A 55,698-nucleotide genomic window follows, 5' to 3' on the forward strand; every position below is an offset into this window, starting at 1 on the left:
ACGCCAAGACCGTCACGCTCACCGGCGGCGGCACCACCCTGGTCTACGGGTACGACCACACCTCCGCCGTCACCTCCTTCACCCTCGGCGGCAAGGAGCTGCTCGCGGGAGGGATGTACAGCGCGGTCACCCTCGACGCAGACGGCTCGTCGTTCGACAGCCGCACCCTGAGCGCCGATCCCACCGTCACGGTGAGCGGCAACGTCGTGACCGCCTCCTTCACGATGGGCAACGACAAGCTCTCCCTCGCTGAGACGTGGCGCTTCGAGGCCACCTCGGACGGCGTGCACCTCGCCGTGGACCGCACCTACCACTGGCTCGACACCGACGACCTCGCCGTGCGCCACAACGGCATGCTCACCATCGGCTGGGCCCGGGTCTGGGACAACATCCGGCGGCCCGAGGACGGCGGCAACCTGCCGATCGGCAACGCCTACACCGGCGCGAACAACTTCTTCCTCTCCCAGCCCAACGACCGCTACGGCGTGGAGGAGTCGAGCTTCGTGATGCTGACCAACGCCTCGCGCCAGGCGCTGGACGTCCGGGCCACCAGCAACCGTGACCTGGCCACCGAGTTCGCCTACACCGGCGACGGCAACACCTATCAGGAGACCCAGGTCAGCTCCGCCGACCAGTGGAGCTACCTGGCCGGCACCAAGGAGCAGGGCTACGTCTACGGCGGGCACTCCTCCAACGGCACCACCCAGGACGTGTACGCCCCCGTCACCACCACGCAGGGTCAGCGCGACCACGTCGCGTACTCCTTCGCGGCCGACGACTACGACAGCTACTACTCGCTCGGTGGGGCCGTGCACGGCGTGGCCGACCCGAGTGCGCTCTCATCGATGATCAACGACTTCGGTCGCTCCGGGGTCATCGACAAGGACTACGGCATGTCCACCGTCGGTCTGCGCTACCCGGGCGTCGGCCCGTACGACATGGTCTACGCCGACCCGACCGTGCTCGGCTCCTACGACCCGGCGATCACCGCCTCCCAGCAGCGGCTGCTGGAGTACTTCCGCGACTACGCACAGAACAGCAACGGCCACATGAAGGGCCGCACCTACCACCTCGATCACCCGTGGGGGGACGGCAACCTGTACGACGCCGACGCCGGCTACGCGATGTCGGTGGCGGACATGTACCAGGCCTCCGCCGACCCGGCCTGGCTGGGGACCATGCGCGACTCCGTGGAGAGATCGCTGGGCTTCATGGTCGACACCATGTACGACGCCACCGACGGCCTCTTCCACAACGACATCAACACCTGCACCTCCTCCAAGAGCATCCGCGAGTGGAACGACGGCGTCTACGTCAAGTGGGAGAGCGGGTACGTCAACGAGCTGATGTACAAGGCGCTGACCGACTGGGCCGGGCTCGAGAGCAGCGTCTTCGGCGACCAGGCCAAGGCGACGTCGTACGCGAGCATGGCGGCCAAGCTCAAGGAGCAGTTCAACAAGGACGCCGACAGCGGCGGCCTGTGGGAGCCCAAGACCGGCATGTTCGCCTACTGGCGCTGCCCGGACGGCACCGTGCACGGCGACGTCGAACACACCCAGATCAACCTGCAGGCGATCAACTTCGGCATGGTCGACGCCGACCGCGCCCGCCAGATCCTCGCGGGGATCGACAAGGGCATGAAGCGCCTGCACCTGCCGATGATCCCGCAGAACTTCAAGCCGCTGGCGCCGACCACGGAGGACTGGACCGGTGACCACTTCACCACCGGTCTCGAGGACGGGGGCATCTATCCCTTCATGAACCAGGAGTACATGCAGGCCGCCGCGATGGTGGGTGAGCGCAACCGGTCGCTGACCTATCTCAACAACGCAGTGAGCCGCTACACCCAGGACGGGTTCGACGGGCTCAGCTTCCTGGACTGGAAGCTGGCCGCGCACGGCGGCGAGGCCTGGTTCCCCTCCAACGCCAACGTCGGCACCGGGCTGTTCAGCGACGTGCTCGGCATCAAGCCCACCGCCCAGGGCGTCACGATCGCCCCGAACATCCCGACGGCGATGAACGGCACGACCGTCACCAAGGCGATCCACGCCGACGACACCGTCACCGTGACCTATCGCGACGAGCTGACGCAGGTCGTCGACTACAGCGCGCCCCGGCAGTCGGTCACGCTGCAGTGGTCCGGCCAGAAGGCCGGCGCGACCTACGTGGTCCGGGACAACGGCCACCGGCACGTCGTGCGGGCGGACGGGTACGGCATCGTCCGCTACGCCTACACCGGGGGAGGCGTGGGCCGGGGCCGAACCACGCATCGCGTGCAGCTGCTCGGCGGCAGCGTCGCCGGCTACGTCCTGCCGGACCAGGTGCCGACGGACCTGGCGCTGGGCAGGACGGTCACCGCCTCCAGCACCCGCGAGGAGGGCGACTGGGGGATCGCGAACCTGACCGACGGCCAGCCGTACAGCGTGGACGGCTCCTACGGCTGGTCCAGCGACAGCGATCTGACCGCCGACCACGCGGAGTGGGTCAGCGTGGACCTGGGTGCCCAGCGCAGGATCGGCGCGGTGACGCTGTGGCCGCGTGACTACGACCGCAAGCCGTCCGACCTGGCCGACGACTTCCCGCAGGACTTCACCATCGAGGTGTCGAGCGACGGGACGACGTGGACCACTGTCGCGGACGAGAAGGGCTACCCCAAGCCGGCCGACGGCACGGAGCAGACCTTCGGCTTCGACCAGCAGACCGCGCGCTACGTGCGGGTGCGGATGACCAAGCTGCGCAACGACAGCGACACCAACGACAGCACCAGCTTCTACCGTGCCGAGCTGGCCGAGCTCGAGGTCTTCGCCTCGGCTCCGCCGGCGCTCTGAGCCAGCCCCGAACCGCGCCCGCCGGCCGTTCCCCTCGGCTGGCGGGCGCGGCCCTCCCGCGGGTGACCGGAGCCGGGGTGTCGACGGCGTTGCGGGTCCCTCAGGGGTTCTCTGATACGTTGGATTCACCGACGCGGGGTGGAGCAGCTCGGTAGCTCGCTGGGCTCATAACCCAGAGGTCACAGGTTCAAATCCTGTCCCCGCTACCAACACGCAGGAATCGGCGCAGTCCTTGGGACTGCGCCGATTCGGCATTTCCGGGGTGCCGCCGGATCACGGCGCCTGCGGGTGGGCCCTCCCTGCGGGTGGCACGGCGCCGGCCGGGATCCAGTCGCGGGTGATGACGACGTCGAAGCCGATGACCGCCGGAGCCTTCACACCCAGGTCGTCACCGCCCTTGACCAGCACGGTCTCGTCGCCGTTGTACGCACCCGTGTCGGCGTCGAAGAGCATGAGGCGCTGGCGGTCGTGGTCGGGGTCGTCGACGACGAAGACCTCGCTCGGGCGTCCCGCCCGGTCGGGCGCGCCTCCGACGTAGCGGACGTCCGGAGCGCCGATCAGCGCGCGCAGCAGCGCTGCGTTCAGGCGGGGCGAGAGGACGTTGCTCTGGCCGAGTGTCTGGATGGCATCGCTCAGGCAGTAGCCCTGCTGGCCGGCGCACTGGCGCGGGTCGCCGAGGAGCTTGGCGCGCAGCTTCGCGGGGTCGAGGGGAAGCCTGTCCGGGTGGCTCAGCAGTCCGGTCGGGCTCCCGCTGGCGGCAGAGACGACGGCGGCCGGGGTAGGTGACAGCGCGGCCGCATCCTTCCCGGTCATCGGGTGGCCGCTGCCCGTGGTGACCCGGATCGATCCGCCGGGGAGGACGTAGCGCTGGGTCTCGGTGGGGACGACCTGTGCGCTCGGGTCATCGTGGTTGCTGGTCTCCAGCCACCAGGAGGCGACCTCGACGTGCTGGGCGTCGCCGACCTGGCCCCGCCCCATGTCGACACCGGAGCTGAGCCCGGTCAGCGTCGAGGGGCTGGTCCGCGCCAGGGTGGCCAGATGCGCGAGCTCGCGGTCCGGGTCGACGCCGCGCAGGGGATAGCGCGCCGCGTGAACGCCCGTGATGTCGAGCGGGGCCGGTGTGGCGGAGTAGGCGGAGGAGCCCTGGTTCCCGAACGGCCACACCAACGGGCCGATGACGGCTGCCACGCTCGCCGCCGCCGCGAGCGCCCACAGCCGATGCTTGGTCGTGGAGCGACGCTCCGAGCGGGCTGGCTCGGCGATGATGCGCGCGATGCTCTCACGGGAGCGGGCCGCCAGGGCCCACTCCTGACCGCGGGTGAGCTCGAGGTCGGCGCGGTGGGTGCCGTACTGGCTCAGCAGGAGCTCGGCGAGGTCCTGCTCGACCTGCTCGTACGCGGTCTGGTCGCGGTCGGTGTCAAGACGCGGTGTTGACATCGGACTCGACCTCCTCGGCGTTGATCCTGCGGTCGAGTCGCTCGCGCGCGCGGGCCAGCCGCATCGAGGCGGCCTTCGGGCTGACGCCGAGGATGTCGGCGATCTCGCCGGTGCCGAACCCGGCGATCAGCAGGTTCACCGCCTGGCGGTCGTTGAAGCCGAGCTGCTCGATGGCCTGTGCCAACGCATCCGGAACGATCGCCTCGAAGGTCGGGTCGGAGCCGGGGAGGATCCGCAGCACGGCACGGTCGACCGCCTCCTGCTCCCGGGCCGCCTTGCGCTGGGCGTTGAGGATGTGACCGAGCGCGATCTTGTAGGTCAGCTGGCGCAGCTGGCGCAGCTCGGTGTCGTCGCGCGGCGTCGGGACCTCCTTGCGCCACAGCGTCAACAGGGTCTCGTTGGCCAGGTCCTCGGCATAGGAGGAGGGGAAGCGCGCCCGGACGAACTTGTGGATCTTGGGCAGCATCTCCGCGAAGAAACCCGCATAGAAGACCTCGTACGTGGCCGCTCTCCGCATGCTCCCCCCGAGCCCAGACGAGTGGTCGTCCGAGACGTCGAGAGGGCCGGCGATCGGCCACCGAGCGGCCGGTCGTTCGCCGACGTCCAGCTCGACGACTCCTGTCGGGCTCAAGAACATAGCAGCCAATCCACCTTTTGTGACGAGGGTCACTGCATCTGGCTTGCTGTCGTGAGCGACGCGAATCCCACAGGCCACCCGGCAAAATCTTGCGCGGTGACGGGCGTCACAAAAAGTCGGCGCCGACCTGTGGCATCCCGCGTGCTCAAGACAGTCAAGGGCTCGAGACAGACGATCCGGTGGGAGCGAGGGAGCACGGCACATGGATGGTTGGACAGGGCTGCGGTCCGCATCGCTCACCCCGGTGGACGGTGCCCCGAAGCCGAGCCCGGAGACGGACATCGTCATCTCGGTCCAGGGCGTGACCAAGCGGTTCGGCTACAACACGGTGCTCGACGACGTCAGCTTCGACATCCCGCGCGGCAAGATCTCTGCGGTCCTCGGACCCTCCGGGACCGGCAAGTCGGTCCTGCTCAACACGATCATCGGCCTGATGCGGCCCGAGGCCGGACAGATCTACGTGGACGGCGAGCCGATGGTCGGCGTGCGGCATCGCGACGTGATGCGCATCCGGCGCAAGTTCGGGGTGCTGTTCCAAGACGGTGCGCTCTTCGGCTCGATGGACATCTACGACAACATCGCGTTCCCCCTGCGCGAGCACACCCGGCGCTCGGAGTCGGAGATCCGTCGGGTGGTGCACGAGAAGGCCGAGAGCCTCGGACTGGGCCGGCACCTGAACAAGCTGCCCGGTGAGATCTCCGGCGGCATGCGCAAGCGCGCGGGCCTCGCCCGAGCCCTCGCGCTCGACCCCGAGATCGTCTTCTTCGATGAGCCCGACTCCGGCCTGGACCCGGTCCGCTGCGCGTACCTCGACGAGATGGTCAAAGAGGTGCAGGCCGAGCTCGGCTGCACGTTCTTCATCATCACCCACAACATCGAGTCGGTGAAGCGCACCGCCGACTACGTCGGGATGCTCTTCCGCTCCAGCCTGGTCGGCTTCGGTCCGACCAGCGAGCTGGTCGAGAGCAAGGAGCCGCTGCTGAAGCAGTTCTTCTCCGGCAGCTCCCGCGGACCCATCGGCATGGACGAGATGGTCGACGCCGAGGGCGACCCCGACCACCTGCTGGGCTCGCTCGCCCCCGCGCCGCTCGCCTGAGCCCGCACCCCGACATCACGCATTCCCGCGGTCCCGCCGCGCCGCTCGAGAGGGAGAACACCATGACGATCGCCACCGAGGCCAACCCCGCAGAGGTCAGCCCCGCCACGCCGACGGGCGACACCCTCGGGGTGCCGGACCGGGCCCGCCGACCCCGACGGATCGGCCGGGCGGCCACCTGGCTGAGCGCCGCGGTGGTCATCCTGGCCATCGCCGCAGCCGGGCTCCTCCTCGGCTGGCGCCACAGCGCCCAGCAGGTCGACGCCCTGCGCCAGCAGGAGAGCCTGCGCTCCAGCGCGCTCGCGGCGGCGCAGACGTACGCCGTCGACCTGACCACCTACGACTACTCGAAGCTCGCGGCGCAGCAGGCCAAGCTGGCGGGGGAGTCGACATCGACGTTCCAGAACACCTTCGCGAACTCGATGAAGACCCTCGCCCCGATCTTCCAGCAGATGCACGCGACCGCGACCGGCAAGGTCGTCGACGCTGCCGTGGTGAAGGCGAGTCCCACCCAGGCGACGGTGATCGCCTTCGTCGACCAGACGGCCGACTCGACGAAGATGAGCAAGCCCGAGGCCCAGTCGAGCCGGGTCAGGCTCACCCTGGCCCGCAAGGCCGGGGGCTGGCTGCTCGATCGCGTGGACCTGGTGTGACCCGTGAGCGTTGAGCAGACCATCGAGCACCCGCCGGGTGCCCCCACCAGCACCAGGGCGCAGCGGCTGCTGCGCCGCAGCGCGCGCCCCTGGCAACGATTCGGCGACCTGATGGCGATGTTCATCGACACGACCGTCGTCCTGGTCACCTCGATCATGCGCGGCCGGTTCCCGTGGTGGGACTGCCTCGTCCAGGCCAGGTTCCTGGTCTCGGTCTCGCTCCTGCCGACCGTCCTGATCGCCATCCCGTTCGGCCTGGTGCTCGTCCTCGAGGTCGGCGGCCTCACCACCCAGCTCGGTGCGACCTCCCTGGTCGGCGGCGTGATCTCGACGGCCACCATCCGCGAGGCGGCGCCGATCATCAGCGGGATCGTGCTCGCCGGCGCAGGCGGCTCGGCCATCTGCGCCGACCTGGGCTCCCGGACGACCCGTCACGAGATCGCGGCGCTGGAGGTGATGGCGGTCGACCCGCTCGAGCGCCTGGTGGCCCCGCGCATCCCCGCGGCGATCGTGGTGGCCGTCCTGCTCAACGGGATCGTCTCCTTCGTCGGCATCATGACCGCCTACCTGGCGCACGTCTTCATCCTGCACGGCAGCGCCGGCGGCTTCCTGAGCTCGTTCAGCGCCTTCGCGACCTCCAGCGACCTGGTCGAGTCCGGCCTCAAAGCCGCGCTCTTCGGCCTCATCACCGCAGTCGTCGCCAGCTACCAGGGCCTCACCTGCGAGAAGGGCCCCACCGGCGTCGGCGACGCGGTCAACCGCTCCGTCGTGGTCACCGGCGTCTCGCTGTTCCTGGTCAACCTGGTGATCACCCAGGTGTTCCTCCTGACGGTGGACCCGGTGCTGTTGTGACGACCTCCTCCGTCCCCGCGCCCGGCGCCCACAGCACCCCGCGCCGCCCCACGCCGCCCAACCCGATCGTCGAGCAGCTGCGCTGGCTGGGCCGGATGCTGCTGTTCAGCATCGAGGTCGTGGTCTCGATCCCCGCCACCCTCGTGCGCCACACCCGCGAGGTCGGCCGCCTGATGGCCGAGATCGCCTTCGGCAAGGGTCTGCTCACCGTGGCGGCCAGCACCGTCTTCGTCTCCGCGCTGCTCTCGGCCGTGATCGGCATGCAGGTCGGGCTCGAGGGCCTGCAGGGCCTCAACATCGTCGGGCTCGCCCCGTTGGCCGGCCTGCTCGCCGCGTTCGGCAACACCCGCGAGCTCGCACCGTTGATCACCGCCTTCGGTCTGGCCGCCCAGATGGGCTGCCGGTTCACCGCCCAGCTCGGCGCGATGAAGATCAACGGCGAGGTCGACGCCCTGGAGACGATGTCCATCTCGCCGGCCCAGTACCTGGTCACCACCCGGCTGATCGCCTCCAGCGTCCTGGTGATCCCGATGTACCTGCTGGCCCTGTCCGGTGCCTACCTCGCCTCCCAGCTGACCGTCATCGTCATCGCCCAGCAGGGCTCCGGCACCTACCTGCACTACTTCCACCTGTTCCTGTCCGACTCCGACGTCTACTACTCGATCCTCAAGGTCGTGGTGATGTCGACCCTCATCACCTTCATCCACTGCTACTACGGGATCACCGCCGAGGGCGGCCCCGAGGGCGTTGGCCGGGCCGCGGGCCGGGCGATCCGGGCGAGCGTCGTCGCCATCGCCGTCTCGGACATGCTCATGACGCTGGCCTTCTTCGGCCTCGACTCCGGGGTGAAGGTGTCGGGCTGATGGATCTCCACAACATGCGGGAGAACCCCCGCATCGCCGCCTGGATGGGCGTCACCCTCGTCCTCGCTCTGCTGGCGGTCGCCGGCGCCGCGGTCGCCGACTTCAAGCACGCCTTCAGTCGCGACGTCGTCGTCACCGCCCACCTGCCCAGCCGGGGTGCGGTGGTCTCGGTCAACAGCGCCGTCTACTTCCGCGGCATCGAGGTCGGCAAGGTCATCGACGCGCCGCACGCGGTGTCCGGCGGTGAGATCGAGGTGAGCCTGCGCCTGGACCGCGGCCGGGTGGACGAGATCCCCGACACCGTACGGGTCGTCGTCGGTCCGCTGTCGGTCTTCGGCAACCAATACGTCAACCTGGTCACCCAGGACGGGTCGAGCGATGTGGCTGCCGCCGCGCCGGTCCGGGCGGGCGCCACGATCCCCGCGGTGAGCGCCGCCGAGGCGCCGTCGCTGCAGGGCACCTTCACCTCGCTCGACGCGGTGCTGCGCAGCGTGCGTCCCGCGCAGCTCAACGCCGGCCTCTCGGGTCTGGCGCAGGCGCTGTCGGGACAGGGCCAGAGCCTCGGCCACACGCTGGTCTCGGCCGACACCTACCTCAGCCAGATGCTGCCGCTGTGGCAGCCGCTGGTGCAGGACCTGCACGACTTCGCGCCGTTCGCCACCGTGCTCGCGCAGAGCGCCCCGGACTTCCTCGACCTGCTCAGGAACGTCACCGTGACCTCCACGACCCTGGTCGAGCACCGCGCCGACTTCGCCGACCTGCTCGCCAACGGCGGCAAGGTCAGCACGCAGGTGGCGCAGCTGATCGATCAGACGATGAAGGCGTACGGCCAGACGATCGACGGTGCGGAGGTGCTGTTGGACGCGCTGTCGCAGGGTCCCCAGCAGATCAACAAGCTCCTTGCCGGCATCAACCAGTTCGCCGGCGCCTGGTCCAAGACCGTCCACGACGGGACGATCGACGTCACCACCACCACGCTGAACGTCACCAACCCGGCCCAGCTCGCGCTCGCCCTGGTCAGCGGCGAGGACATCCCGGAGCGGGTGGAGCGGGCCATCGAGGGCCAGCAGGTCAACCCGCCCACCTACACGAGTGCGGACTGCCCGAGCTACGGCTCGCTGCACGCGGACTGCGGAGGGGCGCGATGAGCTGGCGACCCCCGCACCCGGGGCGACTGATCGCCTCCCTGGTCGCCTTCGCGACGCTCGCGATCGTGCTCTCGGCCATCGTGGTCTCCTCGGTGCTCAACCTCGACACCGGCTCGACCACGACCTACCACGCGCTCTTCTCCGACGCCTCCGGTCTGCGGGCCGGTGCCGAGGTCAAGATCGCGGGCATCGACGTCGGGACGGTCCGCGACGTCGAGCTCGACGGCACCGACGGCGTACGGGTGACGTTCACGGTGCGCTCGGATCGGCCGATCTCGACGGCCACCCACGCCGACGTGCGCTACGCCAACCTGATCGGCACCCGGTACGTCGCGCTGACCATGCCGGACGGCGCCGCGTCCGGGACGCAGCTCGGGGCCGGCGACACGATCCCGCTGGGGCGGACCAGTCCGGCGATCGACCTCACGGCGGTGTTCAACGGCTTCCAGCCCCTCTTCGACGCGCTCACGCCGGGGGAGATCAACCAGCTCACCGGCTCGATCATCAACGTCTTCCAGGGTGAGTCGAGCAACGTCTCCAGCCTGGTGCAGCAGATCGGCACGATCACGGCCAACCTCGCCGACCGCAAGGCGGTGATCACCTCGGTGATCACCAACCTGTCCTCGGTCCTGACCCAGGTCGGCACCGAGGGGAAGTCACTGGGGGAGATGATCGGCAACTTCGACACCGTCGTCTCCGACGTCGCCGAGCAGCGCGGGCTGCTCTCCAAGGCCATCACCGCGATGGCGCGCTTCACCAACAGCGCCGCCGACCTGACCAAGGAGGCCACCCCGGCCATCAACGGTGACATCACCGGCGTGGCCAAGGCCTCCAGCACGCTGGTCGCCAACCAGCAGGCGATCGACGACATGCTGCGCAACGCGCCGGCAGCGCTGTCGGCCCTCGACGGCACGCTGGACAACGGCAGCTACGTCAAGGTCTATCTCTGCAACCTCGACCTGCAGACCCGGGGAGCGCTCAACCTCTCCCTCGTCCCCGGACTGCCCGCTCCCCAGACGCCCGCCAACGTGACGCTGCCCAGCGGCGTCCTCGGCGACCCGTCCCGCAACAGCGAGGTGTGCCGATGAATCTTCGACTCAGCGACAAGAACCCGCTCGTCATCGCCCTGGTCTCCCTGGTCGCGCTCGCCCTGGTGGTCACGGCGTCGCTCAACCTCAAGGCGCTGCGGTTCTGGGACCAGCCCCGTGACTACGCGGCGTACCTGACGAACGCCTCCGGTCTCGCCGCCGGCGACTCCGTCCAGATCCGGGGCGTCGACGTCGGCCAGATCCAGGGCATCTCGGTCAGGGGCAACACCGTCCGGGTCGACTTCCGGGTCGACCGCGACGTCCGGCTCGGCGGCAAGACCACCGCAGCGGTCAAGGTGCTCAACCCGCTCGGCACCGAGTTCCTCAGCCTCGTACCGGCCGGTGAGGGGCGCCTCGAGGAGCCGATCCCGACCAGCCGTACGGCGGTCTCGATGTCGCTGCTCGGTGACCTCGGCCAGGTCAGCACCCAGGTCGGCGACCTCGACCTCGACCAGCTCAAGAAGGCGCTGGACGTCACCTCCACCAACCTCTCCTCGACCTCGGCGGAGGCGGTGAAGAAGGCCCTGACCGGGCTCGATCAGTTCTCCAGCACGCTGGCCCAGAACGCCGACGGGATCAAGGCGCTGGTCACGCAGGGCAGTGCCATCTCGAAGGTCCTCGACGATCGCAAGGGCGACCTGGTCGACCTGATCGGCCAGGGCCAGGTGCTGTTCACGGTGCTCAAGCAGCGCCAGGCCGACATCACCAGCCTGCTGCACGGCACCACCGACCTCTCCCGCGAGGTCAGCAACATCCTCGCCGTCAACCGCGCCAAGCTGCATCCGATGCTGCACGACCTCCAGCAGATCGCGGACGTCCTGGCGGCCGAGGACGACAACATCTCCGCGGCGCTGCCGCTCCTCGTCAAGGTCAGCGGTCATCTGGCCGCGGCGACCGGCAACGGTCCCTTCGTCGACGTGGTGGTGCCCAACGGCCTCCTGTCCGACGCGCTGCTCCAGCAGTGCACAGCCGCCGCCTTCACGGCGCCGAACAACCCGGAAGTGGGGTGCCAGCCATGACGACGATCCGGTCCGGCCTGACCAGGGGCCTGCGCCGCGCGGTGACGAGCCCGCTGACGGCGCTCACCGTCGCCGGGGTGCTCGTCGTCACGCTGGTGACGTGGGGGTTCGTCGCACTGGCGAGCGGCCCGCAGACCTACCGGGTCAGCGCGATGTTCTCCAGTGCCCCGGGCATCTATCCGGGCAACGCGGTCAAGGTGCTCGGTGTCAAGGTCGGCAGCGTCCAGGGCGTCACGCCCGACGCCGAGGGCGTGAAGGTCGACATGGCGATCGAGGCGTCCACCAGGATCCCGGAAGGGGTGAAGGCCTACCTGATGGCGCCCAACGTGGTCAACGACCGCTTCATCGAGCTGGACCCGGGCTACACCGGCGGCTCGGCGCTCCCGGCCGGCACCACGGTGCCGATGGACCGTACGGTCGTGCCCCAGTCGGTCGACCAGATCGTGGCCAGCATCGACCGGCTCGCCACCGACCTCGGCCCCGGCGGAGCCAACGAGGACGGCTCGCTCTCGCGACTGCTGCGCACCATCGCCACCACGTTCGGCGGCGACGGCAGCACCATCAACAGCGCGGTGCGCAACCTCGGCGACACGTTCGCCGCGGTCTCGGCCAACACCGACGACCTGACCGGGCTGCTCAACGACCTCGGGAGCGTGACCCACGCGGCCTCAGGCGTGAGCGGTCAGTACGAGGCGCTCGCCGGCGACCTGGCCGAGGTGTCCTCCACGCTGTCCGGCGACGACGGGGCGATCGCCTCCTCGATCGCGAACCTCTCCGACGTCCTGCGCGAGCTCAACACCTTCGTCAAGCGGAACAAGTCCCAGCTCGCCGGCACGCTGAACAGCCTGTCCCAGGTCGCGGCGACCGTAGGGGACCAGCAGAAGACCTTCTCCGAGGCCCTGCACCTGCTCCCGCTTGCGGTCGACAACACCGGACGCACCATCGCCGGCGGCAGCATCCGCACCCGGGTCGACCAGGCCTCCGGCTCGCGACTCCAGAGCCAGGTCTGCGGCGACGGCATGTTGCGGATGCTCCTGCTCACCCTCTCCCCGCAGACCGACACCCATCAGGTGATGAGCCTGGCCTGTGGCACCAACGAGCTGCTCCAGAGCTTCCAGCCCGGCGCCGGCGCCCCCGACGCCTCGGGTCTGTCGCTCACGGCGCTGCAGAGCACGGGAGGCCAGTGATGACGACCAGGGCACGCCTCGCCCCGCGGTACGCGATCGCGGCGCTGACGCTCGGCGCTGTGGCGCTGCTCGCCTCCGGGTGCGGGCTCAGCCTGCAGAGCATGCCGAAGCCGGGGGCGCACTCGTCGGACACGTACACGCTCTACGCGACCTTCTCCGACGTGCTCAACCTGCCCTCCGATGCGCAGGTGCGAGACGGCTCCCAGATCATCGGCTCGGTCGGCAGCATGTCCGAGAAGGACTACCTCGCCGACGTCGAGCTGCGCATCGACGACGACTATCACGTCCCGCGCGGCAGCACCGCCGAGATCCGCTTCGACAACCCCCTGGGCGACCAGTACGTCGAGCTGACGCGGCCCAAGGTGGACACCCAGGGCAATCTGGCGCCCGGCAGCCGGCTGGCCCTGACCGCGACATCGGCGGCGCCCACCGTCGAGGACACCCTGGGCGGACTCGCCACGATGCTCAATGGCGGCGGCATCGGCAACATCCAGGAGATCGCGCACGAGCTCAACGAGATGTTCCACGGCAACGAGGCGCAGGTCCGCGACCTGCTCGGCAAGCTCAACACCGCCGCCACCGACCTGGCCGGCGGCATCGGCAGCGTCGATGCGGCGCTGGACGCCGTCAACGCCCTGGCCGTCCAGCTCAACGCCGACGACACCACGCTGCCCGAGGGCATCAAGGCGCTCTCCGAGGCGATCGGGGTGCTGGCCGGGCAGAACGACCAGTTCAACCAGCTCCTGACCGGTCTCGACGCGTTCGGGAGGTCCGGCAACAAGGTGATCGCGGCCAGCGGTCAGCAGACCGTCCGGGCGCTGAAGAAGCTGCTCCCCGTGGTCAACCAGATCGTCGCCTCGGACGCCGAGATCACCCCGGCCCTGCAGAACCTGCAGACCCTCGAGGCCCAGGTGCCGCAGGTCACCCGTGGCGGCTATGCGCACGTGTCGATCCGGCTGCCGATCACCGTGAGCTCGGCACCCTCGACGGTCGACGGCAGCACCGCCGCGGCGCTGCTCCGAGCGCCGGTCGCCAGCCTGATGACGGGGCTGGGTCCGCTGACCACCACGAGGAGCGCGCGATGAGCGACCTGACCCAGCGGCCCCGGCTCTGGCCGCGGATGATCGCGATGGTGGTGGCCACGCTGCTCGGCGTCTACTACATCGGTCACGTCATCCTCGGCTACACCATCGGTGGCTCGAAGGACTTCGACATCCGCGTCGAGGTGCCCGAGGCGCCCGGCGTCTACCAGGACGGCACCGTGACCTACCACGGTGTCTCCGTCGGCCGGATCGCCGCGATCAACCTCACCGCCAGTGGGGTCGAGCTGGTGCTGCGGATCAACGCCGGCGAGCAGATCCCGGCCGACTCCGACGCCAACGTCCGCGAGCTCTCCGCCCTCGGCGAGCAGTACGTCGACCTGGTGCCGCGCAGCACCGACGGCCCGGTGTTCCAGGCGGGCGACGTCATCCCCGCGGCCCACACCACCGTGCCGGTCCCCATCGGCAAGGCCCTGACCAGTGGCAAGGAGTTCCTCGACTCCCTCGATCCTCAGGACCTGCACGCTGTCGAGACCCTGCTCGCCCAGGCCTTCACCGACGTGGCTCCCCAGCTGCGGCGCCTGGTCACCACCGGTCAGGACCTGACCAACGCCCTGATCGCCGGGCAGGAGGGCACCCGCCAGCTCATCCTCGACGGCGACACCGTGCTTCAGGCCGGCAACGCCACCAGCGACGAGCTGCGCACGTACGTCGCGTCCTTCGACAAGCTGACCAAGCGGTTCGCGGACTCCGACAGCGACATCTCGGATCTGCTGGCCAACGGCGGCCAGGCGCTGACCGACGTGGAGGGCCTGGTCAAGACCAGCTCGGACCCGTGGCGTGACCTGATGCGCGGCGCCAGCAAGGCGGGGAATGCGGTCCGGCAGAACCAGGCGGCGGTCGACACGCTGTTCGCCCTGCTGCCCTCGGTGGCGGGTGACCTCGGCAAGACGGCACCGGGCGGTCGGCTCAGCGGCACCCTCACCCTCAACGACGGCCAGCCGCTGTGCTCGTACACGTCGACCCTGAGCGCCCCCGGCGCCTTCGCCGCCAGCGGTCGCTCGCCCGACCAGTGCTCGACGGGCGCAGGCGCGCAGATGCGCGGCCCGGTCAACACCCCGCCGGGTGGTCGCTCATGATCCAGCACTCCACCCCGCGTCGACATCGACGGCCCGCCACATCGTGCGAATCCCGTGTTCACGCCTCATCGCACATCCAGCCGATGGGGCGCAGATATCAACGGGAAATAGACCAGGAAATACCTCTCGATGCCCACTCTGGGTTGGTGGCGAATATGGGAAGGGACTCATGATGAAGGTCCTGAGGATCAAGCCGACACCGGCCCGGATCCGCTGTCGCGGCGCTGCGGCCGGCTGCGCGGCGTTGATGGCACTCGCGTTACCGCTGGTGGCCCCGTCCAGCGCACGCGCCGATGACTACTACGCTCCTGGTGAGGAGGGATATTCGGCGAATCCCTATTACTACACGCCCGACGAGCTGCCCAGCGACCTTCCGTTCGCTGTCAGCCGTGACTCGGTGGGCAAGATGACCGTCGCCGACCTCGCGTCGGGGGCGCCGAGCTGCGCTGCACCGGCCCCGCTACCGGCAACCGATGCCGGTTCGGCCGACGGCTACAGCGTGCCGGTCCGGATCAGGCTGACGAACGGCATCATGCTGGCCGGCTACTCCGCGGCAGCGGCGCACTATGGCCAGGGGGTCCCGTACGTCACACGCCTCACCGGGCTGACCGGGTGGGTCAATGCCCGCATCCAGCTCCCCTCGATGAAGGTGCTGGTCGACCCGGGGGATGTCACCTTCTGTGGCGGCGCCCAGGTGTCGATCGCCTATCCCTCCAGCTTTCTCGCGCCGGCCGAATGGGGGCTCTGGGACATCCCCTTCGACGACTATCTCGGGCAGGCGACCTCCTTCAAGCAGCCGGACGACGGGTCGAGGTTCATTCCGTACCCGGGCACGATCACGGGCGCCCAGGTCGATCCGCTGCCTGCGGCTGCCTATGTCTACGGACCTGATGCGGCCGATCAGCTGCTCCTCCCGCCGGTCGACGAGCACGGCAACAAGCTGCTGTACGTGAGCAGCATCAACGCCAGCGTGACCGGGGTGAGCCCTGACGGGTCGCTGGAGCTCTCCGTCGGCCTCAAGATGGGCGCCACGGTCGAATCCTCGGACGGCGACCCGAACCACGTCTTCCCGATCGACATCGCCGGCACCTTCTCCACCGCCGTCAAGACGCCGGTCACTCCCCACGTGCCCAGCGGAGTCACGTGGGACATCGGAGAGCCCGGGCTGCCGCAGCGGTCATCGTCGCTGCCCTCGAAGACCTTGCCGGGAGCCGTCGAGGGCAGAACCGCGACGATCGGGTCCAACTCGTTCACGTTCGACAACACCCGCCTCAATGCCCTCGATCCGAACACGCAGAGCGGCCAGCGATATCTCGCCACGACCTTGACGACTTTCCTGTTCGGCGTCGACAAGAACGGGCAGGACATCCTGGATAACGAGGAGGATCCCAACTTGTGGGACCCGGGGCACTACTACGACTACACCCAGAATGAGTTGCCGAACGGCTTGGCGCCATTCCCGGACTTCTCGCCCGGTATCGCCGACATCAGCATGGATATGACGATCGACTCGATAGGGCTGCCGCACGGCGTTCCGTCGGGGTTCGGCTGGTCTGACTGATTGCCACATTCTTCTGCCGCTTCGGGGAGGGATTCCTGGAGGTGACGGCAGCAGCGCAGGTCGCGTCCGTGGTCTGTGAAGAAGAAGGACAAGTTAGGGAGCATCATCATGAAGCGTTCCAACCTTGCACGAGCAGCGGCCGGAGCCGCTGCCCTCGTCGGAGTCGTCGCCCTCGGCGCGGCCCCGGCCCACGCCACCAACCCGACCTGGACCGTCTACAACGAGGGCACCGGGGCGGCGTTGGCCAGCAGCGACGTCATCTCCGCCACCGGGTCGATCGTGATCGGTGCGACGATCGCCGGCACGCCGCGGACGATCACTTGTTCGTTCACCTCCGCCAACCCGCTCTCCCTCTCCGCCCCGGGTGCGCCGCTCTCCGGTCTGCCCGGCTCGACCCTCACCATCGGTCTCACCGTGCCGAGCTCGGTCACCTGCGCCAGCGGCGCCCTCACCGTCCCGGTCAGCATCAGTGGTGCCTGGTCGGTCGGCTTCACCGTGCCGGCGGCCGGTACCACGGCCGGCCAGCTCTACAACGGTGTCGTCAGCGGCACCGTGAACGCGCCGACCAACGCCATCACCGCCGATCTCGGTGCCTTCGTGGCCGGCTGCTCGGCCACCGGCCCGACCACGGCCAAGGCCTTCGCCGGCAGCTACAACGCGAGCACCGGTGCCGTCGCGGCCACCGCCAACCAGACGTTCACCGCGACCGCCTCGGGCTGCGTGGTGACCGCCACCCGCATGGTGAGCGCCTCCCTCAACCTGAGCCCGATCCTCGACCTGCAGTGGTGATCCAGCGCGCCAGCTGACCCGGCGCGCCATGAGCGAGGCCGGCCGGCGCTCGACGAGTCGGGTGGCCTGGAAAGTAGAGATTCCCAGGCCACCCGATCTCGTGAGTCTAGTTCGCCCTCGCTCCTCAGAACCGACTCCCTTCGGGGCCTTGCCGGCCCCGTGAACAGCGAAGAACGGAGCAACTCCATGAAGCCTTCTCACCATCGGCGCCTGCCCCGACAGGTGTCCGCCGTGGCCGCCGCCGCGGCGATCGCCGGGCTCGCGCTGACCGCGAGCCCGGCCCACGCCACCACACCCACCCTGCCGGCGGCGCTGGCGATGTACGCCAACTGCCCGGTCCAGAACCCCGACGTCGCCAGCTGCGTCTACATCAAGACCCACGACCTCGAGCTCAACGTCGGCAACTTCGACCTGGCGACCCAGGACCCGGTCACCCTCGAGTTCGGCCTCAAGTACCCGGCCTCCAACAACTACGAGCCGCTCTCGGTGGCGCCGACCAATGGTCACAGCGTCCTCACCTCCCCGGCGATCGAGGTGCCGGGCGGGATCTTCGGCATCCCGGGCGCCGGCGTGGGCCCCCTCGCCGCGTACGTCACCCCGGAGCTGACGGCGCTGCCGACCGTCAGCATCGACAACCTCCTGACCGGCCAGGGCACCGCCTTCGGCCTGAAGCTGCGGGCCAAGGTGAGCAACCCCTTCACCAACGTCCTCAGCCTGCTCGGGCCGGGGTGCTACCTCGGCAGCTCGACCTCGCCGATCGCCCTTCAGCTGACCACCGGCACGACCGCACCGCCGGCCCCGAACAAGCCGATCGCAGGCTCGATCGGACCGGGCACCGCCGAGGGATGGGGGATCGACTTCGCCGGGGCGAGGACCGTCGACAACGCCTTCGCCGCACCCAAGGCGACCGGTTGCGGCACCCCGTTCGGCTGGCTGAACCCGGTGGTCGACGCGATCGCAGGCACGCCGGCCGCGGCCGGCACGAACACCGCCGTGATGACCTCCGATATCCACATCACCGACGCCAACGAGGTCCGGGAGGCCCTCGGGATGGCCGACGTCTACCAGTGACGCCGTAGCGGCATCGAAGGGCTCCGGGGCATGGATGGTGTGGGGATGCCCGGCCCCGGAGCCCGCCGCGACAGCGGCCTCAGGCACAACGCGAAGAGGAGCAGGAGACCATGACCGGATCGCTCGACGAGCAGGCCCGACCCAGCAACCGGGGCAGCACCGGGGGCAGGGCTCGCCGCTGGTGGCGGTGGACGCCGCTGCTGGCGGTGGTCGCCGTCGTGTGCCTGGGCATGCCCAGCTCCGCGGCGCCACAGCAGCTCTCGCTCAAGACAGCCGCCTCCGGCGTACGACTGCCCGACGACTGCCGGCCCGACCCGAACCCGCCGCCCACCGAGTACGGCTTCGTCGCCCGCGTGTCCGGTGGCACGGTCGACGGCAGCGGTCCGCTGGCGGTCAGCGGGATCGACGCGTCGGTGTGCGGTGTCATCCGGCTGGTCAACGCCCAGCCCGGCAGCAACTGCTCGGGCATCCAGGGCCAGCTGATCATCCCGGCGGACGGGGTGGCGGTGAACGGACTGGACGCGCGCCTGGCCATCAAGGGCATGCCGGTGATCGAGCACGTGCCGACCTCCGTGAGCGTCTCGCCGATGACGAGCTACCTGTCGTGCGACTCCTCGGCCTCGGGGCTGAAGCTCGACCTGAACATGAGCCTCTCCGGATCCGCGGGCGCCTTCGGGCTCGCGTGTGACGTACCGATGAGCGGCACCCTGCACGCCACTGTCACCGGACCGCTGCTGACCGCGCCCTACGAGGGCCGCGCCACGATGTCGGGCGGCGTCTCCCTGGGCACGGTGGCCAACAACGACCAGTACTGCCCCGGCCGGCTGCCGTCGCGGATCGACACGATCGCCCAGCTGCCCGACTCCGGCTACCAGGCGAGCTGGCCGGCGAGGGTCTCGGTCTACAGCCCCCGGTAGATCCAGACCCTCCCGGCCAGCGGGCACCCACGATCAGACCCCGCTTGCTGATCAGGCGTGCTGACAGGCGTGCTGATCAGGCCGTAGCGGCCGCGACGGCGTCGACCAGCGGCGTCGAGGGCCGGCCGAGCAGGGCCTCGAGGTCGGTGGTCGGGACCTCCAGCGCGCCGCGGGCGATGCCGGCATCGCAGTCGGCGAGGATCGCCGCGAACGGCGCCGGGACACCGGCGCCGACGAGGGCGGCCTCGTACGCCTCGACGGGGAGGTTCGTGTAGCTGACCGGCGTGCCCGTGATCTCGGCGATGGTCGCGGCGAGCTGCGTGAGGGTGAAGCTCGTGCCGCCGAGCTCGTAGGTCGCCGCCGGCTCGTCGAGGAGGAGGGCGGCAGCGGCGGCCCCGGCGTAGTCGGCGCGGGTGGCGGCGCTGATCGCCCCGTCCCCGGCGGCGCCGAGCACGGTGCCGTGCTCGAGGTAGGTGGGGAGCTGGTCGGTGTAGTTCTCGATGTACCAGCCGTTGCGCAGGATGGTGCTGCGCAGGCCCGAGGCCGCGAGCGCCTTCTCGGTCGCGATGTGCTCCTCGGCCAGCGCCAGGCCTGCCTCGGTCGCCTTCGCGATGCTGGTGTAGGCGATCAGCTCGACCCCGGCAGCGACGGCCGCGTCGATCACGTTCTGGTGCTGCACCGCCCGCTGGCCGACCGCGCTGCTCGAGATCAGGAGCACGCGCGCGGCTCCGGCGAAGGCCGCGTCGAGCGAGGCGCGGTCGGTGTAGTCGGCTCGTACCGTCCGGACCCCGCGAGCGGCGAGATCGGTGATCGTGGCGGTGTCGCGGGCCGTGGCCACGATGCGGCCGGCGTCGACACCGCGGTCCAGGAGGGCCTCGACGGTGAGCCGACCGAGGTGGCCGGAGGCCCCGGTGACGACGAGGGGAGCGGGCGTGGAGGTGCTGGTCATGGGAGGTGCCTTTCGGAGCGGTGAGAGGTTCTCACCGGCTCCAACACCACATCCCGCAGAGCACTTCCCATCGGGAAGTACGCACTTTGAAGTAAGGTACTGATGTGGTGGTTAGTATCGGCGAGGCCTTCCCCGGCGGCGTGTTCCCGGCCGGCTGCCCGAGCCGGACCCTGCTCGATCACGTGATGAGCAAGTGGGGCGTGCTGGTCCTGGTCTCCCTGACCGAGGGCCCGCAGCGGTGGAGCGAGCTGCGCCGCCGGGCTCAGGGGGTGAGCGAGAAGATGCTCGCCCAGACGCTCAAGACCCTCGAGTCCGACGGTCTGGTCCACCGGGAGCAGAGGCCCGTGATGCCCCCACACGTCGAGTACAGCCTGACCGCACTGGGGGAGGAGCTCGCCGAGGTGCTGGTCCCGCTGCTGACCTGGGTCGGGCGCAACGCCGACGCGATCATCGGGCCGTCGAACTAGCCGTCATCCGCCGTCACGGGTAGTCGCGGTCGTCGCCCATCTGGTAGGCGAGCGCCCAGATCGCCAGGAAGGAGAACGAGATCAGGGCGATCGCTCCGACGGGGTACTGAGGCAGCCAGAGGAAGTTGACCACGACGTTCACGCCGCCGCCGCAGACGCCGCCGAACCGCGCGAGATTCGAGTTCGCGAGGATGCCGAGCCCGATGGCCACGCCCAGGACGGCGACGACGATGTGGATCCAGCCCCAGGTCGTCAGATCGAACTGGAACGTGTACTTCTCGCCGGTCAGGAAGATCTCGTCGTGGTTCAGGGCGGCGATCCCCATCGCGAGCTCGCACAGGCCCATCACGACGAGAACGCTGCCCGCGAACATGCTGGTCGCCGTCGACAGGCGCAGCCGCAGCGGGTGCTCGGCGGCGCGGCGCGCGCGGATGTCGCTCACCTCAGGACCCCTCCCAGGTCGGCATCGACCCGGTCGACGCACCCCTCTCCCGAAGGCACGCGCTTGGGTCTTTACCCACGTTGGGTGGGGCGGCGCCGGTTGTCGTTCACCCGTTCCGGGTGAACCCTCAGTGCGTCGACGGCTCAGTCACGACCTCGCGACGATCCTCCGACCACCGCGTGTGGAAGGTGCCGTCCTTGTCGACCCGGCGATAGGTGTGGGCGCCGAAGAAGTCGCGCTGCCCCTGGATGAGCGCGGCCGGCAGACGCTCCGAGGCCAGCGAGTCGTAGTAGGAGAGCGCCGAGGAGAAGCCCGGCGCGGGCACGCCCGAGGCCGCCGCCAGCCCGACGATGCGGCGCCAGGCCGCCTCGCCCTCCGCGATCGCGTCGGCGAAGTAGGGGTCGACCAGGAGCGACGCCAGCTCGGGCTCCTTCTCGTACGCCTCGACGATCCGGTTGAGGAACTGCGCCCGGATGATGCAGCCGGCCCGCCAGATCTTGGCGACCGCACCCAGGTCGATGTCCCAGCCGTACTCCTTCGCACCGGCGACGATCAGGTCGAAGCCCTGGGCGTACGCGACCACCTTCGAGGCGTAGAGGGCGGCGCGTACGTCGTCCTCGAACCCCTCGGGCGGCTGCACGGGCTCGGGCCGGCTCCGCGCGCTGCGCTGGACCTCCGTGCGCTGCACGGCCTTGCTCGAGACGGCACGGGCGAAGACGGCCTCGCCGATGCCGGAGACCGGGATGCCGAGTCCGAGGGCGTTCTGCACCGTCCACACACCGGTGCCCTTGGAGCCGGCCTCGTCGAGGATCACGTCGACCAGCGGCGTGCCGGTCTCGGCGTCGATCTGGGAGAGCACCTCGGCCGAGATCTCGATGAGGTAGGACTGCAGGTCGCCGTCGTTCCACGACCGGAAGATCTCGACGAGCTCGCCGACGTCGTGGCGACCGACCCGGCGCAGGAGGTCGTAGGCCTCGGCGATCAGCTGCATGTCGGCGTACTCGATGCCGTTGTGGACCATCTTCACGAAGTGACCGGCGCCGTCGGTGCCGATGTGCGTGACGCAGGGCTCGCCCTCGGCGACGGCGGCGATGCTGCGCAGGATCGGCCCGAGCGTCGTCCAGGCCTCGTCGGAGCCGCCGGGCATGATCGAGGGGCCGCGCAGCGCACCCTCCTCGCCGCCGGAGATGCCGGTCCCGACGAAGTTGAGCCCGCGCTCGCGCAGCTCGCGCTCGCGCCGGATGGTGTCGAGGAAGTTGGCGTTGCCGCCGTCGACGATGATGTCGCCCGGCTCGAAGCGCTCGGCGAGCTGCTCGATGACCGCGTCGGTGCCCTTGCCGGCCTGCACCATGATGATCGCGGTGCGCGGGGTGGTCAGCGAGTCGACGAAGTCGTCGATCGACTCCGAGGCGACGAAGCCGAGGTCCCCGTGCTCGGCCATCAGCTCCTCGGTGCGGGCATAGGTGCGGTTGTAGACCGCGACCGTGTTGCCCTCGCGGGAGGCGAGGTTGCGCGCCAGGTTCGAGCCCATCACCGCCAGTCCGACCACGCCGATGTTCGCCTTGCCGTCCGTACGGCCCGCGCTCTCCGCCATCGCAACCTCCGGTGATATGTGTGGTGTCCAGTCAGTTCCCCCAGTCAAGGCGAAGAGATGCCTGGGCGGAAGGTCCCAGGTGGACACGAGCCTCTTGCCACCCGTTGTGACGCGCGTTACTTTTCGCTTAAAGATCTAATCTAATGTGATCTTCCGAGCCGGCGGCAGGGGGCTGCGTGTTCACGGAGAACAACATCCGCGATGTCGCGATCAGCGCGGAGGCGCCGATCGCGCGGGCGCTGGCCGAGAAGCTGCTCGACCTGGACAAGAACCGCATCCACGCCACCGACGACCTGATCATCCGCAAGGCCGTCTTCGGCCTGCTCGAGACCGTGGCCGAGCTCGAGCAGCGCCTGATCGCGCTCGAAGCCCCCGAGGCGCGTGCCGCGTGGTCGGCCCGTCTCTCCGCCGATCTCGGCGCCCCGACCCCCGACGAGGTCCGCCTCGGCGATTGATGTTCGTTCCTGATCCCCGGCAGAAAGAGAGCGTGCAGACGATGACGGTCACCGAGCCCCGTCCCATCACGACCGACCAGCCGACGAGCGCCGATATCGAGGCGGCCCTGGCGATCGGCCTCAACGGCGATGACGTCATCTCCAAGGTGCCGTTCCCGATGCGGGACTGGAGCCACGTCCCGGCCGAGCGGTACTACTCGCGCGAGTTCTACGACCTGGAGAAGGAGAAGCTCTGGCCGCACGTGTGGCAGATGGCCGCGCGAGAGCAGGAGATCCCCGAGGCCGGTGACTTCGTCGAGTACGAGATCGTCGGGCAGTCGCTGCTGATCGTGCGCCAGGTCGACGGCTCCATCAAGGCGCTGCACAACGCCTGCCGGCACCGCGCGACCGAGCTCGGCAAGGGCTGCGGGCGCTTCCCGGGCAACCAGATCGTGTGCCCCTTCCACGGCTGGCGCTGGAAGACCGACGGCCAGATCTCGCACGTCTTCGGGCGCGAGGGCTTCGACGAGACGACGATCCGCCCCGAGGAGATCGCGCTGCGCGAGGCGCAGTGCGACACGTGGGGAGGGCACATCTGGGTCAACCTCGACCTCGACGCGCCGCCGCTGATGGAGGCGCTCTTCCCGGCCGCCCACGTGCTGACCCGCAACGGCGTGGAGAACATGCGCGCCAAGTGGTGGAAGGAGGTCATTCTCAACTGCAACTGGAAGCTCGCCCAGGAGGCGTTCTTCGAGGGCTGGCACGTCAAGCAGACCCACCCGCAGCTCTACACCTTCAACGGCGACGCGGACAGCGAGACCAACTTCCAGAACGTCGACTACACGCCGTTCCGCAACGGGCACGGCCGCTTCCAGAGCGGCGACGCCAAGAGCAGCTACGGCGGCAAGCCCGACTTCCTCGAGGCCGGCCGGCTCCTCCAGGAGGGCCAGGACGCGATGACGCTCGAGCGCGACATCCACGTCTTCGAAGGCGTCGCCGGTGGGATGGACACGACGTCGCCGGAGTACGCGATGAAGGCGATCGGAGCCCTCATGGAGTACTGGAAGACCGCGAACATCCCGGGGCCGGTGCCGACGCCCGAGGTGCTGAAGATGTGGGGCGGCGACATCCACCTCTTCCCGAACTACCTGATGCTGCCGATGTACGCCAACTCCCTCGCCTACCGCGTGCGCCCCTACAACGACGACCCCGAGTGGTGCCGCTTCGAGGTCTGGTCGCTGACCACCTACCCCGAGGGCCATGAGCCGGGCCGGCTCGAGCTGTCGGGTCGCTACGACAAGGACGACGCCGACCACTGGGGCCTCATCCCGCGCCAGGACTTCGCCAACCTCGAGCGGATGCAGCGCGGCATCAAGAACCAGAGCCTGCCGCACATCACGCTCTCCACGCAGTGGGAGGTCACCATCGCGAACATGCACCAGGAGCTCGACCGTCGCCTGGCTGCGGAGTACTGAGCGCGCATGCCCTGGGTCACGATCCAGCCGGCCGGCATCCAGCTCGAGGTCGGCGCGGGGGAGTCCGTCGCGGAGGCCGCCTGGCGGCAGGGGTACGTGTGGCCGACCCAGTGCTGGGGTCAGGCCGACTGCATGACGTGCTTCACCAAGATCCTCGACGGCGAGCTCAGCGCGCTGCCGGCTGAGGAGCTCGAGCTCGACGCCAAGCGGTTCAAGATGGCCGACCGGTTCAAGTCCAGCCCGCTGGTCCGGCTCGGCTGCCAGCTGCGCTGCACCCGCGACGGGCTGGTGCTGGAGAAGCACGGCTTCCGGGCCGCGGAGCCCGAGGACAACAACATGCTCGACGCCGGCGACCAGCTGGCCGCCGGGTCCACCCGATCAGGAAGTGCTTGAGATGACGACCACCGAGGCCGCACCGGCGGCCACCGACCTCGACAGGGCGCAGCTGGCCACGCTGTACGCGACGATGTGCACTGCCGCCGCCCTCGACACCCGCATCCTCAACGGCATCAAGCGCGGCGAGTTCGCCACCGTGATCTGGCCCTCGCGCGGCCAGGAGGCCATCCCCGCGGCGCTCGGGCTCGCGCTGCGCCAGGATGACCGCCTGGTCACCACGTACCGCGGCCTGCACGACCACGTGGCCAAGGGCGTCCCGATCGCGGAGATCGTCGGCGAGGTGCTCGGCACCGCCGCCGGAGCCTCCCGCGGCAAGGGCGGCACGATGCACATCTCCGACCCCGAGCACGGCGTGATGATGACGACCGGCATCGTCGGCTCCGGCGTGCCGGTCGGCGTCGGGCTCGCGCTGGCGGCCAAGAAGCAAGGCGTCGACCGGGTCACCGTGGTGACCTTCGGCGACGGCGCGACCAACACCGGCTCCTTCCACGAGGGCGTCAACCTGGCCGCGACCTGGGACCTGCCGATCGTCTTCGTCTGCCAGAACAACCTTTACGCCGAGATGACGCCGGTCGAGGAGACGATGGCGATCACCCACGTGGCCGACCGGGCCCGCGGCGTCGGCATGCTCGGCGTGACGGTCGACGGCAACGACCCGGTGGCGACCTACCGGGTGATCCGGGAGGCCGTCGACCGCGCCCGCCGGGGCGAGGGCCCGACGCTGGTCGAGGCGGTCACCTTCCGCTTCGAGGGTCACTACGCCGGCGACACCAGCCACTACATCCCCTCCGAGCAGATGGAGGAGATGCGCGAGCGCGACCCGATGGTCACCTTCCCGCGGCGCCTGCTCGACCTCGGCTTCAGCCAGACCGAGCTCGACGAGATCCAGGCCGCCGCCCGCGACCGGGTCGAGGCCGGCATCAAGGAGGCCGTCGCGGCCGCACCTCCGTCCCCGGAGGAGATCAGCACTGACGTCTACGCCGATGGATTGGTGGTGTCCCATGTCTGAGCGGGTCGTGAGCATCCGTGAGGCGATCAACGAGGCCCTCGACGAGGCCCTGCGCACCGACGACCGGGTCTTCCTGCTCGGCGAGGACCTCGCCGACCCGGCGGCCGGGGTCAACGCCGTCACCCGCGGCCTGGCCACGGCGTACGGCACCGATCGGGTGATGAACACCCCGATCTCGGAGGCCGCCATCATCGGAGCGGCCGTCGGCGCGAGCATGGAGGGCTTCCTGCCCGTCGCCGAGATCATGATCATGGACTTCATCGGCATCGCGATGGACCAGATCGTGAACCACGCGGCCAAGCTGCGCTACATGTCGGGCGGACGGACGACCTGCCCCATCACCGTACGCACGGCCGTCTTCTCCGGGACCGGCTCCGGCGGCACGCACTCGCAGTCGCTCGAGGCGTGGTTCATGCACGTGCCCGGCCTCAAGGTCGTCTACCCGAGCTCGCCCGCGGACGCGAAGGGCCTGCTGCTCTCCGCGATCTTCGATCCCGACCCGGTCCTCGTCATCGAGGCCTCGCTGCTCTACGGCGTCAAGGGGCCCGTCCCCGAGGGCGACGGCCACCGCGTCCCGATCGGCAAGGCCGACGTGAAGCGGGCGGGCGGCGACCTGACGATCATCACGTACGGCCTCGCCACCGCTCGTGCGCTCGCCGCCGCCGACATCCTCGCCGAGGAGGGCATCGAGGCCGAGGTCGTCGACCTGCGCACGCTGCTGCCGCTCGACATGGACACCGTGCTGGCCTCGGTCGCGAAGACCCGGCGCGCCGTGGTCGCGCACTGTGCCACCACGGTCGCCGGTCCCGGCGCCGAGGTGGCCGCCCAGATCTCGGAACGGCTCTTCAACGAGCTGGTCGAGCCCGTCCAGCGGGTCGGCGCGAAGTTCACCCCCATCCCCGCGCGGGCCTCCGAGGGCCTGGTCACCCTGACCGTCGACGACATCGTCGCGGCCGCGCGCAAGACGAGAGGAGCGGTGCGTGTCTGACCACGTGCCCGTCAACATCCCCAAGGTCTCGATGGCGGCCGAGGACGCCATCTTCGTCGAGTGGCTGGTGCCGGACGGCACCAGCGTCACCGAGGGTGACCCCATCTACTCCGTGTCCACCGACAAGATCGAGATCGAGGTCGAGGCGGTCGCGTCGGGGGTGCTGCGTCACGGCCAAGCCGTGCAGGAGGAGACCTATCCCGTCGGCACCCAGGTCGGGCTCATCGAGGCGTCGGCCTAGGCCTCGGCCGGGGGCGGGTTGCTAGGTTGACGCGGTGACCACGACTGTGAAGGCCTGGGGCGCGACCTCGGCCACCTCGCCGCTCGCCCCGATGAGCATCGACCGGCGCGACGTCGGTCCGCACGACGTGCGGATCGACATCGCGTACGCCGGCATCTGCCACTCCGACATCCACACCGTCCGCGGCGAGTGGGGCCCGGCGAAGTACCCGCTCGTGGTCGGCCACGAGATCGCCGGCACGGTCAGCGAGGTCGGCTCCGAGGTGACCAAGCACCGGGTCGGCGACCGCGTCGGCGTGGGCTGCATGGTCGACTCCTGCGGCGAGTGCGACCGCTGCCAGCGGGGCCTGGAGCAGTACTGCGCGAAGGGCAACGTCGGCACCTACAACGCGATCGACCGCGACGGCTCGATCACCCAGGGCGGCTACTCCCAGCAGGTCGTGGTGGTGGAGGACTTCGTGCTGCGGATCCCCGACGCGCTGCCGCTGGATGCCGCCGCCCCGCTGCTGTGCGCCGGCATCACCACGTACTCGCCCCTGCGGCGGTTCAACGCCGGGCCCGGCAAGAAGGTCGCCGTCGTGGGCCTGGGCGGCCTGGGCCACCTGGGCGTCAAGCTCGGCGCCGCGATGGGTGCAGAGGTCACGGTGATCTCGCAGTCGCTGCGCAAGCAGGAGGACGGGCTCGCGTTCGGCGCGAAGGACTACTTCGCGAGCAGCGAGCCGGCGACGTTCAAGGAGCTGCGCAACCGCTTCGACATGATCCTCAACACCGTCAGCGCGCACACCGACCTCGACGCCTACCTGCGCCTGCTGGCGTTCGACGGCGCGTACGTCGACGTGGGCCTGCCGCCCGAGCCGCTCAACCTCAGCCTGTTCTCGCTGCTGAGCAACCGGCGCACGATGAGCGGTTCGGCGATCGGCGGCATCCCCGAGACCCAGGAGATGCTCGACTTCTGTGCCGAGCACGGGGTGCTGCCCGAGATCGAGGTGATCTCGATCGAGCAGGTCAACGAGGCGTACGAGCGCGTGGTCGCCTCGGACGTGCGCTACCGGTTCGTGATCGACACCGCGACGCTCTGACGGGCGCGCTCGTCGGCGGCGCGACGGCTGGCTGGCAGCGGCCGGGAGCGGATGACGCGATCCCGGCCCTGCCGCTTGGCCTCGTACATCGCGAGGTCGGCTCGGTGCAGCAGCTCGCCGGTGCTCTCGCCTGCGAGGATCACGGCGACGCCGGCCGAGACCGTGACCTGATCGGGGCAGGCGAGCCGCATCCGCTCCAGCAGCCGGTCGACCGCCGACGGCTTGAGGCTCTGCGTCATCAGGGTGAACTCGTCGCCGCCACGGCGGGAGAGCACCGCCCCGGGCGGCATCAGCGGCTGCCAGGCCGCGGCGCACGCCACGAGGAGCTGGTCGCCCACGTTGTGGCCCATCACGTCGTTGACCTGCTTGAAGCCGTCGAGGTCGAGCAGGGCGACACTCAGCCGAGCGGTATCGCCTGTCGCCGCCGCCTCGAAGCGCCGCTCGAAGCCGCGCCGGTTGGCCAGCCCGGTGAGGGGATCGGTCTCGGCGTTGTCCCCGAGTCGCGCGGCCCAGGTCATCAGGATGCCCAGCGAGACCCAGCTGCCGAGCAGGAGCGCCAGGTCGCCGTCGGGCACGCCCTGGCGGTGCAGCACCACAGCGGTGGAGGTCAGGATGACCGCGGCGTTGGCGACGACCTGCCGTACCGGGAACTTGAACGACGAGTTGATCAGCGCGGTCATGATCGGCAGCGTCAGCGGCAGGCTGTTCTCGCCGCGATCGGCGACCACCACGAACGTCAGGCCTCCGATGAGCGCGACGATCGGGCTGATGCTCTCCACGACGCGGGGAAGACGCCGGCGTGCGACCAGCATCCGCCACCCGACCGCGAGCGGGAGGGCGACCCAGACGAACTGGAGCCACCACGGCTCGCCGAGGCCGCTGAAGGCGAGGAAGGAGGCCGCGTACATCGCGGCGACGACGAGGTAGAGGACTCCCGTGATCGCCACCGTCGCATCGCGCGTCGCACCGGCCGGCGGCTCGCGCCACCAGCGTCGAAACTCCTCCACGCCCCTCTTGATCGGCAGGGTGCATCGCCGCCTGACCGGGACCTGCGCGCCGTGCGCCGACCCGCTCGGCGCGTAGGCTGCACCCTGCCGACGACAGTGGGCCGACGACAGAGGAGTGCAGCATGGTGGCGAGCCGGTCAGCGCGGGAGCGCAAGGCCGCGGCGGAGGCGGGCCCCCTCGCCTCGGTGAAGATCGAGCTCGGGTCCGACGACCAGTTCGTCTACAAGATCAGCTGCGGCGAGTGCACCGTTCCCGGCAACAAGCCGGGGCGGCCCGACCGGGCCTGGTCGGTCTACCGGCCGGGACAGGACAACGGCTACATGGCCGCGATGGACCGCTGGATCTTCCACCTGCGCGAGAAGCACCCGGATGCCGAGGCGCCCTGCCTCGCCTACGCCCAGGCCGCCGAGGAGCGCCTGCACGAGGCCCGACTGCGGCGTACGACCGACGGCTGACGCTCCGTCGCCGGGGCGCGGCCGTTATCGCAGGCAGGGTTCGGGTTACCGATCAGAGACATGGACCCACGTGCGACGACGATGACCGCGCTGCGAGCTGCGCTCGAGCGGGAGCTGCCCACGGCGATCGAGCTGCGCCGACGGCTTCACGCCGAGCCCGAGCTCTCGGGCGACGAGGAGCGCACCGCCGCCCGGGTGACCGAGTCGATCCTGATCGGGGCAGGCTCGGAGATCACCACCGAGGTGGTGGCCGACACGGGCCGGCTCATCCGGATCGGGCCGTCCGACGGCCCCTGCATCGCGGTCCGTGCCGAGCTGGACGCGCTGCCCCTGATCGAGCACACGGGTTCGCACGACGCCTCCGGCAACGGTGCCATGCACGCCTGCGGACACGACGTGCACCTCGCTGGTGTCACGGCATTGGCACGTGCCGCCCAGCGGGTCGAGCCGCCGGTGCCCCTGCTGGTGATCCTCCAGCCGCGCGAGGAGCGGCCACCGTCGGGTGCGCGCGAGATCGTGGCGGCCAAGGTGCTCCAGGAGCACGACGTACGAGCCGTGATCGGCGCCCACGTGCAGCCGGTGCTGGCCCGCGGCGTGGTGGCGGCCACCGAGGGCGCCGTCAACGCCAGCACCGACGAGCTCGACATCCACATCACCGGGCGCGGTGGGCACGCGGGCTATCCCCACCTCACCCGCGACCCCGTCCTGGCGCTCGCACAGGTGGTCGTCGCGCTCCAGCAGGTGGTGAGCCGCCGGGTCGATCCGCTCGCCCCGGCCGTGCTGAGCATCGGCTCGCTGACGGCCGGGTCGGCGGCCAACGTCATCCCCGACGAGGCCCACGCCCGCGGCACCCTGCGGCTGCTGGAGAGCGCGGAGCGGCCGGCCGTGCACCAGGAGATCCGGACGATCGTGCGCAGCGTCGCCGAGGCCTTCGGCTGTCGCGGCGAGGTGCAGATCCAGGACGGGGAGCCGGCCCTGGTCAACGACCCGGTCCTCACCGCTGCCGCTCATCCCTGGCTCACCGATCTGGGCTTCGAGCTCTCCGCGCCGCTGCGCTCGTGCGGTGCCGACGACTTCTCCCACTATGGCGACGTCGCCCGGATCCTGATGATGTTCGTCGGGGTGGATCCGCACCCCGGGCTGCCCCCTGCGGGTCTCCACCACCCGACGTTCCGTCCACCCGACGAGGCCGTCCGCGACCTCGCCGTGGCCCTGCTCGCCGGATACGCGGCCGGATCCGATGCTTCGATCGTGGGCCGAGGGGGCACTGACGCCCCATGAGTTGCCCGAAGAGTCGCACTGTAGGGGTTGAGGAGGAGTTCCTGCTCGTCCAGCACCGGTCGCCGTTCCTCGCGGCCGAGGGGGAGCGGGTGATCGCGAGGGCCGAGGCGATCGCGGCACCCGAGGAGGAGGGGAACTTCGACAAGGAGTTCATGGAGCAGCAGGCCGAGCTCGGGACGGCGCCGCATGCGCGCATCGAGGACCTGCTCGCCGATCTCCGCGCGCGGCGCGCGGCGCTGGCGGCCGCGGCCCGGCACCGCGGCGTACGGCTGATCCCGTCCGCGACGAGCCCGCTGGACGAGGACGTCACCACCACCGCCGACGAGCGGTACCAGCAGATGACCCGCGTCTTCGGGAGGGTCGCGTCGGCCCAGCTCGCATGCGGCATGCACGTGCACGTCTCGATCGAGTCACCCGAGGAGGGCGTCGCCGTCCTCGACCGGATCCGTGGCTGGCTGCCGCTGCTGCGCGCTCTCAGCGCCAACTCGCCGTTCCTCGCCGGCGAGGACACCGAGTACGCCAGCTACCGCACGGTGCTGTGGGGGCAGTGGCCCACCGCGGGTGTGCCCGACGTCTTCGGCAGCGTCGAGGAGTACGAGCGGGTGCGTGCCGGGCTGGTCGCCAGCGGCGCGGCGATCGACGAGGCGATGATCTGCTACGACGCGCGGCTCTCGGCGCGCTACCCGACCGTCGAGATCCGGGTCTGCGATGTCTGCGCCGCCGCCGAGGACGCGGCCACCATCGCGGCGCTGGTCCGCGCCCTGGTCTCCACCGCCGCCGACGAGGCCGACCGTGGCATCGCACCGGCGCCGATCCGCGGCGACCTGCTCCGCGCGGCCACCTGGCGCGCCGCCCGCTACGGCATGGAGGACCGGCTCGTCGATCCGATCACCGGCGAGCTCATCGGGGCGTGGGAGTACGTCGAAGACCTGCTCGCACGAGTCGAGCCGGCGCTCAAGGAGACCGGCGACGCCGCGCTGGTGCGCGACGGGCTGGCCCGGATCCGCGAGCGCGGCACCGGTGCTCGGCTGCAGCGCGACGCGCACCGTACGGGCGGCTTCGGGGCCGTCGTCGACGCCCTGGCCGAGCACACCTGACGCAGCTTCTCTACGATCCGGGGCATGACCACCCCGTACACGATCCGCCTCGCCACCGCCGACGACGTGGCGGGCGTACGCGAGATCCGCAATGCCGCGATCCGCGACACGACGGCGCTGTGGACCGGCGTCGAGCTCACCGCCGAGGCGGCCGAGGAGTGGGTCGGCGAGCACCTCGAGCGCGACGCGATGCTGGTGGCCGAGATCGACGGTGTCGTGGTCGGGTACGCCGGCTACGGCCCGTGGCGGTCCAAGGAGGGCTACCGCTACACGGTCGACGACTCGATCTACCTCTCGGATGCCGCGCAGGGCCGGGGCATCGGACGGGCGCTGCTCGAGCGCCTCATCGCGATCGCCCGGCAGGCCGGCATGCGGGTGATGATCGCCGACATCGAGGCGGACAACGCCGCCTCGATCGCGCTGCACCACAAGCTCGGCTTCGAGACGATCGGCACGATCCGCGAGGTCGGCACCAAGTTCGACCGGTGGCTCGACCTCACCATCCTGAGCCTCGACCTGACCCGCTGATCCCCGAGGTCGACCCCGTAGGTCGAGCCTGTCGAGACCCCCGGGCAGCAGCTCACCCGTCGGCGGGCAGCGGGTGCTTCGGCAATTTCTTGACCCGCGGGCGGCGCTTCGGCCGGTCCGGGATCATCGTGCGCATCTCCTCGAGCTTGCCCCAGCACAGCAGCCGGTCCTCGGCCTCGAGGACGTGATGGACGTTGGGGTTCGGGATGACCAGGGAACCCCGGTGCAGGGTCAGCACGGTGATGTCGCGCTCGCGTAGGCCGGAGTCTCCGAGCGTCACGCCGACCAGGTCGGCGTCGCCGTGCACGACCAGCTCCGCGACGCCGTACCCGGTCGAGACCGCGAGCCGCTCGCGCACGTCGATCTGCGGGAACGCCACCTGGTTGTCGATGTAGTCGATGATCGCGCCGGCCACGTCGAGCTTGGTGGCCTCCTCGATGCCCTGCAGGCCGGGGGAGGAGTTGACCTCCATCACCAGCGGGCCCTCGTCGCTCTCCAGCATGTCGACGCCGGCGACCTTGAGCCCCATGATCTGGGCGGCGCGCACCGCTACCCGCTCGTACTCCGGGTCGAGCTCGACGCGCTCGACGGTGCCGCCGCGGTGGACGTTGGAGCGGAAGTCCTCGCCCTGGGCCGTACGGCGCATCGCTGCGATCACCCGGTCGCCCACGACGAGCGCTCGGATGTCGCGGCCCTTCGACTCCTTGATGAACTTCTGGATCAGCACGTTGTGCCGGGTCGAGTGCAGGGTCTCGATGATCGCTTCGGCGACCTTGATGTCGGGCGCCAGGATCACGCCGATGCCCTGGGTGCCCTCGAGCAGCTTGATGATGACCGGCGCGCCGCCGACCCGCTTGATGGCGGGCACCACGTCGGCGCGGTTGCGCACGAACGCGGTCGGCGGCATCGCGATGCCGTGCCGCGACAGGATCTGGTTGGCGCGCAGCTTGTCGCGTGAGTTGGTGATGCCGCTGGCGGTATTGGGCGTGTAGACGTCCATCTGCTCGAACTGCCGCACCACGGCGGTGCCGTAGTAGGTGATCGAGGCACCGATGCGGGGCAGCGCCGCGTCGTACTCGGAGAGCTGCTTGCCCCGGAAGTGCAGATCGGGGTCCTCGCCGGAGAGGTCGATCGCGAAGCGCAGGGTGTTGAGCACCTTGACCTTGTGCCCCCGGTCGAGGGCAGCCTGGCGAAGGCGCTGCGTGCTGTAACTGCGCGGCGCTCGGGACAAGATGGCGATCTTCACGAGGGAATCCTGCTTGGATAGGCGACGTGTCGAAGAACGATCCCACCCGCACCGTCGGCTGGCGCGAATGGGTCGGGTTGCCGGGTGTCGAGGTCGAATGGCTCAAGGCCAAGGTAGACACCGGCGCCCAGACGTCATCGTTGCATGCCTTCGGACTCGAGCGGTTCGAACGCGAGGGTGCGGCGTGGGTGCGCTTCGAGATCCACCCCTGGCAGCGCTCGACGGCCGACCCCGTGCGGGTCGAGCTGCCGGTCCACGACATCCGCCACGTCCGGTCGTCGTCGGGGCACGTGGAGGAGCGGTACGTCGTCACGCTGGACGTGCGGCTGTGCGGCCGCGTCGTCCCCGCCGAGGTCACCCTGACCCGCCGTGACGCGATGGGCTTCCGGATGCTGGTCGGTCGCGAGCTCCTCAAGCGAGGCTTCCTGGTCGACTCGTCCGCCTCCTACCTCGGCGGCAAGCCGCCACGCGACATACGCCGCGCCAACCGTCGCGAGGACTGACTCGGCCCTCCCACACCGCCGACTCGGCCCTCCCACACGACCGACGCGGCCCTCCGACACGTTGTCTTCGGACGGGACCACACGCATGGTGGCCCGACGGAACGGTGCTCTCAGCGCGGTCTGTGCCAAGACAGGTAGGTGGTACCCGCTGTACCACGCTTCTCTCGTTCGTCTTCGTGATCGCCAGCAGGCCCTACAGACGCCACCCGCCCACCGGCAGCTGCCGGTGGGCGGGTGGCGTACCGGAGGCGACGGTTCCAGCCAGAGATTTCAAGGGAAGAGCGGCACAGCAGGTGCCACTCGAGTGTCTTGGCACAGCAGGTGCCGAGAGCACCGTTCCGTCGGGCCACTAGCCCCGTGGCACAGAGCAAGGACCAGAGAAGATATTCGAAAAGACGTCTCTGGACAGGTCCGATGAGGCCAAAACTGTCGGACCCTGTCCGTAGATTCGACCCATGACCACCGCACCGATCCAGGATCTCGACCGGGACACCCCGGCCGGACTCCTGGATGCGATGGGCGCGGCGCGCGAGGACGCCCGCCAGGCCGAGATCCGGCTCATGCGCCTCGCCTTGGAGTGGGCGGACCTGCACTCGACCGACTCGATCGATCGGGCGATGACGGTGCCGGGCACCGACCACGAGCTCGCGATCGCCGGTGAGGGGGCGCCGCTGGTGGCGGAGTTCGCGATCGCCGAGCTGGCCACCGCCCTGGGACGTTCCGCCGACTCGGCCCGCCTGTGGCTCGGCACCGTCCTGGAACTGCGCTACCGACTGCCACTCGTGTGGGCACGAATGGCGTCGGGGCCGTTGGAGCCGTACAAGGCCCGCCGCATCGCCGACCACACCCTCGCCCTGTCTCCGGACGCGGCAGCCTGGGTGGATGCCCAGGTGGCACCGGTCGCGCACAAGATCGGGATCGTGCGCCTCGAACGCATGGTCACCGAGGCGATCCGACGCTTCGACCCCGAAGAAGCAAAGGCCCAGGAGGCCGAAGCTGCCGAGCACCGCCACGTCACCATCCACGACCGCGACGTCACCGGCGGCTGCGCCGGGCTGAGCGCATCCCTGGATGTGGTGGATGCCCGCGACTTCGAGACCGCGATCGCCCGCGCCGCGCACGCCCTGCTCCTGGCCGGCTCGGAGGAGTCGTTGGATGTGCGGCGGGCGTTGGCGGTGGGAGAGATCGCACGCCGCGAGCTCGGACTCGACCTGACCACCGGAGAGATCACCACCGGCGGCAGCACTGCGACCCTGTACGTCCACCTGGACGCGGCCGAGCGGGAGGTGGCTCAGGTCGAGCACGGCTCCGGCGACTACATGGTCGGGATCGACCGCCTTTGCACCTGGCTCACCCGCCCCGGCACGACAGTGAGCATCCGGCCGGTCATCGACCTCAACACCGAGATCACCTCGAGCGGCTACCAGCCCTCCGTGACGCTGCGGGAGCAGATCGTGCTGCGCAACCAGGTCTGCGTGTTCCCGCACTGCACCCGCACCGCCCGGACCGCCGATCTGGACCACATCGACCCCTACGAACACGGCGGCACCACCACCTCGGCGAACCTGGCACCCCTGTGCCGACTCCACCATCGGGTCAAGACCCACACCGGCTGGAGCTACACCCAGCTGAGTCCCGGCGAGTTCCTCTGGACCAGCCCCCACCACCAGCACTTCCACGTCGACCCCACCGGGGCTACCGGGGTTTCGAGCCTCGCTGCGCTCGCACCTCAACCACCGGAGCTCGCACCTCAACCACCGGGCTAGGGCCCGCCCCACCACGACGGCGGCGTCGCCGCTGAAACCGCTCCTCCGAAGGCCGTACGCGTCGGTGTCGGTGTGGCTAGGGTGTCGCCGTGCGGCAGCGCGTACTCGAGACGGCACGCCGATGCGCGTCATCGGTCTGCCTCCCCGGGGCTACCCCGGGGGCCACCGGTACGTCCGGGCACGGCACCGCGCGCGAGCGGCTGCGCTTCGCTGCAGGACATCGCGCGCACGACGGGACAGGTCGAGCTGCGCTGCCGCACCCCAGCGCCCGGCGCCCTCACCGATGAGACCGGACCTTGCCCGCGCCCTGGCGGCGGCCTTCCTCGCCGGTGAGTGGACCGGTCCCGGCCTGGTCGAGAGCGGTACGGCCGTCCTGGGCCGCCGGCCCGGCTGGCTCACGCCGATCGCCCGCCAGACGCTGGAGATCTTCGTGCGAGCGCCTTTCGACCAGCCGCGTGCGCTCGCCGAGGTGATCGCCACCCTGCCTGCTGCCGAGAGGGCGAGCCGGGACCGACCCGTCGTACAGCCGCTCGGCGCCACCCGCATGGTGACCAACCGCTGGCACCTGCCGGTCCTCGACGACCTCGCCGCGCTCGCCGACCTCATGGATGTCACCGACGCCGAGCTCGACTGGTTCGCCGACCCGCGGCGCTTGGCCAGGACCGCCAGCGACGCACCACTCCAGCACTATCGCGTCAGCCACCGGGTTGCACCCAGCGGAGCGATCCGTGTGTTGGAGGCGCCGAAGCCGCGCCTGAAGAGCATCCAGCGTCTCCTCCTCGACGAGCTCCTCGCCCGGATCCCGCCGCACGGCGCCGCCCGCGGCTTCCGCCCCGGCGGCTCCGTCGCCTCCTACGCCGCACCGCACGCCGGGAGGCCCGTCGTCATCAGACTCGACCTGGAGGCGTTCTTCGCCAGCGTGACCGTCTCGCGCGTCTACGGGATCTGGCGCTCGGCGGGCTACCCCGAGCCGGTGGCCCACCGCCTTGCGGGGCTGAGCACCAGCGTGTTGCCGCTCGCGGCGTGGCGTGTCATCCCCAGGCCCGCGTCGGAGGGTCTCGCTGCGGCCCACTGGCGCCTGGGACGGCGGCTCGCGGCTCCGCACCTCCCGCAGGGTGCGCCCACCTCGCCGGCGCTGGCCAACCTCGCGGCGTTCCGGCTCGACGTACGGCTCGACGCGCTCGCCCGAGCCTGGGGAGGGCGGTACACCCGGTACGCCGACGACCTCGCCCTCTCCGGTGACGGCGGCTGGCGGATCGGGACCTCGCGACTGATTGACGCAGTCGAGGAGATCGTGCGCGACGAGGGCTTCCGGCTCAATCCCCGCAAGACCGGCGTCATGCCACGCGGCGGCCGCCAGACGCTCGGCGGCCTGGTCGTCAACGAGCGCCCGCACGTCGCGCGTCGCGAGATCGACCTACTGCGCGCCATCCTGCACAACTGCCGGATCCACGGACCGAGCACCCAGAACCGCGCAGGCGTGCCTGCGTTCGAGGAGCACCTGCGCGGCCGGATCGCCTGGGTCGCCCAGCACGACCCTGCTCGCGGCGCACGGCTGCGAGCCGAGTACGACGCCATCGACTGGACCCGCTGATCAGCGGCCGGGCTCAGGCGTTCTGCGGGAAGCCCAGGTTGATGCCGCCGTGGCTCGGGTCGAGCCAGCGGGTCGTCACGGCCTTCTCACGAGTGAAGAAGTCGACGCCCTGCACGCCGTAGGCCTTCGCGTCCCCGAACAGCGATGACTTCCAGCCGCCGAAGGAGTGGTACGCGACGGGCACCGGGATCGGCACGTTGATCCCGACCATCCCGACCTGCACCTCACGCTGGAACCGGCGGGCAGCTCCGCCGTCGTTGGTGAAGATCGCGGTGCCGTTCCCGAACTGCCCGGAGTTGATCAGCTCCAGGCCCTCCTCGTAGCCGCTGACCCGCACGATCGAGAGCACCGGGCCGAAGATCTCCTCGGTGTAGACCGTCGAGGTGGTCGGCACGCGGTCGATCAGCGTCGGGCCGACCCAGAACCCGTCGGGCTCGCCGTCGATCTCGACCCCGGCCTGTCCGACCCGGCCGTCCACGACGACCTCGGCGCCGTCGGCGCGGGCGACGTCGACGTACGAGGCGACCTTGTCGCGATGGGCTGCGGTGATGAGCGGCCCCATGTCGTTGCCGCGTCGCCCGTCGCCGGTCCTCAGGCCGGCCATCCGGGTGGTGACCTTCTCGATGATGGCGTCGGCGACGGTGTCGACGGCGAGGACGACCGAGACGGCCATGCAGCGCTCCCCGGCGGAGCCGAAGCCCGCATTGACGGCCGCGTCGGCGACCAGGTCGAGGTCGGCGTCGGGCAGCACCAGCATGTGGTTCTTCGCACCGCCGAGCGCCTGGACACGCTTGCCAGCGGCCGTGCCGGTCTCGTAGACGTACTTCGCGATCGGCGTCGAGCCGACGAAGGAGATCGAGGCGACGTCGGGGTGGACCAGGAGCGCGGCCACCGCCTCCTTGTCGCCGTGCACGACGTTGAAGACGCCCGCGGGCAGGCCCGCCTCGGCGAGGAGCGCGGCCATCCAGTTGGCCGCCGACGGGTCCTTCTCCGAGGGCTTGAGCACGACGGTGTTGCCGGCCGCGATCGCGATCGGGAAGAACCACATCGGGACCATCGCCGGGAAGTTGAACGGGCTGATGATCCCGACCACGCCCAGCGGCTGCTTGAGGCTGTGCACGTCGACCCCGGTCGAGACGTTCTCGGACATCGCGCCCTTGATCAGGTGCGGCATGGCGCACGCGAACTCCACGACCTCCAGCCCACGGGCGATCTCGCCGGCAGCGTCAGAGAGCACCTTGCCGTGCTCGGCGGTGAGGATCGCGGCCAGCTCGCCCTTGCGCGCGTTGAGCAGCTCGCGGAAGGCGAACATCACCTGCATCCGGCGTGCGAGCGAGGCCTCGCCCCACTCGGCGAAGGCCTTCTGGGCAGCACCCACGGCGGTGTCGACATCGGCGGCCGTGCCGAATCGGACGCGACGCTGCACGCTGCCGAGCGCGGGGTCGTAGACGTCGCCGAGGCGGCTGCCCGTGCCGGGCGTGGTGGTGCCGTCGATCCAGTGGTCGAGGATCGGGAGGTCGCTCATGAGGTCTTCCTTTCGGCGGGCGTGGTCACAGGGAGCCGAGGACGTCGTCGTAGATGGAGATCGCGGTCGCGACCTCCTCCGCGGTGACGACGCAGGGCGGTACGACGTGGATGCGGTTGTCCTGCACGAAAGGCAGGAGGTCGCGGGCCAGGAGGTCGCGCTTGATCTGCGCCATGGCGGCGGCGGGGAGGGGGGCACGGGTCCCGGCGTCGGCGACCAGCTCGACGGCCCAGAAGACGCCGGTGCCGCGCACCTCGCCGATGACGTCATGCTTGGCGGCGAGCGCCTCCAGCGCGGGGCCGATGTGGTCACGACCGATGGTGGCGGCGTTCTCCACGATGCCCTCCTCGCTCATCGCGTCGAGGGTCGCCACGATCGAGGCCATCGCCAGCGGGTGCCCCGAGTAGGTGAGACCGCCCGGGAAGACCCGATCCTCGAAGGTCGCCGCGATCGGGTCGCTGATCAGCACGCCGCCGGCCGGCACGTAGCCGGAGTTCACGCCCTTGGCGAAGCTGATCAGATCGGGGACCACCGCGCCGTCGATGTTGTAGGCGTCCAGCGCCAGCCAGTGTCCGGTCCGGCCGAATCCGGCCATCACCTCGTCGAGGATGAGCAGGATGTCGAACTCGTCGGCCAGCGCGCGGACCCCGGCGAGGTAGCCCCGCGGCGGCATCAGGACGCCGGCCGTGCCGGGGATCGTCTCGAGCAGGATCGCGGCGATCGTGCCCGGGCCCTCCGACTCGATCACCCGGCGCAGGTGGTGCAGGGCACGCTCGCCCTCCTGCTCGGGAGTGTCGGCCCAGAACTCCGAGCGGTAGGCGTACGGGCCGAAGAAGTGGGCGTGGCCCCGGGCGTACTCGTTGGGCACCCGGCGCCAGTCGCCGGTCGAGACGATCGCCGCCCCGGTGTTGCCGTGATAGGAGCGGTACGTCGAGAGCACCTTGTCGCGACCGGTGAACAGGCGCGCCATCCGGATGGCGTTCTCGTTCGCGTCGGCGCCGCCGTTGGTGAAGAAGACCGTGTTGAACGGCTCCGGTGCCCGGGCGGCGATCCGTGCCGCCGCCTCGCCGCGAGCGAGGTTGGCGGTGGCCGGGGCGATGGTGGTGAGGAGCTCGGCCTGCTCGCGGATCGCGGCGACGACCTTGGGGTGCTGATGGCCGATGTTGACGTTGACCAGCTGGCTGGAGAAGTCGAGGTAGGTGCGCCCGGCGTGATCCCACACCCGGCTGCCGCTGCCGCCGGCCACGACCAGCGGGTCCAGGGCACCCTGGGCGGACCAGGAGTGGAAGACGTGGGCGCGATCCAGCTCGCGGGCGCGGGCGTCGAGGTCGGTGCCGGCGCTGATGGTGCTCGTCATCGGGGGCCTGATTTCGGGGGTCTCGGAGAAGGAAGGTGCGCGCTTCTCAGTCAACGCTACGGATGGCTCACTCGCCACCCTCGGTCACTGCTTGGCCGTCGCCGGGCGGTTGACCAGGGGGATGACGTGCTCGCCGTACGCCGCGAGCGTCTCCTCCTTCGCGTCGTGCTGGAGATAGACGGCGAACTGGTCCACGCCGAGCTCGCGCAGGGCCTCGAGCTTGGCGACCTGCTCCTGCGGCGTGCCGATCAGGCAGAACCGGTCGACGATCTCGTCGGGCACGAAGCCGGCGTGCGTGTTCCCGGCCCGGCCGTGCTCGTTGTAGTCGTAGTCCTGGCGACCCTTGATGTAGTCGGTCAGTGCCTGCGGGACGGCCTCGGTGGTCGAGCCTCCGGTGGTCGAGCCTCCGGTGGTCGAGCCTCCGGTGGTCGAGCCTGTCGAGGCCCCGTACTTCGCCACGATGTCGGCGACGTGGTTGCCCACCATCCCGCCGAACCAGCGGCACTGCTCGCGGGCGTGCGCGAGGGCTGCGTCGGACCCGTCGGTGACGTATGCGGGAGCGGCCACGCAGAACGTCAGCGACTCCGGGTCACGGCCGGCCCCGGCGGCCGCCTTCCTGACCGCCGCGATCATCCACGCCGCGATGTCGAGATCGGCCAGTTGCAGGATGAAGCCGTCGCCCACCTCTCCGGCGGCCTTGAGCGCGAGCGGGCCGTACGCGGCGATCCAGACCTCGAGCCGGGACGAGGTCGCCCACGGGAACTGCAGGGTCGCGCCGTTGATCTCGACGCTGCGGCAGTTGCCCAGCTCGCGGATCACGTGGGTCGCCTCGCGCATCTCCTTGATCGTCGACGGCTTGCCGTTGAGGACCCGGACAGCGGAGTCGCCGCGGCCCATGCCGCAGATGGTCCGGTTGCCGTACATCTCGTTGAGGGTGGCGAAGACGCTCGCCGTGACCGTCCAGTCGCGGGTCGCCGGGTTGGTCACGAACGGCCCCACCGTGATCCGCTTCGTCTCGGCCAGGATCTGGCTGTAGATGACGTAGGGCTCCATCCACAGCAGGTGCGAGTCGAAGGTCCAGACGTGGCTGAACCCGTACTCCTCGGCGCGCTTGGCCAAGGAGACGGTCCGCCAGGCCGGCGGGTTGGTCTGCAGGACGACACCGAAGTCCATCTCTTGCCTTTCGTTGGTGGTTGAGGTGGGAGCGAGGAGCGGGTGTGTCCCTTCCGGTGATCGAGTGCCCGAGCGAAGCGAGGGTGTATCGAGATCAGCTCAGGTACTGCGACAGCCCGCGCTTCACGTAACGCCCGTGCCCCTTGCTCCCGACGTAGCCGGTCTCGTCGACGACCACCGCGCCGCGCGACATCACCAGGTCGACGTGGCCGTCGATCTCGAACCCCTCCCAGGCGGAGTAGTCCATGTTCATGTGGTGGGCGGTACGGCCCGGGCCCAGCCCGATGGAGGTGTGGCCCGCCGGGTCGTAGACGACGATGTCGGCATCGGCTCCGGGGGCGATGACGCCCTTGCGGCCGTACATGCCGAACATCCGGGCCGGGGTGGTGGAGGTGATCTCGACCCAGCGCTCCAGCGTGATCTGCCCCGCGACGACGCCCTGGTACATCAGGTCCATCCGGTTCTCGACCGAGCCGATGCCGTTGGGGATCTTGGAGAAGTCCCCGCGGCCCAGCTCCTTCTGGTCCTTCATGCAGAAGGGGCAGTGGTCGGTGGACACCATCTGGATGTCGTTGGTGCGCAGCGAGCGCCACATCCGGTCCTGATGACCTTCGGCCCTCGACCTCAAGGGCGTCGAGCAGACCCACTTGGCACCTTCGAGGTCGCCCCACTGCTCGCTGACCGCGGCCAGCTGCTCCTCGAGCGAAAGGTACAGGTACTGCGGACAGGTCTCGCCGAAGACGTTGAGCCCCCGGTCCCGAGCGGCCGCGATCTGCTCGACGGCCTGCTTGGCCGAGACGTGCACGATGTAGAGCGGCGCTCCGGTCAGGTCGGCCAGCATGATCGCGCGGTGGGTCGCCTCCTCCTCGGCCTGCCAGGGGCGGGTCATGCCGTGCCAGTACGGGGAGGTGTTGCCGGCGGCGAGGGCTTGCTGGACCAGCACGTCGATGATCGCGCCGTTCTCGGCGTGCATCATCATCATCGCGCCGTTCTCGGCGCCCCTCTGGAAGGCCCGCAGGATCTGGCCGTCGTCGGAGAGGAAGACGCCCTTGTAGGCCATGAACAGCTTGAAGCTGGTGACGCCCTCGGCGATCAGCTCGTCCATCGCCGTCAGTGAGCTGTCCTGCACGTCGCTGAGGATCTGGTGGAAGCCGTAGTCGATGGCGCAGTTGCCGGCGGCCTTCTCGTGCCACAGGTGGTACTGGTCGAGGACGTTCTGCTCGGGGTACTGCACGACGAAGTCGACGATGGTGGTGGTGCCGCCCCACGCGGCCGCCCGGGTGCCGGTCTCGAACGTGTCCGAGGCGAAGGTCCCGCCGAACGGCATCTCCATGTGGGTGTGCGCGTCGACCCCGCCGGGGATGACGTACTTGTCGCTCGCGTCGATCACCCGGTCCGCGCTGATCGTGCCGAAGGGCGTGGCGCCGGGGGCGATGAGCGCGACGATCGTCTCGCCGTCGACCAGGACGTCCGCCCGGGTGCGACCGGTGGCGGAGACGACGGTGCCGCCCGTGATGAGCGTCGTCGAGGATCGCGCCATCAGGAGTTCACCCCGGGGGTGGCGATGTGGGTGTACGTGGACGGCCGGCGATCGCGGTAGAACTGCCAGTCGTCGCGCATCTCCTGGACCATGTCCATGTCGAGGTCGCGTACCAGGAGCTCCTCGTGCTCGCTGCTGCCGCGCTCGCCGACGAAGTTGCCCCGCGGGTCGATCACGTTGGAGGTGCCGTAGAAGTTCACCGCCTCGGCGCCGTACTCGTTGTCCTCCAGGCCCACCCGGTTGGGCTGGAGCACGAAGTAGCCGTTGGCGACCGCCGCGGCGGGGCCCTCGACCTCCCAGAGCCGGTTGGAGAGCCCGGGCTTGGTGGCGTTGGGGTTGAAGACCATGTGGGCGCCGTTGAGGCCGAGCTCGCGCCAGCCCTCCGGGAAGTGCCGGTCGTAGCAGATGTACATGCCGACCTTGCCGACGGCGGTCTCGTAGACCGGGAAGCCGAGGTTGCCGGGCTTGAAGTAGAACTTCTCCCAGAACTTCTCCACGTGCGGGATGTGCACCTTGCGGTACGTGCCGAGGATGGTGCCGTCCGCGTCGACCAGGACCGAGGTGTTGAAGTAGATGCCGGTCTCCGCCTCCTCGTAGATCGGCAGGACCATCACCATGCCGAGCTCCTTGGCGATCGCCGCGAAGCGCTGGACGACGGGCCCGTCGACCGGCTCGGCGTAGCGGTAGTACTTCTTGTCCTGGGTGATGCCGAAGTAGGGGCCGTAGAAGAGCTCCTGGAAGCACATCACGTGGGCACCCTGGGCCGCGGCATCGCGCGCGAACTTCTCGTGCCGGTCCAGCATCGAGTCCTTGTCGCCGGTCCAGGTGGTCTGCGAGATGGCTGCGCGGACGATCGTCATGGGGCTCCTCCAGGCATCGGGTCAATCGCTTCGGTGATCGTCCCAGTCTGAACGTTGCCGTTCAGTTTCGCGATGTATCTCCTGGGTTAAGAGTTGCGGGCCCCCGCGGGGCGTTCACGCGGCGCCGACCACGGCCCGCTCGGCCGCGTGCGCCAGCTGGCGACGGTCGCTCTCGGACTGCTCGGGCATCGCCATCTCGAGCAGCAGCATCACCGCGCTGCGCGCCGCCCGGCCGGGGTGGCCGCCGGGCAGATCGGGGGCTATCGCGATCACCTCGACGCAGATGTCGAGGGCCAGGTCGCGCCGCTGGCGGGGCAGTCGTCCGGTGAGCACCAGCAGCGTGTCGTCCATGACACGACAACGACCGTGCCGGCCGGGTGGTTACGACCCGAGTGCCGGCGCGGTCGTCGTCGCAGGTCTGGTCAGTGGCCGACGGTGAACCGCTGGCGAGGGTGGTGGGACTGCTCGATCTCGTCGACGAAGGCGAGCGCGAAGTCCGTGCCGGAGATCTCCGAGGAGCCGTCCTCCTGGGTGACCAGGACGTCGCCGCCGGTGCGGTAGGCGCCGGTGGTCTCGCCGGGCGCGAACGCGCCGAAGAGCGCGGCGGGGGAGACGTAGAACCAGCGCAGCTCCTCCGGCGAGCGGCGCAGCGCCTCCAGCACCTCGGCATGCGCCGAGGCCTCCGCCTTCCACTCGTCGTGGAACTCCGGGGTGTCGATCAGCCGCGGGCCGCCCTCGGCGACCAGCGAGCTGCCTGCCCCGCCGACGACGCCGAGCCGGGCGCCGTGCGCCAGCGCGGTCGCGACCAGCGCCGGGACCACGTCGACGAGCTTCTTCCCGTCGACGTCGGCACCGTGCACGGCCACCACGATCTCGTCGCCGTCCTGGCCGGCGTGGCTCAGCACGTGGCTATCGGTGATCGAGCCGGTGCGGTACTCGACGCCGACGAGCGGACGCTCGGGCAGGGTGCGGGAGTAGGAGATGACGGTGTGGCCGCGCTTGACGGCCTCAGCCGCGATGTTGCCGCCGGCGTAGCCGGTTCCGCCGAAGATCACGAGGTTGCTCATACCCTCGCCAACCGGGGCGGACCGGACCGCATTCCTCCGGCCCGCATTCCACCGGCCCGCATTCCATCGGACCGCGTTCTCCGGCCGGGCTGATCAGGCAGACATCAGGGGCTCGGCGCCTGGCATGCCCGCCAGCTCCGAGCCTGCGATCTTCTCGATCAGCGCGGTGGTGGAGATCGCCGGCGTACGCGGCAGGTAGACGACCTCGCAGATGTCGCTGAACTCGTCGAAGCGGCCGGCCCAGTCGTCGCCCATCACGAGCACGTCAGCGGCGTACTTGAGGATGTAGTCGCGCTTCAGCTCGAGGCTCTCCTCGAGGAAGACCTCGTCGACCTGCTTCAGCGATCCGACGATCGCGAGCCGCTCGGCCTGGCTGAAGACCGGCTCGCGGTTCTTCTTGCGCAGGTTGAGAGCATCGGCACTGACCCCGACGACGAGTCGGGTGCCCAGATGGGACGCACGCTCGATCACACGGAGATGGCCGACATGGAAGACGTCGAACGTGCCGAAGGTGATGACCGTGCGATTGTGCATTAGAGAATTCTGACACGGGGACGGTCTCCGGAAAGAATCAGCAGAGGGAGCAGAATCACCGCCATGACGGCCAGCCCGATCGCCAGCCCGATCACGGACACGACCGCCGACGGCGCCCGCCGCAAGGCGCTTCGCAGGATGCGTACGGTGGCCACCTCGTTGCTCGTCGTGGCGGCGGTCGTCTTCCTGCTGACGCTGCACCAGGACGGCTTCCTCGGCTTCGTCAACGCCGGTGCCGAGGCCTCGATGGTCGGCGCCATCGCGGACTGGTTCGCAGTGACGGCGCTCTTCCGGCACCCGCTCGGACTGCCGATCCCGCACACGGCGCTGATCCCGCGCCGCAAGGACGACATCGGGCACAGCCTGGAGGAGTTCGTCGGGGAGAACTTCCTGGCCGAGAACGTGCTCCGCGAGCGGATCGCGGTGGTCCGGCCCGCCCGCCGGGCCGGAGCGTGGCTGGCGCAGGAGAGCAACGCCCGGACGCTGGTCGACGAGGTCTCCACGGTCGCCGCGGCCGGACTCGGCCGGGTCCGCGACGACCACATCGCCGAGCTGGTCCACGACGTGCTGGTGCCGCGCTTCGCCGAGGAGCGGATCGCGCCGCTGCTCGGCGGCGCGCTCGAGGGCGCCCTCGCCGACGACCTGCACCACGGCCTGGTCGAGCTCGCCCTGGTCGAGCTGCACGGCTGGCTGCTGGCCAACCCCGAGACCGTGACCGACGTGTTGGGAGAGAGGGCGCCATGGTGGATCCCGACGGCGCTGCGCGACCCGGCCGCGGCACGCATCCACGTCGAGATCGTCCGCTGGGTCGCCGAGATCCGCGACGACCGGCACCACCGGGCGCGGGTCGCCCTCGACCAGCTGCTCGGCGAGCTCGCCACCAACCTCCAGCACGACGCCGCGACCCAGGAGCGGGCCGAGCAGTTCAAGCTCCGGCTGCTGGAGCACCCGCAGGTGCTGGCGACCTCGGTCGACCTCTGGAACGCCTTCCGGCGCGCCCTCACCACCGCGCTCGAGGACGACGAGGGCGCGCTGCGCGCCCGCCTGGTGCAGGAGGTGACCCGCTTCGGCGTACGGCTCTCCGGCGACGTTGCTCTGCAGGAGCGGTTCGACGGCATCGCCGCGGACGGCCTGGTCTACGTCGTGAAGCGGTACGGCAAGGAGGCCACCGCCGTCATCACCCACACCATCGAGCGCTGGGACGGGCGTGAGGCCTCCCAGCGGATCGAGCTGCACGTCGGTCGTGACCTGCAGTTCATCCGGATCAACGGCACCATCGTCGGTGGCCTGGTCGGCGTGCTGATCCACGCCGTCTCGACCGTGCTGTAAACCGCCCGGCCTCCGGGCCCGTGTCAGAGCCGGAAGTGACCGACCAGGTCCTTGAGCTCGCCGGCCATCGAGGTGAGGCGGGTGGCCGCGTCCAGCGTGCCCTGGGCGCCGGCCTGGGTCTCCGCGGCGGCGCGGGCGACCTGGGTGGCGTCCTCGGCGATCCCGTTGGCGCCGCTGGCGGCCTCGGTGACCGAGCGGGCGATCTCGTTGGTCGTGGCGGTCTGCTCCTCCACGGCGCTGGCGATGGTGCCGGTGATGTCGTTGATCTCGGTGATCACCCCGGTGATCTGCGCGATCGCCTCGACCGCGTCGGTGGTGCTGCCCTGGATCGCCGCGATCCGCTGACTGATCTCCTCGGTCGCCCTCGCGGTCTGGCTGGAGAGCTCCTTGACCTCGTTGGCGACCACCGCGAAGCCGCGACCCGCGTCGCCGGCGCGGGCGGCCTCGATGGTGGCGTTGAGCGCGAGCAGGTTCGTCTGGGCGGCGATCGTGGTGATCACCTTGACGACCTTGCCGATCTCGGCGCTCGCCTCGCCGAGCGAGGCGACGGTGCCCTGGGTGTTCCCGGCGATGCTGACGGCCTGGGTCGCCACGGTCGAGGCGTCGGTGGCGTTGCGGGCGATCTCGCGGATGCTCGCGGTCATCTCCTCGGCGGCGGTGGCGACGGTCTGGATCGAGGCGGAGACCTCGACCGAGGCGGCCGACGCGGTCGAGGCGCGGTCGGTGGTCTGGGCGGCGCCGTCGTCCATGCCCTGGGCGACGGCGGTCAGCTCGCCGGCGGCGAGGTTGAGGGTGTCGGCCGTGCGGTTGATCTGGGCCAGCGAGGAGCGGAACGAGCTGACCAGCTCGTTGAGCCCGGCACCCATCTGGCCGAGGTTGTCGTTGCCGAGGACGTCGGTGTCGGTGGCGAGATCGCCGGCCGAGACCTTCCGTACGAAGACGAGCAGCTCGTCGAGGCGGCGCTGGTTGTCCCCGGCCTCGGCCAGGGTGCGCTCGGAGGCGGCGGCGCGCTGCATGGCGTCCGAGATGATCTGCGCGATCGAGCGGATCGCGGCCTTGCGCTGCTCGGACAGGAGCAGCTGGACGTCGAAGGCGACCTCGATCGCGCCGACGACCTGGCCGCCCGTCGTGATCGGGAAGGCCAGGGCGGACTTCACGCCCGCGGCCGCGGCCTCCTGGGCGCCCGCCCAGTCGGCGTCGGTGGCCGACGCGACGTCGGCGATGTAGAAGAGGTCGCGCGTCGACCAGGCCTTGCCGCACAGGCCCTCGCCACGGGCCCACTGCACCTGGGCGTCGAACTCGCGGCCCTGCTCACGGATGCCCGGCACGCCGGCGTCCTGGACGGCGACCATGAGGCCCGCCTCGTCGATGGACCAGTAGGCCAGATAGGGGAGCTGCCAGCGCTCGGCCAGGACGTCGAGGGCGTTCTGCATCGCGACCTCGCGGGTCTCGTTGCCGGCCAGGCGGGTGAGCAGCGTGTTGGTGGTGGCCGCGTCGGTCTCGGCGTCGGCGGCGGTGCGCTCGGCGTTGACCCGCTCGGTGACGTCGACGGCGCTGCAGAGCGCTCCGTGGTACGCGCCGGTGGCGTCGTGGATGGCGCGCAGGGAGACCTCGAGGATCCGGTCGCCCATCTGGTCCTGCATCTCGAACGGCATCCGGCTCGGGTCCGCCACGACCTGCGCCAGGTCGTGGCGGTTCTGCAGGACGATGTCGAAGCTGAGGCCGATCAACGCGTCGAGGGGGACCCGCTGGCCGGTGATCGCGGCGACGTCGCTCAGCGCCGCCGGGTTGGCGTGCAGGATCTGGAAGCGAGGATCGATCACGAAGGCGCCGATGCCCATCGCATCGACGGCGCCGTACCCGATCGAGACGGGGTCGGCGGGCGCGGTGGTGAGGGCGTTCTCGTTCAGGAGGTCGACAGACATGAGCGGTTCCTTCTGCGCGGCAGCGCTGTCCCGGGCCAGCGGGATGCCCGCCGCCAAACGCGGCTTCGATCGGTCAGCGGATCCGCGGTCTGAGCGGTTTCTTTGCCGTGGCTCCGCCGACGGCTACTGCGCCCAGGCGGCCTCGGCGCCCGCGTGTCCGGTCAGCACGACGAGGACGCCCACGGTGATCGCCCCGGCGACCATCAGGACCGAGCCGACCCAGCGGCCCGGCGCGGGCAGCCGGCGACCGAGGAACGTCACGATGACGACGACGGCCGCCAGCGAGTACGTCGCCACCGCGAGCTTGCCGGCCAGGTCCTCGTGGTGCTGGATCCGCCGGGCGAGCTCGCCGGTCACGGTGGAGAACCGGTCGTGCTTGAGCGAGTCGCCGCTGGCCGAGGTCAGCCACATCAGCACCGCCGCCACCACCCCGATGGCGAGGAGCGGGAACCGGAGGCGCCCGCGCCAGGCGGGCCGCAGGTACGCGAGTGACAGCAGCGCCAGCACGGGCAGGGCGACCACCGTCGCGTGCACGATGAGCGGATGCAGGGGGAGGCCGTCGACCGTCATGCGTCCATCCTGCCGGGTGGACATGACAGCGACCTGAGGACCTCGGGAAAGGCTCGCGGGCCACCGCGTGCAACTAGGGTGGTCCCGTGGCGACCGACTACACCGACGACCTGCGTCTCGCGCACCTGCTCGCCGACGACGCCGACTCGATCAGCGCCGACCGGTTCAAGGCGCTCGACCTGCACGTCATGACCAAGCCCGACCTCACCCCGGTCAGCGACGCCGACAAGGCCGTCGAGGAGTCGATCCGCCGTACGCTCTCCCGCGCCCGATCCCGCGACGCGATCACCGGCGAGGAGGAGGGCTCCTCCGGGACCGCCTCCCGGCGCTGGATCATCGACCCCATCGACGGGACCAAGAACTATGTCCGGGGGGTTCCGGTGTGGGCCACCCTGATCGCGCTCGCGGTCGAGGACGAGGTCGTGATGTCCGTCGTCTCGGCGCCGCAGCTCGGTCGCCGCTGGTGGGCCACCAAGGACCAGGGCAGCTGGACCGGCAAGTCGCTGATGAAGGCGACCCGCAACCAGGTCTCCGACGTGCGCCGCCTCGAGGACGCCTCGCTGGCCTACGCCTCGCTGAACGGCTGGGAGGAGCGCGGCCGGCTCGACGACTTCATGGCGCTGATGCGGCGGTGCTGGCGCACCCGCGGCTACGGCGACTTCTGGTCGTACATGCTGCTCGCCGAGGGTGCGGTCGACATCGCCGCCGAGCCCGAGCTGGAGCTCTACGACATGGCCGCGCTGGTCCCGATCGTGACCGAGGCCGGTGGGGTCTTCACCTCGCTCGACGGCGAGGACGGCCCGTGGGGTGGCAACGCGCTGGCCACCAACGGGCACCTGCACGACGCGGCGCTGTCGTTCCTGGGCAGCGTTCCCGACGGCGACGACCCGGACTGGCCGACCAGCGGCCCCGGATCGGTCACCCCGCTGCGCCGTTCCTGAGGCGTTCCGGAGGGGCCGTTCCTGAGGGGCCGTCAGTCCGGCGCGCGGTGGGCGCCGCCGTTGGAAGGGTAGGCGCCGTCCCCCGGCGGAGTGCCGTCGCCTTCACCGTCCACGACACCCGGGGCACCGGGGACACCCTCATCCGGCGTGGTGGGCTCGTAGTCGCGTGCCCGGTGATTCACGGCCGGGTCGATCCGGTCCGCCTCGCGCAGCCGGTCCTCGTGCGCGGCCTCGTCCTGGGCCAGCGCGGTCTTCGCGGCATCGGCCTCCCGCTGGACACGATCCGCCTCCAGGCGTGCGGCGGTCGCGCGCGCCTCGGCCTCCTGGGCCTCTGCGCGACTGGTGCCGATCTCGGCGGCGTGGCCGCGGGCCTCGCTGCGCATCTCGTGAGCGCGCTCGCTGCGCACCCTGCGGCGCGCCGATCGCCACACCGCGAGCGCGAGCAACAGCACCGCCACCACGACCACCGCGAGGATGATCCAACCGATCGTGGACATGACTACTCCCTTCCGTTCCCGAAGAGGTACCCACAACAGGGCAGCCTCCGACAGGGTCTGGCGGAGCGTCGTGCGCCGGGGCTACCGTCACAGGATGCGCATCGGAGAGATCCTGGCCGCCAAGCCCTCCGCCGGCGTCGTGACGATCCGTCGTGACGCGGCCGTCCGCGATCTGCTCGGCGTCCTGGCCGAGCACAACATCGGCGCCTGCGTCGTCAGCGACGACGGTGACGCCCTGGACGGCATCGTCAGCGAGCGCGACGTCGTCCGGCGTCTGCACGCCGACCCTGCCGTGCTCGACCAGCCGGTCTCCGCGATCATGACCAGCCACGTCACGACCTGCGGCACCGCCGACACGCTCGACGACGTGATGGGTGTGATGACCCAGGGCCGCTTCCGTCACCTGCCGGTCCTCAGCGACGGCGCGCTGGTCGGCGTGGTCAGCATCGGCGACCTGGTCAAGCACCGGATCGAGGAGCTGACCTTCGAGCGCGACCAGCTCGACAGCTACGTGCACCAGGTCTGAGCGGGGCGCGATCCGAGCGGATCGTTAGGCTGGGCCCATGAGCCAGAAGCCTGAGATCGACTTCGTCGACCCGTCGGAGACCTACACCGACCTCGTCATCAAGGACATCACCGTCGGCGACGGCGACGAGGCCGTCGCCGGAAAGAACGTCGCCGTGCACTACGTCGGCGTCGCGCTGAGCAGCGGCGAGGAGTTCGACGCCTCGTACAACCGCGGCGCCGCGTTCCAGTTCCCGCTCGGTGGTGGCCGCGTCATCGCCGGCTGGGACCAGGGCGTCCAGGGCATGAAGGTCGGCGGTCGCCGCCAGCTGATCATCCCGCCGCACCTGGGCTACGGCCAGCGCGACCTTGGCGTGATCAAGCCCAACGAGACCCTGATCTTCGTCGTCGACCTCCTGTCGGTCGGCTGACGCCCTGCACTACCAGGGCAGGTCGTCCACGTAGTCAGCCTCGCTGACCGGTCGGGCGGCCTGTCCGCGCAGCTCCACCACGTCGCCGAGGTGCAACTGCCGGCCGCGGCGTACGTCGACCTCGCCGTTGACCGTCACCTCGCCGGCCGCGATCACCTCCTTGGCCTCGCCGCCGTGCTCGACCATGTTGGCGAGCTTGAGGAACTGCCCGAGACGGATCATCTCCTCGCGGATCGGGACGTCGTCGATCTGCGGGCCCGCGGGCTCCGCGGCCTCGGAGGGGACGTCTGCGGACCTCTTCTTACGACCGAACACGATCCCAGTCTCCCATCACCCTCAGTAGGGCGAGGCCGAGCGGGCGTCCAGCAGCCGCCGGAACGACGCCACCCGGTCGGGATCGGCGTCCCCACGCTCGATCGCCTCGTCCAGGCCGCACTCGGGCTCCTCCGCGCCGTGCGTGCATCCGCGTGGACAGTCCTCGGTCATCTCATCGAGATCGGGGAACGCCTCGATCAGGTGCTCCGGCTCCACGTGCGCCAGCCCGAAGGAGCGGATGCCGGGGGTGTCGATGATCCACCCGTGGGTCAGGTCGGCGCCGGCGTCCGGCAGCCGCAGCATCAGCGCCGAGGTCGACGTGTGCCGGCCGCGGCCGGTGACGGCGTTGACGTGGCCCGTCTCCCGGTTGGCGTCCGGCACCAGCGCGTTGACCAGGGTCGACTTCCCGACGCCGGAGTGGCCGAGCAGCACGCTGCTCTGCCCGGTGAGCCGTTCGCGCAGCTCGCCCAGGTCCCCGCCCTTCCGGGTGACCACCCACGGCACCCCGAGGGCGCGGTAGGTCGAGAGCAGGATCTCGGGGTCGGCCAGGTCGGCCTTGGTGAGGCAGAGCAGCGGGCTCAGCCCGGCGTCGTACGCCGCGACGAGCGCCCGGTCGATCAGCCCGTGCCGCGGCTCGGGGTCGGCCAGGGCGGTCACCACGACCAGCTGGGAGGCGTTGGCGACGATCACCCGCTCATACGGGTCGTCGTCGTCGGCGGTGCGCCGCAGCACGGTCGTGCGCTCCGCGACCTCCACGATCCGGGCGAGGCTCCCCTCGGCGCCGGACGTGTCGCCGAGCAGCCGTACGCGATCGCCGACCACGACCCCTTTGCGGCCCAGGGGCCGTGCCTTGACCGCCCAGATCTGGCGGCCCGCGACGACCACAGTGAAGCGCCCGCGGTCGACCGTGACGATGACCCCGTCGACGGCGTTGTCGTAGGACGGCCGCTCCTTGGTGCGCGGCCGCGAGCCTCGCCGGTTGGGCCGGTCGTAGTGCTCGGGGTCGTGCTCGGAGTAGCCGCGCGTCAACTACGCCTCCGGCCCGGTGCGGGCGAAGAGGGCCGACCAGAACGGCGCGAAGTCGGTGAACGTCTTGGACGTGGTGCCGACGTTCTCGACCAGGATGCCGTCGACGGCGGCGCCGATGATCACGCCGGCGTGCGCCATCCGATGGTCGGCGTAGGTGTGGAAGACGCCGCCGTGCAGGGGAGCGGGCCGGATGACGAGGCCGTCGGGCAGCTCGTCGACGTCGGCGCCGAGCGCGTTGAGTTCGGTGGCGAGGGCGGTGAGGCGGTCGGTCTCGTGGCCACGGATGTGGGCGACCCCGGTGAGCCGCGACGGAGTGTCGGCGAGGGCGCAGAGCGCGGCGATCGCCGGGGTCAGCTCGCCGACGTCGCGCAGGTCCATCTCCAGGCCGCGCAGCCGTCCGCCCGCGGGACCCGAGACGGCCAGGCCGTCGTCGGTCATCTCCACGTGGCAGCCCATCAGGGCCAGGATCGTGCGCAGCTCGTCGCCGGGCTGGTCGGTGGTCTCGGGCCAGTCGCGCACCACCACCCGGCCACCGGAGAGCGCGGCCAGCGCCAGGAAGGGCGCGGCGTTGGACAGGTCGGGCTCGATGGTGCGGTCCAGCGCCTTGACCGGGCCGGGCGCCACCACCCAGCGGTCGGCCTGGGAGTCGTCGACCTCGACGCCGTGCTCGCGCAGCATGGAGACGGTCATCTCGATGTGGGGGAGTGACGGCACCGGCTCGCCGTCGTGACGTACGTCGATGCCGGCCTCGTAGCGGGCGCCGGCGAGCAGCAGCGCACTGACGAACTGGCTCGAGCCGGAGGCGTCGATGGTGACCACGCCGCCGGGGACGGAGCCGTCGCCGGCGAGGCGGAAGGGGAGGGCGTCGCCCTCGGCTCCGACGCCCAGGGCGCGCAGCGCCTTGAGCACCTCGCCGATCGGGCGCTGGCGCATGTACTCGTCACCGTCGAAGGCGATCGTCCCGCTGTTGAGAGCGGCGACCGGGGGGACGAAGCGCATCACGGTGCCGGCCAGGCCGACGTCGATCGAGCCGTCCTTGTCGAAGGTGGCCGGGGTGACGGCCCAGTCCTCGCCGCTGGTGTCGATCGTCGCGCCCAGCGCGGCGAGCGCGCCGGCCATGAGCGAGGAGTCGCGGGAGCGGAGCGCCCGGCGCACCACGGACGGGCCGTCGGCGATCGCGGCGAGCACCAACGCACGGTTCATCAGGGACTTGCTGCCGGGAAGCGAGACGGTCGCCTCGATCGGCGCGCTCGCGCGCGGTGCGGGCCAGGGGTCGGCGATCGGGGGCTGCGTCACGTCCGCAGCCTACCGAGCGCCGGCCCTTCGCCGTGCTTCAGGCGATCTTGGCCTTGGCCGCCTCGCCGGCCGCCATCGCCTGGTCGCGAGCCGTGGAGGCCTGCTCGCGCGCGGCGGCGACCAGCTCCGGACCCTTCTTCTGTGCCATCTTCTTGGCCTTCTTGGCCTGCTTCTTCGCGTCCTTGCGAAGGTCCTTGATGACCGGCTCGGCCTGCTTGCGGACGTGCTTGGCCTGCTTGCGGGCCTGCTTGGCCTGCTTCTTGGCCTGCTTGCGGAGATCCTTGATCACGGGCTCGGCCTGCTTGCGGGCGTGCCTCGCCTGCTTCCGTGCGCGCCTGTTGAGGTCCTTGATGACGGGCTCGGCCTCGGCCCGGGCCTCGTGGGCGGCGTCCGCGGCGCTCGCGGCCAGGGAGCTGGCGTGCTCCCGCGCCGCGGCGGCGACGATGGGTCCCTTCTCCTGAGCTACCTCGGCGGCGCTCGCGGCGAGCGAGCTGGCGTGCTCGCGGGCTGCTGCGGCGACGATCGGGCCCTTCTCCTGGGCGGTCTCCGCAACATGGACCGCCGTCTCCTCCAGCGCCGTCTTGGCACGCTGCCCCGCTGCCAGCAGGGCGGTGCCGAGGGTCGCGCCCACCGCCGCGGTGCCACGGTCGGCCTCGAGGACCGCGACCTTGCCCTCGAGCTTGGCGGTGTGGGCCGCGTGGCCGAGATCGCGGTGGAGGTCACTGGCGGCGTGCTTGGCGAGCCAGGCGACGCCGGGCTTCCCGTCGGTGTCCCCGGCGGCGATGATCAGGCCGCCGAGCAGGGAGAGGTTCTTGGCGACCTGGAGCTGCTGCTGGCGGCGTACGTCCGGATCGGTCTCGTTCCAGAAGTCGTGCCCGGCGACCGTGGTCGGCACCAGGGTGGTCGCCAGCACCGCCGCGGAGAGCCGCG

At 70.3% G+C, this 55,698-nt stretch carries 56 protein-coding genes and 1 tRNA gene (2 of these 57 running past the window's edge); 35 read left to right on the forward strand and 22 right to left on the reverse strand.

All coding sequences use genetic code 11. The features are described 5' to 3' along the window. Positions 1-2,828 carry the 3' portion of a discoidin domain-containing protein gene (locus ACZ5L9_RS12680; RefSeq protein WP_464528222.1) on the forward strand. It extends 226 nt beyond the left edge of the window, so only the last 2,828 of its 3,054 coding nucleotides appear in the window; its start codon lies off the left edge, out of view; its stop codon occupies positions 2,826-2,828. 132 nt (positions 2,829-2,960) lie between these two features. After that, positions 2,961-3,037: transfer RNA gene (locus ACZ5L9_RS12685), tRNA-Met, on the forward strand. Positions 3,038-3,101: 64 nt separating this feature from the next. Here the strand turns inward: ACZ5L9_RS12685 and ACZ5L9_RS12690 are convergent. Further along, the gene (locus tag ACZ5L9_RS12690) at positions 3,102-4,265 is read right to left on the reverse strand and encodes a CU044_5270 family protein (RefSeq protein WP_464528224.1); all 1,164 of its coding nucleotides are present in this window, start codon (positions 4,263-4,265) and stop codon (positions 3,102-3,104) included. Then, positions 4,246-4,782 carry an RNA polymerase sigma factor gene (locus tag ACZ5L9_RS12695; protein WP_464528225.1) on the reverse strand — a complete coding sequence of 179 codons (537 nt, stop codon included), beginning with the start codon at positions 4,780-4,782 and terminating at the stop codon, positions 4,246-4,248. The genes ACZ5L9_RS12690 and ACZ5L9_RS12695 overlap by 20 nt, the downstream gene beginning before the upstream one ends. Positions 4,783-5,104: 322 nt before the next feature. On the opposite strand from ACZ5L9_RS12695, the gene ACZ5L9_RS12700 reads away from it, so the two are divergent. The 14 genes from ACZ5L9_RS12700 (at position 5,105) to ACZ5L9_RS12765 (ending at position 19,325) form a co-directional block, all read left to right on the forward strand. Next, a complete protein-coding gene (locus ACZ5L9_RS12700) occupies positions 5,105-5,998 on the forward strand; it encodes an ABC transporter ATP-binding protein (protein WP_464528229.1) in 894 nt (297 codons plus the stop codon). 62 nt (positions 5,999-6,060) lie between these two features. Beyond that, positions 6,061-6,651 (forward strand): hypothetical protein, encoded by a 591-nt coding sequence (locus ACZ5L9_RS12705; RefSeq protein ID WP_464528233.1) that lies wholly within the window; start codon positions 6,061-6,063, stop codon positions 6,649-6,651. A 3-nt stretch (positions 6,652-6,654) separates the two neighbouring features. Then, positions 6,655-7,503: an MlaE family ABC transporter permease gene (locus tag ACZ5L9_RS12710; protein ID WP_464528236.1), complete on the forward strand. Its 849-nt coding sequence runs from the start codon at positions 6,655-6,657 to the stop codon at positions 7,501-7,503. Further along, entirely contained in the window at positions 7,500-8,366 is an 867-nt protein-coding gene (locus ACZ5L9_RS12715) for an MlaE family ABC transporter permease (RefSeq protein WP_464528239.1), read from the forward strand. Before ACZ5L9_RS12710 ends, ACZ5L9_RS12715 begins: the two co-directional genes overlap by 4 nt. Continuing rightward, positions 8,366-9,514, forward strand: a complete 1,149-nt coding sequence (locus ACZ5L9_RS12720) for an MCE family protein (protein WP_464528241.1) — start codon at positions 8,366-8,368, stop codon at positions 9,512-9,514. Before ACZ5L9_RS12715 ends, ACZ5L9_RS12720 begins: the two co-directional genes overlap by 1 nt. After that, positions 9,511-10,602, forward strand: coding sequence for an MCE family protein (locus tag ACZ5L9_RS12725; protein ID WP_464528243.1), 1,092 nt, complete (start codon positions 9,511-9,513; stop codon positions 10,600-10,602). Before ACZ5L9_RS12720 ends, ACZ5L9_RS12725 begins: the two co-directional genes overlap by 4 nt. Further along, positions 10,599-11,621, forward strand: coding sequence for an MCE family protein (locus ACZ5L9_RS12730; protein WP_464528245.1), 1,023 nt, complete (start codon positions 10,599-10,601; stop codon positions 11,619-11,621). Before ACZ5L9_RS12725 ends, ACZ5L9_RS12730 begins: the two co-directional genes overlap by 4 nt. Continuing rightward, entirely contained in the window at positions 11,618-12,808 is a 1,191-nt protein-coding gene (locus ACZ5L9_RS12735) for an MCE family protein (protein WP_464528246.1), read from the forward strand. Before ACZ5L9_RS12730 ends, ACZ5L9_RS12735 begins: the two co-directional genes overlap by 4 nt. Beyond that, on the forward strand, positions 12,808-13,893 hold the full coding sequence (locus ACZ5L9_RS12740) for an MCE family protein (protein ID WP_464528248.1): 1,086 nt from the start codon (positions 12,808-12,810) through the stop codon (positions 13,891-13,893). The genes ACZ5L9_RS12735 and ACZ5L9_RS12740 overlap by 1 nt, the downstream gene beginning before the upstream one ends. After that, on the forward strand, positions 13,890-14,987 hold the full coding sequence (locus ACZ5L9_RS12745; RefSeq protein ID WP_464528250.1) for an MCE family protein: 1,098 nt from the start codon (positions 13,890-13,892) through the stop codon (positions 14,985-14,987). The genes ACZ5L9_RS12740 and ACZ5L9_RS12745 overlap by 4 nt, the downstream gene beginning before the upstream one ends. A 169-nt stretch (positions 14,988-15,156) precedes the next feature. Next, positions 15,157-16,548 carry a hypothetical protein gene (locus ACZ5L9_RS12750; protein ID WP_464528252.1) on the forward strand — a complete coding sequence of 464 codons (1,392 nt, stop codon included), beginning with the start codon at positions 15,157-15,159 and terminating at the stop codon, positions 16,546-16,548. Positions 16,549-16,656: 108 nt separating this feature from the next. Then, on the forward strand, positions 16,657-17,337 hold the full coding sequence (locus tag ACZ5L9_RS12755) for a hypothetical protein (protein ID WP_464528254.1): 681 nt from the start codon (positions 16,657-16,659) through the stop codon (positions 17,335-17,337). A 231-nt stretch (positions 17,338-17,568) separates the two neighbouring features. Continuing rightward, the gene (locus tag ACZ5L9_RS12760; RefSeq protein WP_464528256.1) at positions 17,569-18,408 is read left to right on the forward strand and encodes a hypothetical protein; all 840 of its coding nucleotides are present in this window, start codon (positions 17,569-17,571) and stop codon (positions 18,406-18,408) included. Between the two features lie 110 nt (positions 18,409-18,518). Continuing rightward, positions 18,519-19,325 carry a hypothetical protein gene (locus ACZ5L9_RS12765; RefSeq protein WP_464528258.1) on the forward strand — a complete coding sequence of 269 codons (807 nt, stop codon included), beginning with the start codon at positions 18,519-18,521 and terminating at the stop codon, positions 19,323-19,325. Between the two features lie 76 nt (positions 19,326-19,401). Here the strand turns inward: ACZ5L9_RS12765 and ACZ5L9_RS12770 are convergent, their stop codons facing one another. Then, entirely contained in the window at positions 19,402-20,274 is an 873-nt protein-coding gene (locus tag ACZ5L9_RS12770; protein WP_464528260.1) for an NmrA family NAD(P)-binding protein, read from the reverse strand. Positions 20,275-20,378: 104 nt separating this feature from the next. Here ACZ5L9_RS12770 and ACZ5L9_RS12775 point away from each other — a divergent pair, with 104 nt between their 5' ends. Continuing rightward, entirely contained in the window at positions 20,379-20,741 is a 363-nt protein-coding gene (locus tag ACZ5L9_RS12775; protein ID WP_464528262.1) for a winged helix-turn-helix transcriptional regulator, read from the forward strand. A gap of 13 nt (positions 20,742-20,754) precedes the next feature. Here ACZ5L9_RS12775 and ACZ5L9_RS12780 read toward each other — a convergent pair whose 3' ends face one another. Both ACZ5L9_RS12780 and gndA read right to left on the reverse strand, forming a co-directional pair. Further along, complete coding sequence (locus ACZ5L9_RS12780) at positions 20,755-21,183, reverse strand: DUF7144 family membrane protein (protein ID WP_464528264.1); 429 nt, start codon at positions 21,181-21,183, stop codon at positions 20,755-20,757. A 127-nt stretch (positions 21,184-21,310) separates the two neighbouring features. After that, positions 21,311-22,777: an NADP-dependent phosphogluconate dehydrogenase gene (gene gndA / locus ACZ5L9_RS12785; protein ID WP_464528266.1), complete on the reverse strand. Its 1,467-nt coding sequence runs from the start codon at positions 22,775-22,777 to the stop codon at positions 21,311-21,313. A 176-nt stretch (positions 22,778-22,953) separates the two neighbouring features. Between gndA and ACZ5L9_RS12790 the strand changes: the two genes are divergently transcribed. From ACZ5L9_RS12790 to ACZ5L9_RS12820, 7 genes are read left to right on the forward strand one after another with little or no spacing between them, the layout of a single operon-like run. Further along, the gene (locus ACZ5L9_RS12790; RefSeq protein ID WP_464528268.1) at positions 22,954-23,232 is read left to right on the forward strand and encodes a hypothetical protein; all 279 of its coding nucleotides are present in this window, start codon (positions 22,954-22,956) and stop codon (positions 23,230-23,232) included. 41 nt (positions 23,233-23,273) lie between these two features. After that, a complete protein-coding gene (locus ACZ5L9_RS12795) occupies positions 23,274-24,686 on the forward strand; it encodes an aromatic ring-hydroxylating oxygenase subunit alpha (protein ID WP_464528271.1) in 1,413 nt (470 codons plus the stop codon). A 6-nt stretch (positions 24,687-24,692) separates the two neighbouring features. After that, positions 24,693-25,079, forward strand: a complete 387-nt coding sequence (locus tag ACZ5L9_RS12800; RefSeq protein ID WP_464528272.1) for a 2Fe-2S iron-sulfur cluster-binding protein — start codon at positions 24,693-24,695, stop codon at positions 25,077-25,079. Position 25,080: 1 nt separating this feature from the next. Further along, complete coding sequence (locus ACZ5L9_RS12805) at positions 25,081-26,091, forward strand: thiamine pyrophosphate-dependent dehydrogenase E1 component subunit alpha (RefSeq protein WP_464528274.1); 1,011 nt, start codon at positions 25,081-25,083, stop codon at positions 26,089-26,091. Beyond that, on the forward strand, positions 26,084-27,079 hold the full coding sequence (locus tag ACZ5L9_RS12810) for an alpha-ketoacid dehydrogenase subunit beta (protein ID WP_464528278.1): 996 nt from the start codon (positions 26,084-26,086) through the stop codon (positions 27,077-27,079). Before ACZ5L9_RS12805 ends, ACZ5L9_RS12810 begins: the two co-directional genes overlap by 8 nt. After that, complete coding sequence (locus tag ACZ5L9_RS12815) at positions 27,072-27,320, forward strand: biotin/lipoyl-containing protein (RefSeq protein WP_464528280.1); 249 nt, start codon at positions 27,072-27,074, stop codon at positions 27,318-27,320. The genes ACZ5L9_RS12810 and ACZ5L9_RS12815 overlap by 8 nt, the downstream gene beginning before the upstream one ends. A gap of 34 nt (positions 27,321-27,354) precedes the next feature. Then, positions 27,355-28,398 carry an NAD(P)-dependent alcohol dehydrogenase gene (locus tag ACZ5L9_RS12820; protein WP_464528282.1) on the forward strand — a complete coding sequence of 348 codons (1,044 nt, stop codon included), beginning with the start codon at positions 27,355-27,357 and terminating at the stop codon, positions 28,396-28,398. Here ACZ5L9_RS12820 and ACZ5L9_RS12825 read toward each other — a convergent pair. Next, positions 28,365-29,405 (reverse strand): diguanylate cyclase domain-containing protein, encoded by a 1,041-nt coding sequence (locus ACZ5L9_RS12825; protein ID WP_464528285.1) that lies wholly within the window; start codon positions 29,403-29,405, stop codon positions 28,365-28,367. The two genes, ACZ5L9_RS12820 and ACZ5L9_RS12825, sit on opposite strands and share 34 nt — an antisense overlap. A gap of 122 nt (positions 29,406-29,527) precedes the next feature. On the opposite strand from ACZ5L9_RS12825, the gene ACZ5L9_RS12830 reads away from it, so the two are divergent. From ACZ5L9_RS12830 to ACZ5L9_RS12845, 4 genes are read left to right on the forward strand one after another with little or no spacing between them, the layout of a single operon-like run. Beyond that, positions 29,528-29,860, forward strand: coding sequence for a hypothetical protein (locus ACZ5L9_RS12830; protein ID WP_464528287.1), 333 nt, complete (start codon positions 29,528-29,530; stop codon positions 29,858-29,860). 60 nt (positions 29,861-29,920) lie between these two features. Beyond that, positions 29,921-31,141, forward strand: coding sequence for a M20 metallopeptidase family protein (locus ACZ5L9_RS12835; protein ID WP_464528289.1), 1,221 nt, complete (start codon positions 29,921-29,923; stop codon positions 31,139-31,141). Then, on the forward strand, positions 31,138-32,238 hold the full coding sequence (locus tag ACZ5L9_RS12840) for a carboxylate-amine ligase (RefSeq protein WP_464528292.1): 1,101 nt from the start codon (positions 31,138-31,140) through the stop codon (positions 32,236-32,238). Before ACZ5L9_RS12835 ends, ACZ5L9_RS12840 begins: the two co-directional genes overlap by 4 nt. Before the next feature lie 24 nt (positions 32,239-32,262). Then, positions 32,263-32,766, forward strand: a complete 504-nt coding sequence (locus tag ACZ5L9_RS12845) for an N-acetyltransferase family protein (RefSeq protein WP_464528294.1) — start codon at positions 32,263-32,265, stop codon at positions 32,764-32,766. Between the two features lie 52 nt (positions 32,767-32,818). On the opposite strand, the gene rimK is transcribed toward ACZ5L9_RS12845, so the two are convergent. Further along, complete coding sequence (gene rimK, locus ACZ5L9_RS12850) at positions 32,819-34,012, reverse strand: 30S ribosomal protein S6--L-glutamate ligase (RefSeq protein WP_464528296.1); 1,194 nt, start codon at positions 34,010-34,012, stop codon at positions 32,819-32,821. A gap of 26 nt (positions 34,013-34,038) precedes the next feature. Between rimK and ACZ5L9_RS12855 the strand changes: the two genes are divergently transcribed. The 3 genes from ACZ5L9_RS12855 (at position 34,039) to ACZ5L9_RS12865 (ending at position 37,875) form a co-directional block, all read left to right on the forward strand. Next, the gene (locus tag ACZ5L9_RS12855; RefSeq protein ID WP_464528299.1) at positions 34,039-34,515 is read left to right on the forward strand and encodes an ATP-dependent zinc protease family protein; all 477 of its coding nucleotides are present in this window, start codon (positions 34,039-34,041) and stop codon (positions 34,513-34,515) included. 455 nt (positions 34,516-34,970) lie between these two features. Next, positions 34,971-36,281 (forward strand): HNH endonuclease signature motif containing protein, encoded by a 1,311-nt coding sequence (locus ACZ5L9_RS12860; RefSeq protein ID WP_464528301.1) that lies wholly within the window; start codon positions 34,971-34,973, stop codon positions 36,279-36,281. A 283-nt stretch (positions 36,282-36,564) separates the two neighbouring features. Then, positions 36,565-37,875, forward strand: a complete 1,311-nt coding sequence (locus ACZ5L9_RS12865; protein WP_464528303.1) for a reverse transcriptase family protein — start codon at positions 36,565-36,567, stop codon at positions 37,873-37,875. Between the two features lie 13 nt (positions 37,876-37,888). Here the strand turns inward: ACZ5L9_RS12865 and ACZ5L9_RS12870 are convergent, their stop codons facing one another. The 8 genes from ACZ5L9_RS12870 to ACZ5L9_RS12905 form a co-directional block, all read right to left on the reverse strand. Then, a complete protein-coding gene (locus ACZ5L9_RS12870) occupies positions 37,889-39,400 on the reverse strand; it encodes a CoA-acylating methylmalonate-semialdehyde dehydrogenase (protein WP_464528305.1) in 1,512 nt (503 codons plus the stop codon). A 25-nt stretch (positions 39,401-39,425) separates the two neighbouring features. Beyond that, positions 39,426-40,757 carry an aminotransferase class III-fold pyridoxal phosphate-dependent enzyme gene (locus tag ACZ5L9_RS12875; RefSeq protein ID WP_464528308.1) on the reverse strand — a complete coding sequence of 444 codons (1,332 nt, stop codon included), beginning with the start codon at positions 40,755-40,757 and terminating at the stop codon, positions 39,426-39,428. 84 nt (positions 40,758-40,841) lie between these two features. Then, positions 40,842-41,930, reverse strand: coding sequence for a TIGR03842 family LLM class F420-dependent oxidoreductase (locus ACZ5L9_RS12880; RefSeq protein ID WP_464528310.1), 1,089 nt, complete (start codon positions 41,928-41,930; stop codon positions 40,842-40,844). A 94-nt stretch (positions 41,931-42,024) separates the two neighbouring features. Continuing rightward, a complete protein-coding gene (hydA, locus tag ACZ5L9_RS12885; protein ID WP_464528313.1) occupies positions 42,025-43,470 on the reverse strand; it encodes a dihydropyrimidinase in 1,446 nt (481 codons plus the stop codon). Then, on the reverse strand, positions 43,470-44,330 hold the full coding sequence (locus ACZ5L9_RS12890; protein WP_464528317.1) for a nitrilase-related carbon-nitrogen hydrolase: 861 nt from the start codon (positions 44,328-44,330) through the stop codon (positions 43,470-43,472). The genes hydA and ACZ5L9_RS12890 overlap by 1 nt, the downstream gene beginning before the upstream one ends. A gap of 114 nt (positions 44,331-44,444) precedes the next feature. Beyond that, the gene (locus tag ACZ5L9_RS12895) at positions 44,445-44,681 is read right to left on the reverse strand and encodes a hypothetical protein (RefSeq protein WP_464528319.1); all 237 of its coding nucleotides are present in this window, start codon (positions 44,679-44,681) and stop codon (positions 44,445-44,447) included. A 71-nt stretch (positions 44,682-44,752) separates the two neighbouring features. Next, entirely contained in the window at positions 44,753-45,397 is a 645-nt protein-coding gene (locus ACZ5L9_RS12900; protein ID WP_464528322.1) for an NAD(P)-dependent oxidoreductase, read from the reverse strand. 93 nt (positions 45,398-45,490) lie between these two features. Further along, the gene (locus ACZ5L9_RS12905; RefSeq protein ID WP_464528324.1) at positions 45,491-45,931 is read right to left on the reverse strand and encodes an FAD synthase family protein; all 441 of its coding nucleotides are present in this window, start codon (positions 45,929-45,931) and stop codon (positions 45,491-45,493) included. Positions 45,932-45,994: 63 nt separating this feature from the next. Between ACZ5L9_RS12905 and ACZ5L9_RS12910 the strand changes: the two genes are divergently transcribed. Next, positions 45,995-47,260, forward strand: coding sequence for a DUF445 domain-containing protein (locus ACZ5L9_RS12910; protein ID WP_464528326.1), 1,266 nt, complete (start codon positions 45,995-45,997; stop codon positions 47,258-47,260). Between the two features lie 23 nt (positions 47,261-47,283). Here the strand turns inward: ACZ5L9_RS12910 and ACZ5L9_RS12915 are convergent, their stop codons facing one another. Beyond that, a complete protein-coding gene (locus ACZ5L9_RS12915) occupies positions 47,284-49,185 on the reverse strand; it encodes a methyl-accepting chemotaxis protein (RefSeq protein ID WP_464528328.1) in 1,902 nt (633 codons plus the stop codon). A gap of 123 nt (positions 49,186-49,308) precedes the next feature. Continuing rightward, a complete protein-coding gene (locus ACZ5L9_RS12920; protein WP_464528330.1) occupies positions 49,309-49,755 on the reverse strand; it encodes a DUF2231 domain-containing protein in 447 nt (148 codons plus the stop codon). An 86-nt stretch (positions 49,756-49,841) separates the two neighbouring features. On the opposite strand from ACZ5L9_RS12920, the gene hisN reads away from it, so the two are divergent. After that, positions 49,842-50,696 carry a histidinol-phosphatase gene (gene hisN, locus ACZ5L9_RS12925; protein WP_464528332.1) on the forward strand — a complete coding sequence of 285 codons (855 nt, stop codon included), beginning with the start codon at positions 49,842-49,844 and terminating at the stop codon, positions 50,694-50,696. Positions 50,697-50,728: 32 nt separating this feature from the next. On the opposite strand, the gene ACZ5L9_RS12930 is transcribed toward hisN, so the two are convergent. Then, on the reverse strand, positions 50,729-51,193 hold the full coding sequence (locus tag ACZ5L9_RS12930) for a hypothetical protein (RefSeq protein ID WP_464528335.1): 465 nt from the start codon (positions 51,191-51,193) through the stop codon (positions 50,729-50,731). Positions 51,194-51,287: 94 nt separating this feature from the next. Here ACZ5L9_RS12930 and ACZ5L9_RS12935 point away from each other — a divergent pair, with 94 nt between their 5' ends. Both ACZ5L9_RS12935 and ACZ5L9_RS12940 read left to right on the forward strand, forming a co-directional pair. Further along, positions 51,288-51,719, forward strand: coding sequence for a CBS domain-containing protein (locus ACZ5L9_RS12935; RefSeq protein ID WP_464528338.1), 432 nt, complete (start codon positions 51,288-51,290; stop codon positions 51,717-51,719). Between the two features lie 37 nt (positions 51,720-51,756). Next, entirely contained in the window at positions 51,757-52,128 is a 372-nt protein-coding gene (locus tag ACZ5L9_RS12940) for an FKBP-type peptidyl-prolyl cis-trans isomerase (protein ID WP_464528341.1), read from the forward strand. A 9-nt stretch (positions 52,129-52,137) separates the two neighbouring features. On the opposite strand, the gene ACZ5L9_RS12945 is transcribed toward ACZ5L9_RS12940, so the two are convergent. The 4 genes from ACZ5L9_RS12945 to ACZ5L9_RS12960 all read right to left on the reverse strand — a co-directional run. After that, complete coding sequence (locus tag ACZ5L9_RS12945; protein WP_464536861.1) at positions 52,138-52,350, reverse strand: RNA-binding S4 domain-containing protein; 213 nt, start codon at positions 52,348-52,350, stop codon at positions 52,138-52,140. Between the two features lie 114 nt (positions 52,351-52,464). Further along, complete coding sequence (gene rsgA / locus ACZ5L9_RS12950) at positions 52,465-53,472, reverse strand: ribosome small subunit-dependent GTPase A (RefSeq protein ID WP_464528344.1); 1,008 nt, start codon at positions 53,470-53,472, stop codon at positions 52,465-52,467. Beyond that, positions 53,473-54,768: a 3-phosphoshikimate 1-carboxyvinyltransferase gene (aroA, locus tag ACZ5L9_RS12955; protein WP_464528347.1), complete on the reverse strand. Its 1,296-nt coding sequence runs from the start codon at positions 54,766-54,768 to the stop codon at positions 53,473-53,475. A gap of 37 nt (positions 54,769-54,805) precedes the next feature. Next, positions 54,806-55,698, reverse strand: partial view of a DoxX family protein gene (locus tag ACZ5L9_RS12960; RefSeq protein ID WP_464528349.1) — the 3' portion only. Its footprint extends 238 nt past the window's final position; the window shows 893 of its 1,131 coding nt (coding positions 239-1,131); the start codon falls outside the window, past its right edge; it ends in the stop codon at positions 54,806-54,808.

Source organism: Nocardioides sp. JCM 18998 (assembly GCF_055391535.1).

Coding starts and splice junctions, on each gene's coding strand:
- ACZ5L9_RS12745 (WP_464528250.1), top strand. CDS start 13,890: ATGAGCGACCTGACCCAGCGGCCCCGGCTCTGGCCGCGGATGATCGCG.
- ACZ5L9_RS12755 (WP_464528254.1), top strand. CDS start 16,657: ATGAAGCGTTCCAACCTTGCACGAGCAGCGGCCGGAGCCGCTGCCCTC.
- ACZ5L9_RS12700 (WP_464528229.1), top strand. CDS start 5,105: ATGGATGGTTGGACAGGGCTGCGGTCCGCATCGCTCACCCCGGTGGAC.
- ACZ5L9_RS12735 (WP_464528246.1), top strand. CDS start 11,618: ATGACGACGATCCGGTCCGGCCTGACCAGGGGCCTGCGCCGCGCGGTG.
- hydA (WP_464528313.1), bottom strand. CDS start 43,470: ATGGCGCGATCCTCGACGACGCTCATCACGGGCGGCACCGTCGTCTCC.
- ACZ5L9_RS12940 (WP_464528341.1), top strand. CDS start 51,757: ATGAGCCAGAAGCCTGAGATCGACTTCGTCGACCCGTCGGAGACCTAC.
- ACZ5L9_RS12805 (WP_464528274.1), top strand. CDS start 25,081: ATGACGACCACCGAGGCCGCACCGGCGGCCACCGACCTCGACAGGGCG.
- ACZ5L9_RS12695 (WP_464528225.1), bottom strand. CDS start 4,782: ATGCGGAGAGCGGCCACGTACGAGGTCTTCTATGCGGGTTTCTTCGCG.
- ACZ5L9_RS12865 (WP_464528303.1), top strand. CDS start 36,565: ATGAGACCGGACCTTGCCCGCGCCCTGGCGGCGGCCTTCCTCGCCGGT.
- ACZ5L9_RS12860 (WP_464528301.1), top strand. CDS start 34,971: ATGACCACCGCACCGATCCAGGATCTCGACCGGGACACCCCGGCCGGA.
- ACZ5L9_RS12795 (WP_464528271.1), top strand. CDS start 23,274: ATGACGGTCACCGAGCCCCGTCCCATCACGACCGACCAGCCGACGAGC.
- ACZ5L9_RS12870 (WP_464528305.1), bottom strand. CDS start 39,400: ATGAGCGACCTCCCGATCCTCGACCACTGGATCGACGGCACCACCACG.
- ACZ5L9_RS12915 (WP_464528328.1), bottom strand. CDS start 49,185: ATGTCTGTCGACCTCCTGAACGAGAACGCCCTCACCACCGCGCCCGCC.
- ACZ5L9_RS12800 (WP_464528272.1), top strand. CDS start 24,693: ATGCCCTGGGTCACGATCCAGCCGGCCGGCATCCAGCTCGAGGTCGGC.
- ACZ5L9_RS12705 (WP_464528233.1), top strand. CDS start 6,061: ATGACGATCGCCACCGAGGCCAACCCCGCAGAGGTCAGCCCCGCCACG.
- ACZ5L9_RS12930 (WP_464528335.1), bottom strand. CDS start 51,193: ATGTCCACGATCGGTTGGATCATCCTCGCGGTGGTCGTGGTGGCGGTG.
- ACZ5L9_RS12690 (WP_464528224.1), bottom strand. CDS start 4,265: ATGTCAACACCGCGTCTTGACACCGACCGCGACCAGACCGCGTACGAG.
- ACZ5L9_RS12880 (WP_464528310.1), bottom strand. CDS start 41,930: ATGGACTTCGGTGTCGTCCTGCAGACCAACCCGCCGGCCTGGCGGACC.
- ACZ5L9_RS12910 (WP_464528326.1), top strand. CDS start 45,995: ATGACGGCCAGCCCGATCGCCAGCCCGATCACGGACACGACCGCCGAC.
- ACZ5L9_RS12845 (WP_464528294.1), top strand. CDS start 32,263: ATGACCACCCCGTACACGATCCGCCTCGCCACCGCCGACGACGTGGCG.
- ACZ5L9_RS12840 (WP_464528292.1), top strand. CDS start 31,138: ATGAGTTGCCCGAAGAGTCGCACTGTAGGGGTTGAGGAGGAGTTCCTG.
- ACZ5L9_RS12740 (WP_464528248.1), top strand. CDS start 12,808: ATGACGACCAGGGCACGCCTCGCCCCGCGGTACGCGATCGCGGCGCTG.
- ACZ5L9_RS12890 (WP_464528317.1), bottom strand. CDS start 44,330: ATGACGATCGTCCGCGCAGCCATCTCGCAGACCACCTGGACCGGCGAC.
- ACZ5L9_RS12905 (WP_464528324.1), bottom strand. CDS start 45,931: ATGCACAATCGCACGGTCATCACCTTCGGCACGTTCGACGTCTTCCAT.
- ACZ5L9_RS12935 (WP_464528338.1), top strand. CDS start 51,288: ATGCGCATCGGAGAGATCCTGGCCGCCAAGCCCTCCGCCGGCGTCGTG.
- ACZ5L9_RS12770 (WP_464528260.1), bottom strand. CDS start 20,274: ATGACCAGCACCTCCACGCCCGCTCCCCTCGTCGTCACCGGGGCCTCC.
- ACZ5L9_RS12835 (WP_464528289.1), top strand. CDS start 29,921: ATGGACCCACGTGCGACGACGATGACCGCGCTGCGAGCTGCGCTCGAG.
- ACZ5L9_RS12725 (WP_464528243.1), top strand. CDS start 9,511: ATGAGCTGGCGACCCCCGCACCCGGGGCGACTGATCGCCTCCCTGGTC.
- ACZ5L9_RS12900 (WP_464528322.1), bottom strand. CDS start 45,397: ATGAGCAACCTCGTGATCTTCGGCGGAACCGGCTACGCCGGCGGCAAC.
- ACZ5L9_RS12875 (WP_464528308.1), bottom strand. CDS start 40,757: ATGACGAGCACCATCAGCGCCGGCACCGACCTCGACGCCCGCGCCCGC.
- ACZ5L9_RS12720 (WP_464528241.1), top strand. CDS start 8,366: ATGGATCTCCACAACATGCGGGAGAACCCCCGCATCGCCGCCTGGATG.
- ACZ5L9_RS12730 (WP_464528245.1), top strand. CDS start 10,599: ATGAATCTTCGACTCAGCGACAAGAACCCGCTCGTCATCGCCCTGGTC.
- ACZ5L9_RS12830 (WP_464528287.1), top strand. CDS start 29,528: ATGGTGGCGAGCCGGTCAGCGCGGGAGCGCAAGGCCGCGGCGGAGGCG.
- ACZ5L9_RS12810 (WP_464528278.1), top strand. CDS start 26,084: ATGTCTGAGCGGGTCGTGAGCATCCGTGAGGCGATCAACGAGGCCCTC.
- gndA (WP_464528266.1), bottom strand. CDS start 22,777: ATGGCGGAGAGCGCGGGCCGTACGGACGGCAAGGCGAACATCGGCGTG.
- ACZ5L9_RS12750 (WP_464528252.1), top strand. CDS start 15,157: ATGATGAAGGTCCTGAGGATCAAGCCGACACCGGCCCGGATCCGCTGT.
- ACZ5L9_RS12945 (WP_464536861.1), bottom strand. CDS start 52,350: ATGATCCGTCTCGGGCAGTTCCTCAAGCTCGCCAACATGGTCGAGCAC.
- ACZ5L9_RS12895 (WP_464528319.1), bottom strand. CDS start 44,681: ATGGACGACACGCTGCTGGTGCTCACCGGACGACTGCCCCGCCAGCGG.
- ACZ5L9_RS12920 (WP_464528330.1), bottom strand. CDS start 49,755: ATGACGGTCGACGGCCTCCCCCTGCATCCGCTCATCGTGCACGCGACG.
- ACZ5L9_RS12765 (WP_464528258.1), top strand. CDS start 18,519: ATGACCGGATCGCTCGACGAGCAGGCCCGACCCAGCAACCGGGGCAGC.